This window comes from Rhizobium sp. SJZ105, from assembly GCF_007828365.1.
Lineage (GTDB): Bacteria > Pseudomonadota > Alphaproteobacteria > Rhizobiales > Rhizobiaceae > Agrobacterium > Agrobacterium tumefaciens.
In genome coordinates, this window is record NZ_VIUP01000002.1 from 402,286 (window position 1) to 459,956 (window position 57,671).

Here is a 57,671-nt window from a genome sequence, read left to right on the forward strand (position 1 = left end):
CGCGGGTATAACGCCTGAATCTCCCCTTGAACGAGTCCATCATCAAAATGGATATAAGAGCGGAAGAAATCTTTGCCATGAGTGATGTAGGTCGGGCTCCGCAGTTTATATACTTTGCCTTGTTCGACCTCGGTATCAGTAAATGCCGCGCCTTTCGCAGCGACCATCGCGTTCACTATATGAGAGATAAGAATACTCTTTCCTGCGCCATTCTGTCCAACAAAGACAACGGGTTTTGGATTCCCGTCCTCCTTGAAGGGCAAGTGGAAATCTGCAAATTCGATCGGACCGTTATTCTCTAACTCAATGCGCCTCAGATACATTTCCCATCCCCATCTTATGGCTGCATAATGTCTGCTCGATACACAACTGTGAAGAGTATGGTGGCGGGATACGCAGAAAATTTATCGGCACGACAGCTATTCAGACAAGTCTAAAGAGCAAAGAAACCCGAGCCCACTAACTCAACCGTTAGAGAAGCTGCTCACCCACCAGAGGATACGAAGCTGTGACCTTTGGAATTGAAACAACCCGGATCTGTTGATTGGACAATTTGTCAAAAAAGCTCTGGAAGAGTGTTTAAAAATCAGTCCAAAAATAATATAAGTCGCTGATTAAAATAAAAACAACGGCTTGAATTTGGAATGCCATTTCCAATAGCTGCATTGATTTTCTTCTTTTTATCCGGATCCTCTCAAAAGACCCGTCGATTGTTTCATGATCGTCAAGACGCTCACGAAACTTTGCTCATTCGCCCCTCGAATATTACCGGGCTTTCATTTGCCAGATGCAAAGGACTGGATTAGACGAATCCGGGAATACACCGTTGAACCGGCGACTTAATTTCGCCATCACGCCCGCCTTTTTGAAAGCCCGTTCGGGATATCTGCTTCTTCGTGAAGTTTGGGGAAAACATTATGGCCACTGCAACAACCGCCGACAACAGCCGCACGCTCGCCGCTCTTGGCGTAACGGCGGGAATGATCTTTACTGTCGGCTCCGCCCTCGGTTTCCAGCATATTGGCGGTTATACGCCCTGCGCATTGTGCCTTTTGCAGCGCGATCCCTATTACTACGCCATTCCGTTGGGTATTCTGGCCATAGCGACCAGCATCTTCAAGCTGCCGGTTCAGATCACGCGGCTGCTTCTCGCCCTCATTGGCGTGGCGATGCTGATCGGCGCCGGGCTTGGTGTTTATCACGCTGGTGTGGAATGGGGTTTCTGGGCGGGGCCTATCACCTGCGCCACGGGTGCGCCATCCATCACCACCAATGCCGGTGACCTGCTTGGCAATCTGAATGCCATCAAGGCACCCTCCTGCAACGACGCTGCACTTCGGGTGCTCGGCCTTTCGTTTGCCGGCTGGAATGTCATTGCAAGCGTTGCGCTTGCGGCCGTTGCCTTTTTTGGCGCGAGCCGGAAAAGCCGTTAAACGGAAAAGCCGCGTTGCAGTCCTCAGGATCAGGGCTGCAGCTCGGTATCCCAGTAAAGATAGTCCATCCAGCTTTCGTGCAGGTAGTTGGGCGGGAACAGCCGCCCGTTATTGTGCAAGTCCTGAACCGTCGGCTGGAAAGGCTTCTGCGCCGGGAACATGCCCGCCTGCTTGGGAAGCTTGCTGCCTTTTCTAAGATTGCAGGGAGAGCAGGCCGCCACGACATTGTGCCACGTGGTTTCGCCGCCATGGGCGCGGGGAATCACGTGATCGAAGGTCAGGTCGTCCCGCGTGCCACAATACTGGCATTCGAACTTGTCCCGAAGGAACACGTTGAAGCGTGTGAAGGCGGGGTTGCGGGTGGGCTGGACATAGGTCTTGAGGCTGACGACGCTCGGCAACCGCATGGAAAAGCTGGGTGACGACACCGCGTGATCATATTCTGCAATGATGTTCACACGGTCTAGAAAGACGGCCTTGATCGCGTCCTGCCAGGACCATAACGACAAGGGATAATAACTCAGTGGCCTGTAGTCTGCGTTCAGAACGAGCGCCGGCAGGGCCTGTGGTGAAACTGCAATCGTCAAGGGCTTCTCCTGATCGATTCGGCATCTGCACTTGTATATTAGGTCCGTTGTTACAGGATTGTGAAGCCCATAAATGCAGCGGAGAAGAGCTTAATTTTTCAGCTCTAAAAACGTCTTTTTTGCGTTCCGGACAATCGGGCGGCGAGATAGTCGTCTGGCCACTATCTGGTGATGCGCCCCAGCGGTACCGAAGCGATTCGCCTGCCGACGAACGCTATATTCGTTCTCACCCTCAATGCGAGATCAGTGATATAGTCAACGCGACAAACGATTGGGAAAGCAGAATGCGTATCTGTCGTTCTGTCGAGGGAAGGAAACGGCCATGATCTTGCGCAGGCACCAAACGGCAGCGTTATGGAAGGGCCTGGCGGCTGGCGCCTTTGGCGTGCTTATGGTCCTGCCCGCTTCCGCTTCTGCCCAGCAATATCAGAATTTCGAAGTCACGCCGGATGGCCGTGGCGGTGCGCAGGGAACGATCGGCGGGCGCAATTTCGAGGTCTACCGCAATTACGACCGGCCGCCGGCAAGTCGGAGCAACTCAACCGATACGCGGCGTGAGTACCGAAACGCTGTGCCACAGCAGACATGTATCATAGATGCCGAGGGCCGCACCCGCTGCAAGTAAGCGCCATCGCACCGGTTTCCCGCTACTCTATCTCGCTTTAATAAAATTGGATTTCGCTAAAAAGCAATCTATCGACTTAAACGGCCCGCAACGAAGGGTCGCTATGTTGCCATGCACAAGAGACAACAACCGGGCAGAGGCAGAGACATGGCGAAGAGACAAATCCGTCTGGCAAAGACTTTGGCAGTTGCCGTCAGCGTGGCGGCAAGCATCGCGACAATGGCATCGGCCGCCCCGCTTGCGGGCCTGGCGCAGAACCCGACCGCATCGCGCCCCGGCCTGTTCATGACGACAAGCCGCCCGACAATTGCCCCAATCGCCTTCGCAAAATTTTGCGACGACGCCGCCGACCAATGTGTCCGGATTGGTGATCGCGACACGGTCGAACTGACCAAGCAGAAGCGCACGGAACTCCAGCGCATCAACGCCGAGATCAACACATCGATAGTCTATACAAGCGAAGCGGACGGACAGGACGAATGGAATCTGAACCCCGCAAGCGGTGACTGTGACGACTACGCGGTGACCAAGCGGCAACGCCTTCTGCGCGCCGGCTGGCCCTCGGGCGCCCTGCGCATTGCCACCGCCCGCACCCCCACCGGCATAGGCCACGCCGTTCTGGTCGTCAGCACCAGCCAGGGCGATCTGGTGCTGGACAACCGCACCAACGTCGTCAAACCTTGGAAAGCGGTTGACCTGAAATGGATCAAGATCCAGTCACACGAAAACCCGCGTGTCTGGCTGAAACTCTAGGTCTATCGCGCACAGGATAGTCATCTTCGAACAGGAAGGGGGCGCTCCGTTCCTCTTCAATTGCCGCGGCGCGCCTTGCGAAAATCGACACCGGCTTTCGCAATTCCCTGCCCCGGATAGCTTTGTCCGACAGGGCTTTGGCGGATGCCGCAGCCGTTGCATGGACCCGGGTTTTACGGGCTCTGTGGCATTGGCTTTCAACACTCTTGACCTCGTGCAAGAGAGACAGTATCGGCATCTATGCCTAAAGTGCTAAACTGGATTCGCGGTCGTAAACAGCCAGCCCCCCGCGACGACCGGAGGCGGCGCAGAATAGACCTCGGCGACAAATCTCCGTCTTTTCCGATCTATGCCATTGGCGACGTCCATGGCAGCCTCGATCTGCTTTTGCAGGCGGAACAGAAAATCCTTGCCGATCTCGCAAGCAATCCATCCCCCGCTCTGGTTATTCTTCTGGGCGACTATGTCGATCGTGGCCGGGATTCGTGCGGTGTTCTCCAGCATCTGCTGCAACCACCGCCGGCGCCCCTGCGCCGCATCTCGCTTTGCGGCAATCACGAACAGCTCTTCAGCGATTTCCTCGAAAATCCGCAAGACAACATGCACTGGCTGGATTTCGGCGGCCGCCAGACGCTTTTGTCCTACGGGGTCGATATCAGCTACTTCATGAACAACGGCCGTCTGCGGCTCCAGCCGTTCAGGGATGCGCTGATTGGCGCGATCCCGCAGGCCCATCGGCAACTTCTAGTCAGCCTGCCTATCTGCGTCCGCATGGGACCCTATTTTTTCGTTCATGCCGGCCTTAAACCCGGGGTGCCGCTTGAGGCGCAGACCGATGAGGACATGTTGTGGATCAGGGAACCCTTCCTGTCGGAAGGGGCGGGACTGGACCTTCTCATCATCCACGGCCATACGCCGGCGCCGGAACCACAGACAGGTCCGCAACGGATCGGCATCGACACCGGAGCGTTTACGACGGGCAGGCTTACCATTCTAAAGCTGACGGATGCGGGGCCACGACTTATTGCCTGATGGCTTGCCATCGTTGGATCAGGTTGCACCAGCCAGACGCATCACAATCGCGATTTATTTGCCCTTCAGAATATTGCCGAGCACCGTCATTTGCCGGCGGTTCCATTCGACAGCGTCAAGGAACGCATTGTTTCCCAATTCCTGCCGCTGCTCCCGACTGGAAGAGAGCCGCACAATGGCATTGGCAAAGGCCTGATGATCTCCGTCTTCAACGACAATCACGCCACCACGATATCCTTCTGAAAGCCCCCTCACACCCGTCTGGGTGCTGATCGTTGGGACACCCGCAGCCAGAGCATCAAGCAGTTTTATATTGATGCCCGTGCCAAGCGTGATTGGATTGATGGAAAGTGGCGCGCGTGTGAACGCATCCTTCAAGTTCTCCACCCGGCCAAGCTTGAGAACCCCCTCCATGTCCTCGACCTTGCCACATATGCTACCTGCCAGCACCAGGCGAATGTCCGGACGGGCCGCCCTCACCAAAGGCAGGACATTGTGAAGGAAACTATTGAGAGAAATGACGTTCGCGTCGTTGCCTGAACCGAGAAACAGAAAATCAGCGGAAGTGAAGTCTTCCACTCTCTGGCCGAGATCCAGAATATGGCTCACCGTTTCAACCGCCGGCGGCTCTCCTGCCAGCCGCTGCTTGAACGAACGTTCCTCTTCTTCCTGTATGGCGACAACGACATCGGCGCGGCGGAATGCCTTGCATTCCACGTCCGGCGGAACCGAGAACCAGTACCCAAATCTGTTGGCCGTGTTCACGAACGCCTTGTGACGATCGGCGAAGGAATCGTGCGTGTCGAGAATGCGAAGCACATCATCCGGCAGCCCAAGAAAAGCTCTCGAATGAAAGGCATATTCGACGATAACGGCGTTGATCCCGAGTCGACGCTGAAGATCCAGGACCTGCCTGCCTATTTCCGGATAATAGAACTCGTCGAGGTAATTGTAGAAACCGCTGTCGCGGCCAAGGAGCCGTTGAATTTTCCGACGGGTTCGAAATGCGGTCAACCCAATCTCGAACCTGAAGTCGTCGATGAGCCGTGCTGCAAACCCGCATGTTTCCCTGGACACGACGTGCATATGCCCGGCCCCAAACTCGACCTCATGGGCCGCGGGATCGAAATCAGCTATCATCGGAGTATCGACATAGACGAAATGCACTTCATGTCCGAGGCTACGCACGGCGCGTGTCAGCTGGAGAATCCTGTTCCGCGCACCCTCGTTTGCGGGAACGGCAGGGAATACGGAAACAAAAGCGACTTTCATGAAAATGACTCAAGGCTGCTTGGCGAAGGTCTCGAACACCTGAAAATTCCTTTTGGAAAGGTCCAGAATTTCAGGCAGTTTCTTCCCGACTTTTTCGCGAATCTCATCGGCCTGATCCACAAAATTGATCAAGGCATTCTTGATGCCATCATCCGTATGGAACTTGGCGGGCGAAAGCAGCTCAGCCGCGGAGAGACCGAAATGCTGGTACAGCCCTTCGAACTTGCCTTGATACGCAATGCATATCACAGGAACGCCCTTGCCCAGCGCAGCGATCGCAAGATGCATGCGTCCGCTGACGAGGCCATCAAGTTTACCGGCAACGCCTTTTAAAACCGGGGCTGGCCATCTGCCATCCAGATATCGAACCCTATCCGTCTGTGAAGATGGAGCAAGCTCGGTAATGGCCTTGAGGCAGGCCTGATCGCCCACGTCTTTCCGGTAGTCATGCGGAATGACCAGCCAGCAGACCGGTCTTGCATCGGCAACGAACTCCAGTGCTTCGGCCCCGCGCCTGATGATCGCCGCGATCTGCGCGTTATCCGCATTCTTGAACAGCATGGGATGCAGGTTGAAGCCCATGACCCTGTATCCCTCGGCGCGCTTTCGCGCGATCCACGAGATCGTATCTTCATCGGGTTCCGATGGGACAAGGCTAAATGCAGAATCGGAAACCAGTGCCGCCTTGGCCGTGGCAAAGGCGTTCAGACGCTCGAGGGAAACAACGTCACGCACATTGAGCGACACCCCCGGATGAAGGGAGCTGTAGAACTTCGCCAAAGCGGGGTGCGGCGTTTCATTAAAACTGAAACCGAGGATAACGTTTTTGATCCCGGCAGCGGCAGCCAGATCAGCGCTTGCCAGAAGTTTTGCGCTGACCAGCGGATGATAATAGCCATCCATCACGTCGGCACCCACAACGACGATGCAATCGTACTTCCGCACCGAAAATTGCTGGGCAAGGGCCTGGATGAAGTCAGGCTTTCCAAAGATATCGACGGTAACAAAGCCTCTCTGCAAAGCAGAGTCGCCAAAATTCGTTCCGTCGACGAGGATGTCTATCTCGACATCGGGATTGCTCGCACGCGCATTCTGCACGGTCGCCGTGATCATCGCGTCATCGCCGGCGGAACCGAACAGGGTGATGGGATCACCAGCCACGATCAAAAGCCGGTTCAGCCGATCTCCGACATTGATAGGCTTGATACTGTGCTTCAGCTCTTGCAGATCATTGAAGAGTTGCTGGACCGCATTATCCAGATTGCGCCGCTCGTTATATTGCACCAGCTTCCGACGCAGTGGTGCAGGGAGTATTTTTTTCACGAGCTTGCGCATTTTCTTTCCTTTCGAGAACCGATTTTGCTCATGATGAGGGCGATGGCGGACCGGGCCTCGCTTCTCGCGGTCAGAGCCAAAAGCAACAGATATGCGACGCCAAACATACCACCGAGCAGGATGCCGGATACGAGGTCGCCCGCACCCAGCATTTTAACTTCAGGTCGCATCCACTGAACGAGCAGGAAGCAGAGACCGCTGGAACCGAAGCTTGGCAAAAGCAGGAGGAGAATTCTCCACAGCTTGATGCCGAGTTCCCGGGCGACAAAATAAAATGTGAAAGGCGTCGAAGTGAGCTGCCCGAAGACAAACACGATGACGATTTCCCGGATGTTTTCCGTCGGGACAAGCAATATCAACAGGATGGTAGAGATTGCCTTGACCGTCCCGGCAATCAGCACCTTGTCCGGCCTGCCGCGTGCGGACAGAAACGGGCCGTTTTGAAACTGGACGCATTGCAATGCACCAAGTAGCAGCAGCGGCCGCGCAACCGCGTCGGCACCCTGCCATTGCGCGCCGAACAGGACGTTGCAGATCTCTGGCGCCAACGCAGCCGAGAGCACGAAGATCGGTGTCGAAAAGATCGACGATATGGTGATGGATTGCTTGTACAGTTCCGCCATGCGCTCCCGCTCGTGCGATATGCGGGACAGCACCGTCAACGAAACATCATATAGCGCCGCCTGAAGCAGCTGCATGAGAAGCTGATAGAGCCTGCTGCCGACGGTGTAGAGCCCAAAGAGGGCAACCCCGTAACGCCCCAGGATCATGACGTCGATCAGCCGCGTGGCTCCGAAATCCACGATGCGCAAACCGAGAGCCGACGAGCCGAAGCGAAGCAATTCGAAAAAAGTGTCGGGCTTGAGCGTGGTGCCCGGAAGCCAGTGCGGTTTGCGCCAGAGCCAGATCAGCGTCACAATGGTTGCAACATAAGTCTGAACGACGAGGCTCCAGACGCCCAGGCCCATGATGGCGAAAGCAATCGCAACGCCACCGCCGATAATATTCGAAATGAAGGTTCTTATTGCCAGCGGCTTGAACGCGAGCGCACGCCGATAATTGACTTCCTGAAAAAGCGAGGCGGTATTCAGCGGCAGCAATATACAGATTGCCACGATGATCGGTGCCAGCCCTTCCACCTCGAACCAGCTTTCCAGTCTGGGCGACAGCAGACAAACAACGATGACAAACACCGTTGCCAGCGCAACGGACACATAAAATGGCAGATTGACGTCGCTTGGCTCCAGATTTCGTTTCTGCACGATCGCATCTGCGAAACCGAACTCCGACAGCATCTGGATGAGCATCAGAACCAGGCCCGCCGTGGCGACCATGCCGTAGTCGGTGGGGCTGAGGAACCGGGCAAGAACGATGAAAAGAATGGAGGTAAAAAGCTTTCCACCCCAGTTCTGGACGATGGACCAGAAAACGCCTGTTATCGCGGCGCTGCCTATCGAACTTTGCTCCGCCATCAACCTGCCGCCTGCAAAGCCGGTCGTGACAGCCCGACCACCGCAGCGGCCAGAAAACGATCGAAGTCCAGCTTGGGGAAACGGACTTTGCCGATATTGCTTTCTACCATGTGCTCTTTCCTTGGAAGAAACGCTTGCAACGGACCCGGTCCGTTGCCGGTCTAAGATGCGCGTAAGGTTCGGCTTTCCCTGCTTTTCGCCAGCACGTCCTCGTAGAGCTTCACATAGTTCTCACCCACCCGGCGCGAGGTGGATTCCTCGACGATATTTCCGAAATCGGCCTCCGTCGGCAATTGCTCGCGCGAAAGCGTCAACACCCGGCGAATGCGTGCGGCAAGGTCCGTGGCGTTGCCCGGTTCGAACAGCCAGTCGTGGTTAGTCTCGCCGATCAGTTCTGGAATGCCGCCCGAGGCCGCGCCGATGACCGGCACCCCCATCGCGTAAGCCTCGTAGATGGTGCGCGGCGAAGGTTCAGCCCAGAAGGAGGGAACGATGAGCACATCGATCTCTTCGAAGAATTCCTTCGGCTTTGCCCAGCCGACGAACTCGATCGGCAGGTCGCCGGCCTGGGCCTTGAAGCGTTCGATGGAATCGTCCATCGCATGGCCGGCAACAAGACAGCGCCAGTTACCGTGGCCGATTTCCCTGAAGGCATCGACCATGTTGCCGACACCCTTTTCCGTGTTGATGCGGCCGATATAGCCGAAGGTCATCGGCTTGCCGGTTCGGTCGATCTGCCTGCGTGCGACCGGGTCGCCCTCCGGAACCGTGCAGGAATAAAAGATCACACGGCGCATGCTTTCCGGCAGGTGATGGAAAAGCCCGTGATCGACATGGGTTTTAAGGATTTCCGTGCCAACGCTTGCCACCGCGCCGATGTAGCGCTGCGTGAATTTCTTGGTGAAATTCACCACCTGACAGCCGAGATGGATGTGTTCGCAGGGCTTGCCGCCCTTGAACATGGCGGCGTTACCGCACAGAAGATCATATTCGCAGATCGTGTGGACGATCGGAATGTTGCGTTTATGCGCCGCCCGCCACACCAGCGTCGTCACATCCAGCAGCGAGTGCGTATTGAGAACATCCGGCTTGAAATCGTCAAGAACGGCTTCGAACTGCTTCTCGACGTTGAAATTCCATTGCTGCTTGATCTTCTGCATACGCCTTTGCTGCGGCGTATATTGTGGCCAGTCCTCCAGCCAGAAATCGTTATTGTGGAACATGCGGTAGACGCTGACGCCATTGCGCACCGTTTTGGGTTCGGCCTGCCGCTCTATGCAGGCGGCACCGACCTCATGCCCCATGGAGACGAGTTCCTCGGCAAGATGTTCGACCGAGCGTTCGCACCCGCCAACGATATGCGGCGGATAAAGGCTGCTGAGATGGAGAATTCGCATACGGATACGCTCTATTTCCTTATCGAAAATTTATGACTTCCGCTTGGCCTCGCCCATGTTCCTAGATACTCCGGGACCAATGAGACATGTGCAAAAAACACAAAAGGCAGAGCAGATTTAACGCTTGAAAATATGAATAACCAAAAATCCACTTTCAAAAAGCACGGGAACTGACGGCATTTCAAGTGCTTTTTTTCGCGGCGCGACAAAAGTCATGCCGTGTTGCGAAAAGAACCTGTCCCGTGTTAGCTTCATTCTCATATGAAAAAACGTACGGGCGGAAGCGGTGAATTCTGTTTTGTCCGCATATAATATCATTAATTTATATATTTATTTCATTTCAGAAACATGGATTTGATGGCGAATGAAGATGCCAAAAACTTCCAGGACAATCTGACATCTTGAGAGGCGCCGCCGATATGATCGCGGCTGCTTTTTATAATCTCGCCGGACCAGGAGACGCAGATGAACGGAAAACAGCCGGTCACCATGGGCCACCTGACACGGCGCGGCCTGCTTTCAGCTGCACCTTTCGCACTGGTTGCCGCCACGGGTGTGCGCCCCGCCTTCGCGCAGACTCAATCCGTTTTTTCGGCCGGAACGGAAGCCTTTTTGGACAGTGTGGGCGTGTGTGGCCATTTCGCCCGCACGAACGGCATTTATCCGGAAAGCTTCGAGCGCATCCTGCCTGAACTGGAAGCCCTTGGTGTGGGCCACCTGCGTGACGAGGGACTGATTACCGCAAGGGACAGCCGCAACAGCCCGGCTTTCCAGCGCCTGCGCAGGATTGTGGCGGCCAACGTTCGCCTCACGATCATCTGTTACGACAATCTCAACCCCTACGTCTCAACGCCACTGAACAGGATTGCCGATTTCTACGACTGGTGCGACGGCGGCATCGAAGTTTTCGAAGGCAGCAATGAACCGACGCTGACGAAAGACCCGGCCAATGCGCCGCGCATTTCGGCAGAGCATCAGGCTGCACTTTTTGCAACGATCCGCTCAACTCCGGCCGTGAGCAACATACCGCTTGTCGCGCCAAGCTATATCCAGGCGAATACGGCGCTGGCGCTAAACCTGCAGAACGTGTGCGACTTCGGCAATATTCACCCCTACGCCGGAATGGAACATCCCGAAACGACTGGGCCGGGGGCGCTCTCCAAATCTGTCGCGGCCTCGGCGCATATAGCAGCCGGCCGGCCGGTGCTCGCCACTGAGATCGGGTACCACACCTCACTGCAACCGAAGACCTTCCATTTTCCCGTCACCGAAGGCATCAAGGCGCGCTACATGCCGCGCACGCTCCTGTGGTCCTTCATCAGCGGCATCCGCCGGGCTTATATCTATGAAATGGTCTCCAGCTTTGCCGAAGACGAGACAAATCCGGAATCGTCCTTCGGCCTGCTGCGCCACGATCTGAGCCGGACCCCTGCGTACGGGGCCGTTCGTGCCCTTCTTGCGCTTTGCAAGGCAAGTCGACAAACAGAGCCAGCGGAACGCAGCCTCGCTTTCCTCAACGATGATTCCGAAAGGTTTTCCCTGCGCCTGACAAGACCAGACGGCGCGCTGCTCGCCCCGGTGTGGCTTGGCATACGCGGCTGGCAATGGCCGGCGCGGATCGAAAATCCGCCAGCCGAACGTGCAACGGCCTTTTCGGTAACCGGCCCGCATAGCCAAGTCATCGCGCACCGGTTCGGCGATGACGGTTCCGTAAGCCAGCGGGTGATCGCAAAGGAAGGTGGGCAATACCGGCTTTCCGTCAGCGACCAGCTTACGGTGCTGGAGGTTTTCTGAACGGCGTGCGGGCGAAAATTTCCGGCCGACAAATTTTATATATCGTGTCAGCCTATTGCATGATAGCCTTCTGAAATAGAGCACTTTTGCTCGCTGCTGCGAGCGCAAAATATTACTGTATAAATTTTTTCTTTTTATAGATGATGACGATGCAAAAAATTGAAAAAGCGCCTGTTTCCGGGGCGCAGCGTCTCGATATTCTTCAAATGATGCGCGCCCTGGCGGCAATCATGATTGTTGCGCTGCACGCGCAGGTGAACTGGGAGTTCTCGCTCGTCAACCTCCATCTCCTGAGGCTGGGTGCGGGCGTAGATCTGTTTTTCGTCATTTCCGGCTTTGTCATCGTTTATGCCTCCCGGCCGTATTTCGCAGCGGAGGGAGGGCGCTCGGCCTTTCTTGTGCGCCGGCTTCTCCGCATCCTTCCTCTTTACTGGTTCGTGTTGACCATGCGGCTCGCCATGGCCGCGGTCGCCGTTCTTCTCAGCGCCAAGGCCTTCCCGTCCTTGCAGGCCGTCCTAACCTCCTACCTCTTCATTCCCTATGACAGCATGGGTTATGGTGACGCTTATCCGTTTCCAATCATCGATCTGGGCTGGACGCTGAATTACGAGATGTTTTTTTATGTCGTATTCGCGGTTTTTATCTTCTTGCCGCTGGAACGCGCCGTGCTGACAACAGCGGCTGTGCTGCTCGCCGCAGTGCTCATCGGCTCCAACTTCAGTCTCGCCTTGCCGTTTAGTTTCTGGTTTCAGCCCATCATTCTGGAGTTCGTGGCGGGAATGTTGCTCGCCGTGCTTTTCCTGCGCGGCGTGCGCCTGCCGCCCTTGCTGGGGATTGCGGTGGCCCTTTGCGGCGTGGCGATCTGGACGCTTATCGATCTGAAAAGGTTCGAATTCCAATGCAATCCGGGCTGTTATTCCTATACCCGGCTGCTCGTTTTTGGCGGTGGCGCGATTTTCCTGATGGCCGCGGCAACCCTGACCAGGGGCATCTCCCTGCCCCGTTTTGCGCAGCCACTGGCGAAACTGGGCGATTCCTCCTACGCGCTTTACCTGCTGCACCCGTTCATCTTTCGGGCATTCCTAGTTGCTTCCGGCGGCATCACCTGGCCGCAGGAGTGGAAAAATGTCGTCTATCTCATCGTCGTCGCCAGCACCATCGCCATCGCCCACGCATTTCACGTCCTTGTCGAAACGCCCGCAAATATCTGGCTTCGTGACCGGCTGATAACACCCCGGCGAAAAGTCGCCGTGTCCTGACGCCCAGAGAAAAGTCCTCGTTTCTGCTGTTAAGTATACCCCGAAGTTCCGTTCACAAGTTTATTTTAGCACTTGATCGTTAGCTAGGGCTGTGCGATTTAAAAAGAAAATTTTAGATGTTGGATAACCATATTCAGCATTTCAGCTTACTTAAAATCTTATTTTTTAAAAATTTGGAGAGTTGTGATGTCCCGCCTTCGTATTGGCTCGACGCTCACTGGTGCGGTATTGATCACCAGCCTCGGTCTTTTTTCCGCAGTCGCCAACGCCCAGAACGTGGAACCAGCGCCGCCAGCTGCCGGGCAGCAGACGCCGCCGGTACAGACTGCGACAACTGGCACACCCGTGAAGGCCGCCGACGAAACCAACGCCGCATTTCTGGCTCGCGTTAACAGCTCCAATCCGGACACGGTTTCCCTTGCTGCCGCGGAACTGTTCAAGCAGTCTCCGACGCAGGCAACGGTCAAGGATCTGGCCGGCATCGCTTCCAGCACCGATGCGGCAAACGCCGACATCACTGGAAAGGTGACGAACGGCTTTCCGATCATTGCCGTTTCCACCAGCGCGGCGCAGTTCTCCGAACAGCTTTCTGGCCTGATCCTGAGCGACTCCAGCCAGTTGCCCACCATCGTCGCACTGGCCCAGAAGGTCGGCAACAAGGACTTCTCCGAAGTTGTCGGCGAAGGTCTGGCGCTCGCCTATTCTACGGCGATGCAGAGGGGCAACACGATACTTGCCGCCGCAATCCAGTTGCAGACCAAGGGTGTCGGCGTGCCCTCCGATCTTCTGATCGCCTTTAGCGAAAATGTTCAGGGAACGGCGGCCGGTCCGGCAGCGCCTGCGGCAGCTGCAGCTGCTGCCTCACCGATTGGTGGCGCCGGCTCTTCACCTGCAAGCGGCAACAGCATTGGCGGCTCGGGAGCGGCGGGCTCACCAGCCGGTACGGCACAGGCCGGCGGCGGAGCCGCACCGGTTGGCGGTGGCGGCAGCGGTGGCAGCACCGGCAGCGGCGGAACCACCACAACCAACAACTTCTTTGCCGCGCCCCTTTCAACCGGCAGCACCAGCACGCCAGTCAGCACAAGTCCCGTTTGAACCCGGTTTTGCCGCCCTTCCTGCGGGAATGGCGGCCGCCTGTCCTACCATGCAACCGAGACTTGGCGGGTGCCACGCCCCCCAAAAAGAGCGAGGCTGACAGTTGTTGCAAAGGCACGATCCCCTGACTATGGCCGATATCGACAAAAGCGGATTTACAGCTGACTTTATCGATATAGACGCCGTTCTTGCCACGGTCCGCCGACAGTGGCGCGTCGTCCTCGCGGCAGTCGCCATTGCCGGGACAATCGGTCTCGCTTATGCCGCGACGGCCGTTCCGATCTATTCAGCTTCGGCTACCCTTTTGATCGACCGCAACAACAGCCAGGTCGTCGAGCAGCTTTCGACAATCGGCGGCGTCGTGGAGGACGAGGCTTCCATTCTCAGCCAGGTCGAGGTCCTGCAATCGGAAACCATCGGGATTGCCGTCGTCGACAGTTTGAACCTGACGGAAAATCAGGAATTCAGGGCAAACCGCGCCTCGCTTCTGAGTTCGATATTCGGCACCGTCCGTTCGCTCGTTAACGTGTCGCAGTGGTTCTCGCCGGCAAAAGAGACCGTCATCGACGACGGCACGCTGAAGCGGGCGCTGTCGGACCGGCTGCTGGACGGTCTCAGCGTCAAGCGTATCGGCCGTACCTACGCGCTGGAACTGACCTACAACTCGACATCACCGGTTCTAGCCGCCCAGATCGTCAACGCGGTGGCGTCGGCCTATCTGGTGGACAAGCTGAACTCCAAATACGAGGCGACGAAGCGGGCCAGCGACTGGCTGTCCGACCGTATTGCCGAGTTGCGTCAGCGGGCACTCGACACCGACCTTGCCGTACAGAAATTTCGCGCCGAACACGGTTTGATCGAGACCGGCAATAACGGCCTGCTTTCCGATCAGCAACTGGCCGAATCCAACAGCGCGCTTATTCTGGCGCAGTCGGAAACAGCCAGGTCGCGAGCGCGGGTACAACGCATCGAACATATCCTTGCCACGGACGATGTCGACGCCGTCGTCACCGACATTCTCGAGAGCTCGGTCGCAAACGATCTGCGCAAGAAATATCTCGAATCCTCGAAGATCGAAACGGAAATCACCCGCAGGCTTGGCAGCAACCATGTTCAGGCGGTGCGTCTGCGCAACGAAATGCAGGAATACCGCCGGCTGATGTTCCAGGAAATCAGCCGTATTGCGCAAAGTTACAAGAGCGATCTGGAGGTTTCGGAAGCAAGAGAGAAATCACTTGCGGAGAGCGTTGCCAAGGCTACCAGCGTCAGCAACTCGGCCAGCCAGACCCAGGTTCAGCTTCGCGAATTGCAGCGTGAGGCGGAAACTTACAAGAACATGTATCAGACCTTCTTGCAGCGTTATCAGGAAGCGATGCAGCAGCAATCCTTCCCCGTAACGGAAGCACGCGTGATTTCGAGGGCAGTTCCGCCCAACATTCCAAGCAAACCGAACAAACCGCTACTTTTGGCGCTGTTCATGATCATGGGCGCCGCGGCCGGCGGCGGCATCGCCATGTTTCGCGAGTTCCGCGACCGTTTCTTCCGCACCGGAGAACAGGTTCGCGACGTTCTCGGGCTGGAATTTCTGGGCAACACCCCGCTCGTCCAGAGCAAGCCGGGCACGGATGTGTTGCCAAAGGGACAGGAGGGGCCGCCTACCGCCACACGCCCGTCCAGCGTTGCCCGCTACACTGTCGATCACCCGCTATCATCCTTCGCCGAAACGCTGCGCAGCACACGGCTTGCGATAGATCTCGGCATTCCCCCGAAAACCGGCGCGCGGGTGGTGGGCGTCGTATCGGCGTTGCCGAGCGAGGGCAAATCGACGATCTCCATCAATCTGGCTCAGCTTCTGGCCGGACAAGGAGCAAGGGTTCTTCTGCTGGATGCGGATATTCGCAACCCGGGCGCCACGCGCGCTTTGGGGCGCCATGCTGCAGAAGGCCTGCTCGAAGTGCTGTTAGAAGGCCGCAATATGCGGGATGTGCTGCTGCACGACGAAAAGACGCGGCTCGCTTTCTTGCCAACGGTCGTCAAGCAGCGCGTACCGCACTCCTCCGAGCTGCTGACATCGGCGCAAATGTACAAACTGCTGGCCGAAGCGAGCGGTCTCTTCGACTACATCATCGTCGACTTGCCGCCTCTCGGGCCGGTGGTGGATGCCCGCGCGATGGCCGGCCGGATCGACGGTTTCGTCTTCGTCACAGAATGGGGCAAAACCGCCCGCAGGGCGGTACGCAATACGATTGAAAACGAAGTCCAGATCCGCAAGAAGTGTCTCGGTGTCATCCTCAACAAGGTGGACACGGAAAAGCTGAAGCTTTACCGGGCTTACGGTTCAAGCGAATATTATCACGCGCGCTACACGCGATATTACCATGATTAGGCGGGACGGAATGGCGGGCCTGCGTAAATTCTTCGCGGTCGTGCCGGTTCTCATCCTTTCCGTGTTTGTTTTATCCGTCGCCGCACAGGCGTTTTCCGAAACCCGGCGGTTTTCCGATGTCGTCGCCTTGGCAAGAATTGCCGACGACAAAAGCGGCCTGGCGCACGATCTTCTGGCGAAGACGGTCGATGGGCTGCACCCCGTCGTTGCGGAGAAAATCTGCCGTTCGGATATAGTCAAGGCCGGGTTACGGCTCGTTCTCGCAGATCTCGATGCAAATGGCCAAGATGCGACGTCGGAGGCCGGTGCGGCGCGTCTCGGCTTTGCCGAAAGCTATATTCGTCACGCGCTCTCCTGTTTGCCTGCAAATGGCGATGTGTGGCTGCGCCTTGCTATGGTTCGTTCGCTGCGTAACGCCTCGCCAATGGAAATCGCCGTTCTGATGAATTTTTCCCAACTTTACGGGCCTGCAGACGCCAACCTGATACGCGGGCGCTTCGTGATGTGGCAGCAATTTCCAAAAGACACACTGCCTCAGGCCGATGCGGCCCGCAATGCGGACACGGCAATCGTCTGCGGGAAGGAGGGGGAAATCCTGCGATGGACCCTGCGGAAGATCTGTCCGCAGCAGCCGCAGGCCGGCATGAAACGTACCGTGCCGCTTCCGTGACATAGCGGCCCGCCTCGTCCTTCTACCTTAGACATCGTCGCAGCAACAGTTATTGCAAAGCCGAAAGCCAATGTCGTCCATCGAAGCCCAATCAGAACCGCTATCCTCATCGCCACCGCGACCGGTTGCGTTTCCAGACTATTTTCGGACGGCCGCCATAGTCATCTTCTGGGCTATCTTCCTGCTTGCGCTTCTCAATCGCGGCGCAACCGAAATCGAGAGCCGTATCGTCGTCACCGTTGCAATTTATTTGTTGCTCGTGCCCGCCATCCTGTTGTTCGGGCCGCCCCGGGCTGGTTCAAGCTTGGCACTTGTGGCGACCTGCCTTTTGCTGGGGGCACTCATCATCCAGATGTGGCTGCAATCATCTGTGCCGGGTATTGCTCCACCCAATCCCGCCTGGTCGACCGCCGCCATGTTTATGCAGTTCGCGCCCGACGCCACGGTTTCGCTCACCCCGGCGGATGATCGGCTCGGCCTGTTAAGCGCCGCCCTGCCCTTCGGCGCCTTCATGGCCGGCCTCGTCATTTTCGATACCGACGAGCGCGCGGCAAAAGCGCTGCGATGGTTCGCAATTGCCGGCGGATGGCTGGCACTGTTGTCAATCGTGCAATTTCTGCTTTTTCCAGAAACACTCGGCTTCATTCAGAAGCGCTTCTATCTCGGCAGCCTGACCGGCCTTTTCGTCAACCGTAATACCGCCGCCACCTTCTTCGGTCTCATTCTCCTGACCCTCGTCGTGATGCTGCACAAACGGCTGACGGCTCCAGACTGGGGAATGGTCAGGGCGCTGGTGGCAAATCGCCTGACCGTTCCAGTCGGCCAGAAACGCCTCATCCGCAAGGCCGCCTTCATCGGCGTGCTCACTGCCTTTTGCTTCATCGCCTTGATGCTGACCGGATCGCGCGCCGGCATCGCATCAAGCTTTGCGGCACTGAGTTTCCTCATTCTTCTGACCGTCTTCAACTCACCCATCAAAACAGGCCGCAACGCGGCTGCCCTGCGGCGCAAGCGGCGCGGCACGAAGCGCCGCGCGGCGATCGTGCTCGCCATTACGCTTGGCCTGTTCCTGCTCTTCGCCAATCGCGTGGCGCTTCGCATGGAAACGCGATTGGAAGACGACATGCGCTTCTGCTACATGCCGGGCATCGCGCGTGCCATTTCTGACAGCTGGCCTTGGGGAACCGGCCTTGCAAGCTTTACGGAAACCTATGCGCCCTATCACGCGGCGCAATGCGGGGTGGACGCCATCGTCACCCATGCCCACAATGTCTATGCCGAGGGACTGCTGACGCTCGGCCTCGCATTTCCATTTTATGCGGCTTTTTTCGTGCTCGTCCAACTCGCCATTTTTATTCGCGGGGCGCGCAAACGCAAAAACTACCGTTACGCCTCCCATCTCGGCCTTGCCGGGCTGCTGCTCGTCGCATTGCATTCGACACTCGATTTTTCGATGCAGATCCCCGGCTTCGCAATGGCTTACGCGGTATTCCTTGCGCCCGTCGTCACGCTTTGCCTGAACCCACCAGGGGTTGGACGGGACCGGTCGCGGCGGCGCGAACTATCTCCAACCGATCCCGCAATGCCGGCCTAGATCAGTCCGGATGGGCAGCAGCCTTCATTTCGCTGATGCGCAATAGTTGTAACGATTACAAACCACACAAAGACGCGAGAATTTGGGCATGCGGATATTGCAAATAACGTCGCTGTTTTCTCCGGACCGGGTCGGCGGCGCGGAGATATTCGTGGAAGACCTAGCGCGCGGGCTGGCGGAGAATGGACACACGGTAGCGGTGGCGGCGATTTCACGCAAACAACAGGCCGTGGAGCTGCGGGATGATTTCGCCGTTTACCGCCTCGGACATACCACGCCGTTTTTTATCGGGGACTGGGAACAGCAACCCGGATGGAAGCGAAAATACTACAAGATCGCCGTGCAGCTGGATCCGGGTCTCGTGCGCCGGCTTGCCCGCGTCATCGATGATTTCCGGCCTGACGTCGTCAACACCCATTCGCTGTCGGAGCTGACACCGCTGGTCTGGCCGATGATCCGCAAGCGCGGCATTCCGCTCGTCCATTCCCTGCACGATTTCACCAGCATGTGCACCAACGGCTCCCTGTTTCACGACGGGCACATCTGCGACGGCACCAGCAAAAAATGCCGCGCCTTCTCTTACCTGCACCGGCGTTGCCAATGCGCCATCGACGCTGTCGCCGGTGTCGGCCACGATATTGTCGAGCGCCATGTGCAGGCCGGCTTTTTCACCCATGTACCGGAAAGCCGCCGCACGGTCATCTGGAATGCCATCGCGCCGCCAGCTTCACAGACACAGCGCATTCCACGCGCGCCTGGGGACCCGCTTGTTTTCGGCTATCTGGGCCGCATCGAGGCGCCCAAGGGTGCAGATCTCCTGATCGAGTCGCTGCCGCTCCTGCCGCCGAAGGGCTGGCGACTGGTCATGGCGGGTCGCGCGCCGGGCGGCATCGAAGCCTACGAGCAAAAAACCGCCAACCTTCCGGTCGAATTTCCTGGCTACGTGGACGCCGATAGTTTCTTCGCCGGTATAGATTGTCTGATCGTTCCACCACTCTGGCCAGAGGCTTTCGGGCGCACGGTCGCTGAAGCTATTCTACGCGGTGTGCCGGTTCTCGGCGCCAATCTCGCCGGTGTCGCCGAACAGATCGGTCGGGACCGGCCGGAACGCCTTTTCACGCCGGGCAGCGCCGCCGAGCTTGCCGCCCGCATCACTAACGCGATGCGCAACCCCGCCATTCTCGCGGAAACACCGGAAACCAAAGCGCGCATTTCGCAGGGCGTCTCGCCCGAACGGGTAATCGGGGCATACGAAGCTCTGTATTCGGAGCTGCGCAGCGGCATCAGGGCATGAGCCGCAAGATTTCACCCCGGGGACATGACTTCTAGATGTCAGGTCTGTTCATGGAAAACCTGCGCATAGCTTTCCGCCGCCTTCTGCCATGAATACAGCTTGCGGTTTTCATAACCCGCCTGGCGAAGATCGCTTGCCAGATCCGGCTCCCGAAAAAGCCGCTCAAGTGCCGCGACAAGGCTGTCAGAGTCCGCGGGATCGAAGGTGAGTGCGCCCTTTCCGGCGATCTCCGGCGTTGCGGAACGGTTGGAGCAGACGACCGGACACCCCAGTTGCTGCGCCTCCAGCACCGGCAGGCAGAACCCTTCATATGTGGAAGGCACGCAAAGGCAGGTAGCGTGACGGTAGAGGTCTGCCAGTTGATGGTCGTCTATGCCGGAAAGCCGGATCAGTCGCGCCTTCAGCTCCGGATCATCGAGCACGCTGCCGATTTCCTCGGCATCGTCGCGGCCAACATGCACGACGTGCAAATCCGGCCTAACCTTGCCAATCACGGCAAAAGCCTTGCCCAGAAGCGAAAAGTTTTTATTCGACGTCGCGTTTCCGACCGCCAGTATGTAGGGCGCGGCAACTGGCGGCGGGCCTTTTAAACTCGCTAGATCGACATTCAGGGTGCTGTCAGAATAGATAGTCAGACTTTTCCCGGCAGCCGATGGATAAAACAGCGCCAGATCCTTCCGCGTCGCTTCCGATACGCAGGTGATCCGGTTCGAACCAGCCATCATCAGTCGAAAGATCAAATCCGTCGTCAACGTTGCCCGCCAGCCGATCTGTTCGGGGATGGTCTTGAAATAAAGATCGTGAACCAGTGTGACGCGCCGTTTGCCGCCGCGGGGACTTCCGAAGGGATCGGCGTTGAACAGCACATCGATGCCGAGCTTGCGGCAAAGTGCCGGTAACGTCATAGCCTGACGCAGCACATCAAACACCATGATACGCGGCCGCGGCGTCTCAATCAGCTGAAGGCGGCTTTCGCGCAGGTTTTCGGGCAGCTGTGCCCGCGTCCAGGGAGAGCGCAGGATGTAGTCGTCCCGCGTCTGATCCAGCAGCCGCTCCAGCAGGCTGAAGGTCACGCGGGCGACGCCGGAAGGTTTGCCGCCATACTGGCTCGGCATGTTTACGAGAATACGCATCCTGACCCTTCCGCTTGCCTGCACTTTCTGCCCGAATTGATCGCCAAGAGGCCCCTCACACTGCTTCCGACAGCAAAGTGGAAACGGACCGGCAGGTCTCCTCCAGCGAAAAACGCCGGCTCACATCCTCGCGGCCCTGCTGCGCCAGCCTTTCCGCCAGAGCCGGCTGCGACAGGATGCAGCCTAGTGCTGCCGCAAGCGCCGATGCGTCGCCCGGCGGCACCAGAAGACCCGTTTCGCCGTCCCTAATGATTTCGGTAACCCCACCACCGCGTGTAGCGACAACCGGCCGCCCGCACATCATGGCCTCCACCACCACCCGCCCGAACGGTTCGGCGACAACAGAGGTGTGGGCAACGGCATCCATCGATGCCATCAGCTCTGGTACATCCGACCGGAAACCGAGGAAGCGGACACGACCATCCAGACCGAGACGGGATGCCTGCTCGCGGATTCGCGTCTCATAGGCGTCCTGCCCGAATAGCGCTCCGCCAACGATGACGGCCTGAACGCCATCCATCGCCGCGATCGCGTCCAGAAAGACGTGCTGCCCCTTCCATTCGCTCAGCCGGCCGAACAATCCGACAAGCGGTTCAGGACCAAGGCCCAATTCCGTACGCAACCGCGCAGCTCTGCCGGGATCGTGGGCCACAGCTTTTGCGGGGTCGAAGCCGTTATAAACGATGCGGACCTTTTCTGCCTGCCCGCCGGCTTCAACGAAAGCCCGGCCGGTTTCCTGCGAATTGACGGCCACCAGCCTTGCAAAAAGACGCGCGAATGCCAGCGAGGCATGGCGATTGGCGGAGCTGAATGCGGGATCGGTGACTATATCGTGCAAAACCCAGACAAGTGGGCGGCGGCTGAGTTTCGCGGCAAGCGCGCAGACGAACAGCGCCTTCTGCGAATTGGCGCAGATCACGTCGTAATGTCTCGCCTGCTGGCTCAATTGCCAAGCAACGGCGACAACATCGGCCGCGCCACGCAGCATTGCGCCAAACGATGAATCACGGCGGATCGACAGCATTTTTTCGCCAGCGGATAACATGACCGGAGGCCTCCCGGCCGCTGCCAGATCATCAGCAGCACCACCGCCACTGAGAAAACACGCTCGCCAGGAATGCGGTCCGGCCTTGACGAGGTCCGTCAGAAAAAGCTCGGCGCCACCCTTCTCTCCTGTGTGACTGACAAATAGAGCGGATGTCATGACATCACCTGTGAAGTACCAGAGCACCCAAGTTGCCATTGCCCTAAATTGCGGGCATGAATGGACAGCCCGTGAAAATGACGAGTGCACTTGCCAACGGCAGGGATATTTTCACCGGCAATTTCAGTATAAGAACAACAATGCTTGATTGTGGTTAGAAAAAATAACATTCAAACCTTTATGCGGATAAAAATCCGATATACGTAAATTAAAAGAAAAATATTCTATCTATATATTTTAAAAGAAGTCGAAGAAAAATTCGTGACGTATAATTTTACTGCTTTTCGCCGTCCCGTTTCCTGCGTTTTGTCCCCCGGCCTTTCGGCGGAGTTATCCTAGGGCCAGGCCAGGAGAACGAATGATGACACCGCTCAAACGCAACATATGCATATATATGACCGGAACGGAAGAGGTGCCGGCATGATCGGCGTATCGCTCGGTATCACCCCCCGAAACATCCCCACCATGGTCCCTTCCCTGAACGCGCTCTCACCCTTGCGCGCGCGTTTGACTGCGGGTCAGAATGCCACGATCTTCGTGAATGGTGACAGCACCGCCTATGCCGATGCCGGACCATTCCAGCAGTTCGCCATGATGCTCGGCGATCTGCATGACACAAGGGTTGCGCTGCACCGCTGGGCAGAATGGCAGACAAACGCCCCCACCGGGCCAAAGGCCTATGCGGATTCGGTTACGCTGCGCGCAGGCATGGGACCAACGCTCACGGTCTATCTTGCGGCACTGCCCGGCGGCATGGCCGGTTACATGCTCGCGGACCAGCGCGCGGCGGCGTTGAAGATTCCGCGTCCCGACCTGTGCATCACGCATCATGGGCATAATATGCAGAGTTTCGAGACACCGGGTGGTATCCTAAGCTCCGGACGAGCCGCCCTGCTCGGACCGCTTGGCATGATGGAGTGGCAATGGCCGGGTGCCCCCCAACTCATCACCACCCAGAACCCCTGGCGCGATAGCACCGGTTACGACAAGGTCTATAATGCGATCCTTGACCTTGCCCGAGCGCACCCGGGCCTCACGCTGGTGGATACACACGCGTCATTTGTAGCGAGAGGCAAGGACCATGCGCTTTACCGCGACAACGTCCATCCGAACGATGCCGGATCTCAGCTCATCGCCCGAACCTTGTTCAGTTGTTATCTGGCATCGGCGCCCGATAACGTCTTTCAGACACCTTGTTGGCCGAAACTTCCCGCCGCCAATCTTATCGTCAACGGCGATTTCACCGATTGGACCGGGTCCGCTCCAGCGGGTTGGAATCTCACCGCGCCGGCCTCTGCCGGCAAAACCGCCGCAGTGACCTTTTCTCCGGCCTTCGCTTACAGCCTGGATCTGCGTGCAAACGGCAGCCAGTCAGCCGCGCTGTTTCGTTATTTCCGCAATGCAGAGGCAGCCGCGATGATTGGCAGAACCGTCTCCTTCGCGGTGCTTTACAAAAATAGCGAGGGGCAGCGTGCGCCCTATGTCACACTGATTACGAAAAGCGGCGGCGCGGTCCGGACGATAAGCTGCTCCGCCCTGCAATTCGGTGGTGCGAATGCCCTCGACAATAGCGGCTGGATGTGGGCCATAGCCAACGAGATCACCATCGACCCGGATATCAGCCCCAGCGGATACGGTTTCTATGTGAGGATCATGCCGGCATTCGGCATGAGCGCACCGGTTTCCAACGAACCGCTCTACATCCAGCGGGTGATCGCCGTTGAGGGCGCTCTACCAAAAGGCAATCTGAGCGACTGAAAACCTTAGAAAATTGTCTTGCGCGGCAACGTCATCAAGACCACTATTCATCGTCATCACCCTGTCGCCTCATGGTGATGACGTCCTCTCCCACAGGGCCGCACCAAGGTCCGCCAGTGAAGGATACAGGCCGGGAATGACCAGAAGCACAAATATGGCGGCATCGCATCAATCCCCGTTGCCGGGTTTCGTTTTGGCGATGCCTCTTTATCCTTCAAAAACCATACAGGTGCCCGGTCTCTTTCTGGCGATATTCGTTTTTTCCATTGGCTTTTTCATTCAATGCAATGTGCTGACCAGCAATCTGGGCCTGCGCTTCCTCAACATCACCGACATGCTTGTCCTGATGACGCTACCCGTTATTGCCCTGCTTTACATTCGCTGTCTGACGCCCTCGATCATCCTGCTTTATCTCGTTCCGCTAACCATTTTTTTTGCACTATCGGCTGTTTTTGCCGACGAACGTGGCGAAGGTGAATTTTACACCACCGCGATGGCATATTTTTACGCGGTCTATTTTCTGTTTTTTGCCTATATGCTGTTTAAGGAGAGCCTTCTCGAACTGTTCTGCTGGGGCATCTTCGCCGGCTTCATCGCGGTGACGATCCTGCTTTTTCTGGACATCGTCATTCACGACCAGCTCGCCTCCCTTGGCCTCTCTTTCATGTTCGATGAAACCGCCGTGCTGGCAGCTGCGGCAAAAGGCGAATTGAGCCCGTTGCTTTTGCGTGTCGAAAAAGCGGGTGGAATCTGGCCGGTGGGCAACACAGCCGGACCTGCCTTTGCGTTGGCGGGTGCGGCAGTCGCCTATCTTGCCGAAAGGCAAAAACGTCCCGCGCTGTTTGCCGTATTTTTGCTGGTCTATCTGGCCAGCTTCACACTTACTCTCAACCGGTCCGGAGTATTTGCGGTTCTTGCGATCGGGGTCTATTTCTACATCAGAAATTTTTCCATCAAAATGCTGCTCAGCACCTATTTTGGTTTTGCCTTGTCCGCCCTTGTCATCGCAGCTGTTTTGCCATTGGGCGCTTTCGATTTTGCAGAACAGATCTTTTCAAAACGGTTTCTAGAGGACAGCAACAGCAGCAACAATGCGCAGGAACGCTGGGATACGCTCACTGGCGGCTTTCAGGTGATGCTCCATCACCCTTTAGGCATTGGTTTTACCGCTCGATACGAAGAACTGTCGAGAATATCGAGGATCGGAACGCCGCATAATGGCTTTCTCGCCACGGCCTATGCATCCGGCATAGGATTTGGCCTTCTCAGCGCCTTTGCGCTTGTTTACGCGATCCTCCGGAAACGAAAAGTCGGTTTCTTCGCCTATTCGGCGATCGGAATCGTTATCGTCTATCAATTTGAAGAGCTGAATTTCAATCCCGTTTTCATGGCCTATATGGGGCTCGTACTCGCCTATACTTTCATTGATCTGGATTTCAGGTTCTTTCTGAAAAATACGATGATGAGGATGGCTGGAATGGCAGAAGAGGACGCTTTGGCGACGGCACGGCCGGCGTAAATTACGGTGAGGTTCTCTCGCTCCAAACCGCACATCCTTGCTGCCAAAATTTGTTCCGTTTTCAAGTGGGCGCTTTAGGTCACTTCGATGATTTCAATCTCTTTGCCACCCAGGCTGACAACATCACCGGCAGATTTTCCCATCAACACTCCTGCGACCGGGGAGACATAAGACATCGATCCAGTGGCCGGATCGGCTTCATCCTCGCCTACGATCCGGAACCGTTGCGTCCTCCCGTCATCACGGCTGAATGTTACCACGCTGCCGAAGGCAACGGTGCCATCAGCAGGAGGGCTCGGCATCAGCTGGGCGGTGCGAACGCGCTCCGCGAAATACCGAATGTCCCGCAGAGGATTGGCCGAAAGCCGACGTCTTTCATTGACGTCTTCGACGGCATTGGCCGTTTCGCAGGCTTCGCGCGCCAATTGCAGCTGCTGCTCCAGCGCTTTCAGCCCAGCCTCCGTCACCAGATTTGGATGAGGCGAAATCACCCGGTCCGGCAGAACCGTTTCGGCTGCGGTTTCGGCACTATCTTCCTTGGTAAAGGCTACACTCAATTCTGGCACTCCATTCCCATGAGATGCCGCTTTGAGCATCTCCCTTGCCGTCCAATCCTGCCACCGCCCATTGCAATGCTGCAATAGCGTGCACCACGGAAACCGCCCATGTACCCCTCATTTCTGGCTCTAACAGGAGGCTTTTCGCCCTGTTAGGGTATTGCCCAAGAGGAGTGAGAAAGCCAACGCTAACGGACAGGAGACGGTCAATGGCCCGGACAGTATTGAATGCGCTTGGAGACACACTCTACTACAGCGACAATTCCACCGGATTTTTTTCCGCCACGGGTTCCGGACCGCTGCTGACAGGCACTGCCGGCAATGATTCCATGTGGGGCGACAGTTCCGTCGATGTGACAATGGCGGGCGGCACGGGCGACGATATTTATTACCTCTATTCCAGTATCAACCGTGCCGTCGAAAATGCCGGGGAGGGTATCGACACCATCGACACCTGGATGAGTTATACCCTGCCCGACAATTTCGAAAACCTGCGGGTAACCGGAGATGGTCGTTATGCCTTCGGAAATGAGCTGGACAACATCATAACCGGCGGATCGGGCAGCCAGACCATTGATGGTGGGGGCGGTAACGACGTGCTGATCGGCGGTGGCGGTGCGGATACATTCGTTTTTACGAGCGGCAACGGCACCGATCTCATCATGGATTTCAGCGCCAACGACACGATCCGGCTTAACGGTTACGGCATCACATCCTTCGAGCAGCTCGTCAGCAATGCCACCCAACAGGGCGATAATCTCTGGCTGAACTTCGCCAACGGCGAGGCCGTCGTTCTTGCCGGAACGACCATCGACGATCTTCAGGCCGACCAGTTCGAGCTCAGCCTCGACCGATCATCCCTCACCCAGACCTTTGCCGACGAATTCGATGCACTTTCACTTCGCAGCGGCGATCAGGGGACTTGGGATGCCAAATATTGGTGGGCACCGGAAAAGGGAAGCTCGCTGACGACGAATGGCGAGGCGCAATGGTACATCAACCCCGCTTATGCCGGCACATCAGAGGTCAATCCCTTCAGCATCAACAACGGTGTCCTGACTATCACCGCCGCGGAAACCCCGCAATCGATCGCCAACGAGGTTGAGGGCTATGATTATACCTCGGGTATGCTGAACACCTATTCGTCGTTCAGCCAGACCTATGGTTATTTCGAAATGCGCGCCGACATGCCGACCGACCGGGGCGCTTGGCCGGCCTTCTGGCTTTTGCCTGAGGACGGCTCCTGGCCACCGGAACTCGATGTCGTGGAGATGCGTGGGCAAAACCCCAATACGCTGATCATGTCCACCCACTCCAATGCAACGGGAGAACAGACATCAGTCATAAACAATGTCAGCGTGCCGAGCACGGAAGGTTTCCACACATATGGCGTGTTGTGGGATGCGGAACATATTACCTGGTATTTCGACGACGTCGCCGTGGCGCAGACGGATACGCCTGATGACATGCACGACCCCATGTATATGGTCGTCAATCTTGCTGTCGGCGGCATGGCAGGAACGCCGTCGGCGGCTGATTTCAGCGACGGTTCGCAGATGATGATCGATTACATCAAAGCCTATTCGCTTTCCGACTGGGCCGCGTAACGAAAAACGCCGGCAGTTGCGTTCAGAACTGCCGGCGCCTCAGACCTCAGCCTGTCGGCTGGGCCTTGTTCAGTTCAGTCATTCAGCCGCGATCTGCATCCGCTCAGTGTAGAGCGACATGAGATGACGCGCCGTTTCAAGGCTCGCGGGCTGTTCGGCCCGGTAGCGGCGGCCGATTTCCATCATCAGCACAGTATCCGGCAGGAAGGTCAGCTCCGAGAAGATGCCCTGCCAGTCGATATCTCCCCAGCCGAGCGGCATATGCAGATCGCCGATGCCGAGAGCGGTATTTTCCTGGTCGAAATACGGCTGATAGAAGCCCTGCGGCCGGCCGAAGGAATCGTGCACATGCAGATGGCCGGCGACCGGCGCCATGGCGCGAAGCTGCTCGCGGAAATCGAGCCCGCGATAGGTGGATTCGAGATAGGCGTGGCTAAAGTCGATCAGCGCCACGACGTTATCATGGCCGATGGCCTTAACGGTCTGGGCCACCTCGGCAGGCGTCTGGCGATATTGGCCGGGTTCGGTGGAGAAGATATTCTCAAGCGCGACCCGCACGCCATAGGGCTTGCAGAATTCCGCCAGCTCGAAAAGCGCCTCCCGCTCACGGGCATCGGCATCGGCCCGCTCGGCGATCTGGTCGGCACGCAGGGCACCACCATGCTGAACGAGGATGCCCGCGCCGATGCGATCGCACAGGACGGCCAGCGCCTTGGCTGCATCTATCTGGTAGCGGCACGTTACCGGGTCCATGAAATTGGACGAAACAAGACCGTGCACCGTGTAACGGAAGTCGAATTCTTTGGCGAGCGCCACGAACCGTTGAGCGCGCTCCTCGATGATGCGACCGCCTGCGATCAGATCAAGGCTCGTTGCGGCGATTTCAACGGTGTCGCAGCCAATTTCGGCAAGCGCACGCAGATCGCTTTCGAGTGTGGCCAGTTCACCGTCGTCCGAGCTGGCGTTGAAGCCGGTTCCAATAAGATTGCTCATGTCATCATCTCCAGGGGTAAGGAAGGTCATGCGAGTTCAGGCTGCCGTACGGCGCGGCGCGCCGTATCGAACAGGTCCGGGCGGTCGATATTGACGTAGTCTACCCCGGCCAATGCGATCTCATTATGAAGGTTGGCATCATCGCCGCCATAATAAACCATGATTTCCAGACCCGCCTTGCGGCATGCCGCGACAAGGCCGGGCTTGCGCATCTGCGCAAGTGTGATCTCGATGATCGAGGCATGGTGAACAGCCGCAGCCAGCGAAGGCGACTTGGCGATATCGAGCGTCATCATCTTGCGGAATTCCGGCGCGGCGGCGGCCAGGCCCCGGCGCATTTCGTCGGAGAAAGAGAAAAAGAAGATGTCGCGCACCATGCCGAGGCTCCGTACCAGTGCCGCCACCTTGACGGGATCGCAATATTTCAGCTCGACATAGACGCCGCAGCGGCCGCGCAAATGGCTGAGATAGGCATCGAGCCGCGGTACAGACGCACCCTTGAAGTTTTCGCCGAACCAGCTGCCGGCATCCAACGCATCGATCTCGCTCGACAGCATGTGGCCGATGGGACCCGTGCCATCGGTGGTACGATCCAGCGTTTCGTCGTGAAAGACATAAAGCACGCCGTCCGCGCTCTCGCGCACGTCGAGCTCGATGTAATCCGCTCCCTGCTGTAAGGCGAGGTCGGCGGCGGCAAAGGTGTTTTCGGGCGCAAAATGGTTGGCGCCGCGATGGGAGACGATTTTAGGCATGGAAATTCCTGTCAGTTTACGGCTTCCGGTTCACGCGCCGGAATAGTCGAATGGTGGGAAAGATCGGCATGCAGCCCGGCGATGCGGTTACCGGCGGCATCGAACACGAGCGTCAGCGCCGATTTGCAGCTGATCCCGACACGATCTCCCGGCGCGTGGCGTATCGTCTCGCCATATTCGAGCGCGTGGATCATGCCTGCGGGCGTATCGATCGTGTAGAACACCTCGCGCCCCATGGGCTCGACGGTGGTAACCTGCCCCTCAAGCCGCGCCTCGGACGATGTGACGAGGGCGATATCTTCCGGGCGCAGGCCAAAGGTGACTTCGCCGTCACAGCGGCCATTGAGGTCGAGCAGGGCATCGCCAATCTGCAACTGCCCGCCCTGCGCCCATCCTTTCAAGAGATTCATTGGCGGCGTGCCGATGAAACCGGCCACGAACAGATTGTCGGGCCTGCGATAAAGATCATCGGGCGTGCCGATCTGGGCAATGGCGCCGTTGTTCATGCAAATGATCCTGTCCGCCATGGTGATCGCCTCGATCTGGTCATGGGTGACGATCAGCGTGGTGATCTTCAGGCGCTTCTGCAGGCTTTTCAGCTCGGCGCGCATGGTGATGCGCAGGGTCGCATCGAGATTGGAAAGCGGCTCGTCCAGTAGCAGGATGTTCGGTTCCTTGACCAGCGCGCGGGCAAGCGCCACACGCTGCTGCTGGCCGCCGGAAAGCTGCGAGGGCCGTCGGTCGAGCAACGCGCTGATCTGCACGAGGCTTGCCGCCTCCTCCACCCGTCGCGTTGCCTCCTCACGCGGAACATTCTTGAAACGCAACGGAAAGGCGATGTTCTGCCGCACCGTCAGGTTGGGATAAAGTGCATAGGACTGGAAGACGATGCCGACATTGCGGTCGCGCGCATCGATGCGATTGACGTTGTGGCCGTCGAAAGAAATCTGACCCGCGGTCGGCGCGTAGAGCCCGGCGAGCAGGAAAAGCGTAGTCGACTTTCCGCATCCGGACGGCCCGAGAACAGCGACGAATTCGCCGTCTTCGATGGAGAGGGTCATCGGTTGCAGAACGCGGGTGTCGCCCCAGCTTTTGGTGACATTGTCGAGGGTGATCCTGGCCATGGCGATTATCCTTTGATCCCGCCGAAACTCATCTGGGTGATGTATTTCTGCGTGAAGATGTAAATGATCAGCACAGGCAGCAGATAGATGATGCCTACGGCAGCGATCATGCCGTAATTCACGCCGGCGCTGTCCTGTGCCACGAAGAAGAGATAGAGGCTCATCGTCATCTGGCTTTTTTCGATGAGCAGGGTCTGGACGAAGACATATTCTTCCCAGCCACGCAGAAAGGTGAAGGTGGCAACCGCGATCAGCCCGCTTCTTACCTGCGGCAGAACCACCATGCGAAAGGCTTGGAAGCGGGTCGCGCCATCGGTGACGGCACTCATTTCGATGTCCCAGGGAACGTTGTCGAAAAAGCCCTTGAGAACAAAAATTGCAAACGGCAGCTCAAGCGCACTCATGACCAGCACGACGCCGAAGAGATTGTTGAGCAGGCCCATGTAATGCAGTTGCACGAAGATCGCGACGGTGAGCGCGAGCGCCGGAAAAGCATGCAGCAGCAAAAGCCCGCGCAGCACATTTTCACGCCCCGCAAAGGTGAAGCGCGACAGCGCATAGGCGGCCGGCGTGGCGACCAGCGCGACGATCAGCGTCTGGGAAGCGGCAAACAGCAGTGAACTGCGCATGGCGGTCCAGACGGATGGCATCAGCGCCATGCGCGTGGTGCCGGTTTTCTCGATATCGCGGCTCCAGAGGAAACTGTAGTTGTCGATAGTCAGATGCGGCAGCACCAGCACGAAGACGAGCGCCGCAACCACGGCACCAAATGCCAGCCATAGCAGCGCGGGATTGCGCAGGCGCGCGGAAAGAAGCGCAACTGCTATCGCCCCGCCATAGGCAAAAGCGGCGATTGCGCCGCTGCGCCACAGCACAAGTCGGCTGAGATTGTCGTCGGAAGTCGTGAGCGACTTCACCAGCAGCCACAGGTAGGGCAGGAGAACCGGCACCGAAACCACCGTCAGGAACACAAGAATGACGGGAACGAAACCGGCGCGATGGGCAAGGCTGCGCCTTTCAAGACGCGTCCAGTCCGGCTTCAGATCAAGGGCACGCCTGCTGTGGGCAGGTGAGTGGGTGTGGGCGAGCGTCATCACAGCACCTCGATTTTGGCGGGAGCAAAAGTCGAGCGCATATTGCTGATGCGCCATTGAATGAGGGTGATGGCAACGCCTATCGCCATCAGGCCAAGCGCAAGTGCAGCACCATAGGCATAGGCGCCGTTTTCGAAGGCGCGCCGGTAGATATAAAGCGGATAGGTCGTGGAATCGTAGACAGGCCCACCGCCGGTGATGAGCAGGATATATTCATAGGTCGTCATCAGTGAGAGCGCCTGATAGAGCGTGATGAAACGGATCGGTGACGAGAGCGCGGGTGCGACGACATGGCGAAGCACACCCCATTCGCTGGCGCCATCGACGCGCGCCGCATTGGCCAGATGCGACGGTATGGAGCGGATGGCCGATGTGAGGATGACCATGGCGAAAGACGCGCCGACGACACCGTTCGCCACCACTACCAGAAACAGCGGAAAGTCGTTGCGCAGGTTGAGAGCGGGTGCGCCGAGCGCGCCAAGAAACTGGTTGAGCAGGCCGGAAGACGTCGGATCGGCGATCCATATCCACAGCACGCCGTAAAGCACGGCGGGGCTCATGCGCGGCAGCAGCCAGAGGCCGCGAAAGAAGTTGCCTAGCCGGTCCGGTATCGCCGTGGTCGTAACGGCCAGAAGCGCGCCAAGCCCGATATTGAAGATGAACAGCGTTGCGCCGACATAGATCAGCGTCGTCAGCAACACCATCGGCAGGCGCACGTCGCGCTGAAACATGCGCTGGAAATTCTCGACCGTGAATTTGCCCACCCTCAGGTTTGCGCCCATGTCGGTAAAGGCGATCACCAGATTGACGACGATCGGGGCAAGAAAGAACAGGCCAAGCAAGGCGAGAGCCGGAGCCAGATAAAAGATCGGCCGGGCCGGGCGACGCGCCCGAAGCTGAAATTGAGACATTACGATATACCGGTGGGAACGCGGAAAAGCCGCCCGGCAGAACCGGGCGGCATGGTTTCGGGCAAACTCAGTTGCTTGCGGCGTCGCGGATTTCGATCTCCGCGCCAAATTGCAGCTCAAGCTCGTCGGCGATGAAATCGACCGCCTGCGCGGCCGTCATCTTGCCGGTCTCAACCGCTTGCAGACCACTGAACAGCACCTTGTTGTAGCTGCCGAACTTGGTGTGGTTGGGCACAAACTGCGCGTATTTCATCATCGGCGAAGCAGCGGAGAGTACCCAGTTATCGCGGTATTTCGGCATGGCCGTCTGGGCGTTGCTGATGGCCGTATGATAGGATGTCACGGCGTGTTCGTTGTTGAAATAGGGCAATGTCGCAAGCGCCACGAGATCGGCGGCGATATCGGCATTGGCACTCTTCGGATTGAGGGTGTAGAGCAGCGGGTGCGACAGGTTGGCCGGCTTGCCGCCTTTTTCGGCTGCCGGAGCGGAAATCCAGCCGATCTTGTTGAAATATCCCTTGCCGTCGGTCGGCCAGGTCGCGCCGTTCTTGTCCCCCACCTGCCAGGCAACCGCCCAGACACCCTGATGGAAGATGAAGGCCTTTTCCTGCTTGAAGGCCGTCTGGATCGCCTCCCAGCTCATGGCGGTATTGTCGACGGGCGTCACGCCTTCCTTGGCATTGCGCTCATACCAGCCGAGCGCCTTGGCCATTTCGGCCTTGGGGAACATCAGCTTGCCGGTCTTTTCGTCCATGAACTTCACGCCAAGGGACTGGAACACCATCAGATAGTCGATACCGACATTCGGGCGGTGCAGCATGCCGTATTGTGCGGCCTTGCCGTCTACCACTTCCTTCGACAGGGCCGTCAGATCGTCGAGCGTGAATTCGCCGGCGTCGACCTTGGCCGGAAGGCCTTCAATGAAGGCTTCGTCCTTGCCGATCTTGCGCAGCATGTCCTTGTTATAGAAGAACATGCGGATTTCCGCGTCCTGCGGAATGCCGTAAATCTTTCCGTCCGTCGCCTTGGCCGAATTCCACAGAACCGGCAGGATATCGCCATAGACCCAGGGAGCAGCGGCAATCTTGTCTTCCATCGGCATGGCATAGCCGTCCTGCGCGAACTGGCCGATCCATTCATGCGGTAGGATGTAGATATCCGGCCCCTGCCCCACCGAAAACGCCTTCAGCGTATCGAGCGCGAAGGAGTCCCAGCCCTGCACGGCGCTGTTGTTGATGTCGATGACGACGCGTTTGTCGACGCCTGCTGCCTTGAACTGCGCGTTCATGATGCCGGCGGCAGCTTCGATGTTGGTGACGCGACCGGGCGCATTCTTGTCGGCGAGCGTCCAGAGCTTGATGTTGATGTCTTCGGCAAAGGCGACAGCCGGCAAAAGCGCGCCGAGGGCAACCGTGGCCATCAGGGTGAGAGACTTGAACATGTGATCCATTCCCGTTGAAACTGATTATTTAATTAAGTTGCTTAATTAACAGCTTCATGACATTTCCCTAGGTAAAGCGCGGGAGAGTGAAACTTTGACTGAGAGACGGCAGGGCGGGTTGGCAGGCATTGGCGCAACACAGGGCGCGCTTCTGGGATATATCAGGCGCAAGGGTTCGGCCTCGCGGGTCGAACTTGCCGACTATTGCAGCATAACGCCGGCTGCCGTGAGCATGATGACGCGCAATCTGCTTGAGCGCGGTATCATCGAGGAAGGTGCACGCCGGCAGGAAGGCCGTGGCGCACCCCATATCGACCTCACGCTCAAAAAAACCGTCGGTTACGCCCTTGGTGTGCACGCCAACCGTTATTCGGTGATGTTGACGCTGTTGAATTTCGGCGGAGAGATCGTTGGAGAATTGCAGATGCGCGGCTCCTATGACGCGTTTTCCGATGTCCAACGGGCGCTTCAGGACGGATCCGAAGAACTACTGACGAAAAATGCGATCAACAGGAGCCAACTGATCGGCGCGGCCATTGCCATGCCGACCCGCTTTCGCAAGGAAGCCATGTCGCTCGATCTTGCCGAAGAGGTTATTTCCTGGGCCGGGTCTGACCTTTCCGCCATGCTGCGCGAGGCGCTGCGTTGTCCGGTGATCATAGAAAATGATGCCAATGCCGCAGCCATGGGTGAACTGACGCTTGGCAATGCGGACGGACACGAAAATTTCGCTTATCTCTATCTCTCCGAGGGGATCGGCGGCGGCATCATTATCAAAAATGAGCTTTATCGCGGTTATCTCGGCAATGCCGGCGAGATAGGCGCCTTGCGCGGCCGCAGCACTTCGCGACCCTCCTTCGAAGACCTGGCGGCATGGTGCGTGGAGCATGTGGGAGAAAAACCCTCGGGGCGCGCACCCGATATCTGGACGGATTACCTCTTGCGCAACTCCGCCGTGTTTGAGGCGTGGCTGGAACGGGCGGGACCGGAGGTTGCGCGCCTCGCCTTCGCTGTGAGCGCCGTTCTGGCGCCCACGGCAATCTTTGTCGGCGGCACCTTACCAAGGATCGTACGACAGCGGCTGGCGGAATGGCTGGATTACGAACGCTCGGACCCGTTCGACGGCGCAAAGGTGATACAGCCGAAAATCCAGCTGCCGGATGTGGTTGCGACAGACCCCGTGGCCTTCGGTGCGGCGGCGATGATCCTGCACGGCGTCGGAGAAGTGCGTTAAAGGCCGGAGCGCATGTCCGGGGGAGGCCTCAGCCGAGATTGGTCACCATGAAATAGATCAGCCAGCAATGCCCGATCACCAGCACGGCCCAGGCCCATTTAGCAAGCCTGATATCGACATCGATGACGGTATTGCTGATTTCCGCCACGCGAAAAGCCTCTTCCTCAACCCGGTTCTCCGGCGGGCGAGATTTCAGCGCCTTCCTAGAAACCGGCTCGCCCACGACATAAAGCCTGTCGTTCGCAACTGATGGACGCGGGCCGTCGTTGGCGCTCCCGTCAAGGGAAAGCACGTCGTCACCCGAGGCGCAACTCACCGCTAATAGCTGTGATGACACCCGCCTGTTACGCATGTTACCTCCATTGGGCATCACAAATCTTCCACACAATAAAAATAAAAAAAATTCACCTGCTGCTCCCGACAAAGCCTTGGCTTTACCGGGCAAATTTGCGATGCGCGCAATACGCGCCGCGCCAGTTGAACCCCTTCTCGCCCCACGCTTTTGCGCTCCCCCGGAAACGCATCGGCATCAGCCCTGCCATTAACGTGCCGGGCTTCCCGGCAAATCGTGCCTTCCCGCGTAAGGCCTTACCTCCCGCTGGATCAGGAAGACGGATTTCTCCACCGGCAGCGGTTCGGCTGTCCGGTAGCGATGAGACCGCTTGGAATATTCAAACCGGATCAGCCTGTCTTCGAACTTCACCGCCAGAACGCGATAGCCGTTGACGACCTCGTTCAGTATTTCCAGCTCTTCTCCCCACAGCCAGCCACCGTAAGAAGTGCCTTCGTTGGAGCGCAGCACGATCTCGAAAAAATGCCCGCCGGCCGCAAATGGCATGCGGAAAATAATATCGAGATTGTCTTCATCTTCGTCGTCGCATGCCGACAGTCTGGCATGGGCAACCTTCGCATGGGCCAGCGCCGAAACCGGATAGAACGGGCGCCCTTTGAACCACATGAACTCACACACCGCATAACCGACGTCGTCGGCACGCTGGTAAGGTTCAGTACGCGGCTCGAACGCCATGTAGCTTCCGTTAAACGCTATCAATTTCGAAAATTCCCGATGCCTGCCAGATGCATGATTGCTGTTTTCCGCCCGTCGCCCGCGCCTCTATTCACGACAATAGGCAAGCGGCGTCACACCAGCGTCAAATGGAACGCCAATGATGACTTTCAATTTCCCGGACACATTGTTAGATGGTGATTCATGAGGGAACGAAATTGGCTGGGAACGCTGAACTGATACCGATCCGGCTTTTTGGCACCCCGCGCTGCGATGCGGTGCGGCAAGCGTTTTTCCCGTCCAAGGGCTTTGCCCTCACTGCCGCCCTGATCCTTGCTCCCAACCAGTCCCTTTCCCGCCAGCAGGCCGCATCGCTGTTGTGGGAAAACGTCGAGCAAAAAAGGGCACTGGGCAATTTGCGGCAGCTGATCCTGCGCCTCCAGAAGCTGTCGAGCGATGACGATGCCATCCTTCTGACAGAAGGGAACGACCTGAAGGCCGGAAAGCTGGCGCAGCGGACCGACCTTGCGATCTTTCTTGCCGGCGCGAGAGCAGAAGATCCGATGCAGCGGCTGCAAGCCCTGCTCGAATTCGGCGGCGATCTGCTGGAGGGGCTGGAGGCTGGGCAGGACCACCTTTATCTCTGGCTGCTGTCTGAGCGACGCCGTCTCAAGGACCTGTTCTTTTCAAGCTATACACCGCTTCTGGAGGAGTTGACGCGGTTCGGCCGCGCCAGTTCGAACAACATCGCATCGCTTGCCGAATGCGCGCTGAAGATCGAGCCGGAGCGCGAGGAAACCTACCGCGCCGCCATGGCGGCCTATGCGCGGGTGGGAAACACCAGCGCCTGCGAGGGAATTTTCCAGCTTCTGATGGAACAGCTCCGCCAGGAGGACCGACCTCCGGAGGCCGAGACAGTGGCGCTTCGACGGCGGATACAAAGTCTGGCCTCGACGATAGTATCCCCCGCCGAACCGGATGAGGGTAGCCGCCGAAAACCGATGGCTAAACCACGCGTCGCCTTCAGCCGTCCGGTGCGGGTGGACGGGCTTGCGGTATCGCCGGTGATGAGTGCCTTTGTCGAGGATGTCGCCAATAGTCTCGTTCGATACCGGACCTTCACCGTTCTTTCGACGCACAGCACCTTTGTAGCGACACACGACCGGACCGACGACAGTTATGCAATGTTGCGGGCGGATTACCGCATCGTCTCCACGGTTTTCGACGATGCCCGCATGTCGGTAGCGCTGATCGAGGAAGCGACCGGAGAAATCGTCTGGTCGCTGGAGGTTGTGCTGACCGCGCGGCATATTCACGCCGCTTTTCGACTGCTGTCCAAACAGGTGGCCGCGGGGCTTGCCCGCGAGATCGAGCGGCTTCAGGTGGAACCAGACCGCAACCACAGCGGCGAGGCCTACCGGCAATTGCTGGAGGGCCAGCAGCTTCTGCGCGGCAAGTGCGACCTGCCGCTTCTTCGAAGAGCACGCTCGATGTTCCGCAAGGCGGTCGATCTGGATAACAGCATGGCGGTTGCCCGCGCCCGCGTGGCGCAGAGCCTGCAGCTGGAATGGCTGATGCTGGGCGGCAACGACCCCCACCTGCTGCACCGCGCCAAGGCGGAGGCAGACGCCTCAGTCGAAATCGATCCCGCTCTTGGCGTCGGCCACTGGATGTGCGCCGTCGTGGCGCTCTACCAGCGGGATTTCGACATATCCGCCGAAAGGTTCTTCGAAGCGGAGGCGCTTGCGCCCAACTCCGCCGACCTTTTGCTCCAGCATGCCGATGCGCTCGCGCATTTCGGCGATGCCGAAACCGCATGGGAAAAGTTTCAGCAAGCCATCGACCTCAATCCGCTCGCACCCGACATCTACTGGTGGGCGGGCGCCAGCATCGCGTTCAAGCGTGAGGATTACGGCACGGCAGTAGAACTGTGCGCGCGCATGGAAAATGACGAGCCGGCATTGCGCGTCTTGACCGCGAGCCACGCGCTCCACGGTGATTTGGACGCTGCCAGGGAAACCGGCAGCAGGCTTCAGGAAAACTATCCGGGTATGACGGCGAGGGAAATCAGCAGCCTGTCCCCAGACCGAGACCCGGTAGCGAATGAAAAATTCTATAACGCACTTCGATTAGCTGGGATCAAATAGGAGTTATTATGTCCTCGCACTTCTTTATTGTCGGAAAAAAGGGTTTCGGCGTTCTCTTCATTCGCACGGCGCCGCTCAGGGTTGCGTCCGTCTCGCATGAGACGATTGCCGCCTATGAAGCCAGCCATCCCGGTGTGGACGGTTACGCGCGCGTTGCTGCGGCGGCAAAATCCATGCTCGTTCGTCAGGACGGCCAGCCCGAAAACGAGCTGGATCAGGTACAGATCCAGGGCATCGAAGCCCTCGTCGCCGGCGGCGCTGTCGTTTCCGAGGCCGATTTCGCCTTTGTCGGCGAAGTGATCGACGCCGGCTGGGATTTCAACCGCATGGTGCAGGCACCGATCGAATCGGCCCTGAAGGCTGTTGGTCCGGCGGGTTCCGTCACCGGCGAGCTGTTCGACGCCATCCTTGCCGACGACACCAACGCGGCGCCTTGATTGCGGCCCCGCAGCCTTGACCGCTGACGGCGCACATATACCAGCGACAGCGGCTTTAGGGCATCCGGACGCTTCGTTCTTTGATCCCGAACTGCTTCGGCGGTTCGGGATTACCCGCGTCGGAGACGTGACCGGTCTCGATATTATCGGCATACCCGTCTGGTTCGCGACGCGGCCCAATTCACGCGGACTGTCTGTCTCCCAGGGCAAGGGGCTTGTCGCGGAGCAGGCACGGCTTTCCGCGATCATGGAAGCGATCGAAGGTGCCGTCGCCGAAGACACCCGCAAACATATCACCACTTTCGGCTCCATTCGTGAGATGCGGGACAAGGGCGCCCCTCTCGTTCCTTTCGAAACAATCGGCCGGGTCGACCCGGACACTCTTGATCTGCGAAACCAACGCGCCTGGGTGAAGGGAACATCCATACGCCAGCAGCTGGAGGTTTTTGCCCCCTATGAACTGGTGGGCATGGATTTTCGCACGGATTTCCCCTGGGACCGGCAGGCCTTTCTCATGAGTTCGCAAGGTCTTGCGGCGGGTTTCGACCATGACCACGCGGTTCTGCACGCCCTGCTCGAACTCATCGAAAACGACGCCTGCTTTCTCGTCGATACCTTCGAAACCCGCAATATCGCGCCGGAACCGGTCGTGTTGCCGATGGGTGTCGACGCATCCTTCGATGCTCTTGCTCAACACCTTTCACATATCGGACTGCCGCCCCGCTTCTTTGATCTCACCAATACGCTCGGCGTGCCTGTAGTCATGGCAAGCCTGCCACGGTCAATCCACGCGCAGGACGGACTTGCCACCCGCAGCGCTGCCGGCGCAGCGTGCCGGTTTGGCACCTATGACGCGGCAATTGCCGCGCTGCTGGAGGCGATCCAGTCGCGACTGACTGACATCAGCGGCGCAAGGGACGATCTCTCTCCTTTGCGCTACCAGCGGGATATGTTTGCGGCGGGACCGGCGGCATCCGAGGTGCGGCCGATGGACCGGATCCCGGCCAGTCTCGATTTTGCGATTAGCGATCCGGCTCTACCCCCGTGGCGTCAGCTTGCAGAGCATCTTTTTGCCGCCGGGATCGACGACATCTATGTCTTTGCGCTGGAAACGGGCGTATCCGGTCTGCATGTCGTCCGGGTTCTGGCAAGCGGCCTCACCCCTGCCGGTGGTGGCCTTCAACGTATATCGCAGCGGACGCTCGACCGGTTCCTGAACCTCGGAGGCCTTTGATGAAGCCGGTGGTTTTTGCGGGCCCGTCCATCCACGGCATCACACCCGCGCAGATTTCCGGCCTCGATCTTCGTGGCCCGGCTGCCTGCGGCGATATTTTCGACGCGGTAAAGCAGGGTGCCCGGACAATCGGGCTGATCGACGGCCTCTACGGTGACTGCGCCGCCGTGTGGCACAAGGAAATCCTGTTTGCACTGACAGGCGGCGTCACTGTTCTTGGTGCCGCCAGCATGGGCGCGCTAAGAGCGGCGGAATGCGCGGCCTTCGGCATGATCGGCATCGGCGAAATCTTTGAAGCCTATCGGGACGGGCTGCGTTTTTCCGACGCCGATGTGGCAGTCAGCCACGCGCCCGGCGAACTCGACTACCGCCCGCTGACAATCGCGCTTGTCGATGCCGAAGCGACGCTCGAAGCGTGTCGCGCCGCTATCGCCCCAGAGGAACACGACGCCTTGCTGAACGCCGCCCGCAAGCTGCATTTTAACCGCAGGACATGGCGTGCAATGGCAACTGAGGCAAACCTCAACCTCGAGACCGCAAATTTTCTGGCCGGAAACGCGGTTTCCGCCAAACGCAACGATGCGGCCCGGCTTTTAGGCCTGCTTGGCAGCGGAGAATTGCCATCCCCGCCGCCGCAATCGTGGAAATTACAGAACACGGTATTTTTCCAGCAATTGGCCACGCGGAAGACGGCGGGAGAAAAAGCGTCTTGACCGCTGCCCCGCACCCATCTCTGCTGCCCGATTGCGGAGGGCTGATCCGGACAATCGCGCTTGCCTTGCCCGCCGCGTTTTTTGCGGGTGACAGGGCTGACGGGGGCGTATCTCCTCTCATCCCGATCGGAAACCTGCTTTCGGCTCTGCCTTCCGACGTCACGGCCCTTGTTCTTATCGATGGCCCCTGTCTCGCCTCCGCTGAAAGCTGGCTCAGCAGGCTGGCAGCCACCTGCACCGCAGAACTGTTGCCGCTCGATGCAACCAGCAGCGTTTCGCACCCGTGGATACAGGACGTGTTCCACGTTCGGACTGCTGATGGGATCGCAACCGAACTGCTTTGTGCATCGGAAAGCGCCATCACTGGCGAGCTCGCCAATCGTCTCGGGCTTGCCGCCAACGCTTCGCATGTCACTTTGCCGGGCGGTAACCAGCTAGTCGGGCCGGACTTTCGATTGGTGGGCCATTCCAGCCTGCAGGACGACAGGGGTATGGCAAACAATGCGGCAACCGAACGGCCGCAACAATGGCGGCGGGTTCAGGCAATCGACTACAGAACCGTGCGCAGTTTCGGATATCGGCCGGAAGACCTCGGCAATGCCTCGGCCTCAATCGCTCTTACCTTGGCAAACACGTCGCCTCCGGCGATCACCTTCGGAAAAATCCACCAATGCGGTTTCCACGTCGACCAGTTCGTTTCGGTCACAGGTCTAAGACGCGATGGCCACCCGCTATTGCTGGTTGCGGATCCGGTGGCCCATGAATGCAACGCCCGTAATGCGATGGATTTGAAACGAAAACTGGATGCCTCCGTTCTATTGCTGGCACAGCAGGGCTTCGCAATCCTGCGAAATCCCATTCCGGTTTTACCCGCCATCGACACCAAAAAATGCCTGCCTCGGCTTTATAACAACGTGCTTGTCGAAAATATCGTGCGCTCCGACCAAGAGAAGCCATTCGTCTGGGTTCCCCATTTCGGTGATGCGGAAACGCTCGACGGTTTCGACCGAGAGAACAGGAAAATTTGGGAAAGACTGGGCTTTCAAGCCATCGGCGTGGCAGGCTGGAGCCATTTTGCCAGCCGAAACGGGGCATTGCGATGTGCAACAAAGGTGATAAACCGTCAACCAGCACAGCATACCGACGGAAAACAGCCTTACTTTATCAGTAACACCTCACAATACCCGTGGAAATTGTGTTGAATGTCTACCTTCAACAATATTAATTGATAAATATCCAATTTAAGAACCTCACAACTGGAGGAGTTCATGATGCAGGCCAAACTACCCAGCCCGATCGATGTGCATGTGGGTACACAAATCCGAATGCGCCGCAAGTCGCTCGGCATGAGTCAAAGCGCGCTGGCGGGCCGGTTGGGCATTACCTTCCAGCAGGTCCAGAAATACGAAAAGGGTGCCAATCGCGTCGGCGCGTCCCGTTTGCAAGCCATTGCATCGGTTCTCGGCGTCGATGTCAGCTCTTTGTTCGCCAATGCGACGCCGGATGTCGGAAACGCCAATCCCGCCCTTGGCACGATCAATGCCATGCAGTCTTTCGTTGCGTCGAATGAAGGATTTTCGCTCAATCAGGCCTTTGCCCGAATCAAGAGCGCAACCGTGCGCAAGAGCATCGTTGCCCTCGTGACATCGCTTGCGGCTACCGAAGCGGCGGAAAATAACGGCGCGCCGGAAAACAAGAGCGACGATTGACGCAGGTGTGACGCTCGCGTGACGCTCGATGTGGTCGAAAATGAACAACGCGGGATCAACGCGTTTTCATACTGTCGACTGTCGAGAGGGAATCATGGTGGCGTCTACCGCAGCAATACTTGAAGAGGACAATGCAGACGAGATTCTGGCGCTCGGGCGGATGGTTTCCTATCTTTGCCAGCGCTCCAAATCTCTGGAACTGGGGATGTCGACCTATTTCCTAGAAATGGCATTGCTGTCGCTGGCCCAGGACATCAATCAGCATGGCTCGCTACCGGCCGGCGCAGAAATGAACGGCAGCAGTTTCGCACACGCCGAACTCCATTAAAACACCGCTTTTTAACGACCGCGTCTGCAATTGCGCAGAGCCGCAGACATTTTTCGTCTGCGGTTCCGGCTGGGCTGAAACACACCGGACGCATATATTTTTTAGTCAACTCCAAGAACTTTTGTTCCCAGCATTTGTCGAGGCCCGGTTTTTACCGGGCCTCGATTTGTAGTGGAAGTAAAGACGACAGAATTCTGTCGTCAGGCAACGACCGCGCCCGGACCGGCCACAGCACCTGATGGCACCTTGCCCAGAATAATCATGCCGAGGACCTCGTCCTTCGTCACATCTTCCGTGCGGGCATGGCCGACCATCTTGCCGTTTTTCATGACGAACACCCGGTCGGCGAGATCGAAGACGTCATGGATATCGTGGCTGATTAGGAAGATGCCGATGCCCTGCCGTTTCAGTTCCTTGACGAGATCGCCGACCTGTGCCGTTTCCTGCGGCCCGAGTGCTGCCGTCGGTTCGTCCATGATGAGGATGCGGGCATCGAACAGAATGGCGCGGGCGATTGCCACGGACTGCCGCTGGCCACCGGAAAGCGCCTTCACCGGCTCCTTGAACCGCCGGAAATTGGGGTTGAGACGCCCCATGACCTCGCGGGCCGAAGCTTCCATGGCGACATCATCCAATGTTCCCCATTTCGTCTTCAGCTCGCGGCCGAGATAAAGATTGGCCGCCGCATCGACATTATCCGCCACCGCCAGCGTCTGGTAGATGGTTTCGATGCCGTATTTCTTGGCGTCGCGGGGATTGCGGATATCCGCATCCTCGCCGTTGATGAGGATTTCGCCCCCATCCCGCCGGTATGCACCGGACAATATCTTGATGAGCGTCGATTTGCCGGCGCCGTTGTGGCCAAGAAGGGCCACCACCTCACCTGGGAAAAGATCGACAGAGGCGTTTTCCACCGCATGGATACCACCGAAGGAAATGGAAATATTGCGCATTTCCACGAGGGGCGTGACTTGTTCCGTCATTGGGGTTCTCCTCGGTTCTTACTTGGCGCGGGCGCGGTAGATGGTGTCGAGCCAGACGGCGACGACCAGAACCACACCGACGACGATGCGCTGAAAGGGCGTATCGATGCCCACAAGCACCATGCCGGATTGCAGCGATTGCATGACGAGCGCGCCGAGCATCGCGCCCGCTATGGTGCCGACGCCGCCGGCGAGCGACGTGCCGCCGATGACCGCCGCCGCGATCGTATAAAGTTCATCCAATTCACCCTGAGCATTGGTGGCCGCGTTGAGGCGGGCAGTCGAGATTGCCGCCGCGATGGCGCAGAGAACGCCCATCAGCGTGAAAATCTTCACCGTGACCCAGCGGGTCTTGATGCCGGCGAGCTCCGCCGCTTCCGGGTTGCCGCCGATGGCGAAAACATAACGCCCGAAGCGAAGCCTCGTCGCGATGAAGGTCATGACAGCACCGACGGCAAGCGCCATCAGCACCGGAATGGCAATGCCGTGCGGAATGAACAGGCCACCATCCGGCCAGGTAATGCCATTGGCATCGGCATAGTTGCGGGCAATGTTGACCGGCCAGGGATAGCTGTTGACGACAGCTACGAAACCGACGACGACGACGCAGCCAAGTGCCACCAGGAAATATTCCGCCCAGACGGGCCGCAGCGGAAAACCGAAACGGCGACGCTGGTGGCGGGAATTCAGGATTGCCGCAACAATGGCGACGCAGGCGACAATGGCTGCGATCCAGCTCCATGTCGCGCCGATCGAGCCGCTGGTGCCGCCACCCATCAGGCGGAAGGTGGAATCCATCGGCGCCACGGTGCGGCCGCTGGTGACGAACCATGTGCCACCGCGCCAGACCAGCAGACCACCAAGCGTGACGATGAAGGACGGCACGTTCAGGAAGGCGATGATCGAGCCCTGCAGCATGCCGATCGCTCCACCGACGAGAATGCCGACCAGAAGCGTGACGATCCATGTCGCCCAATGTTCAAAGCCGAGGAGCTGCGGCAGGATTTCCGCTTGCATGACACCCATGATCATGCCGGAAAAACCGAGGATCGACCCGACCGACAGATCGATGTTGCGGGTAACGATGACAAGCACCATGCCTGTCGCCATCACCGCGACCGAAGCGGTCTGGACGGAGAGGTTCCAGAGGTTTCTCGGCGTCAGGAACAGCCCGCCCGAAAGAATATGGAAACCGATCCAGATCAGAAGAAGCGCGCCGACCATGCCGAGCAGCCGGGTATCAAGCTCCGTGGCACTGATGAAACGCGAAATCGAGCCCGTCTTTTCCGTCTTGGGGGACGCTGTGGAATTGGATTGTGTCATGTCGGCCATGGACTGCCGGTCCTCCTTACATCTGAAAGGCGCCGCGCCACGTATCAGTGGCGCGGCGCCCAAACATCAACCTAGCGGTCTCAGTTGCAGGCCTTGACGGATCCGGCCTTTACACCCTGGCAGGCCGTTTCCTTCTTGATCCAGCCGGCGTCGATGACGACGTTCAGATTGTCCTTGGTAATGGCGATGGGCTTGAGGAAGACTGACTGCATCGTCACTTTTTTCGGACCGCCATCAAAAGCGGCAACGCCCTTGATTTCCGTCATCTTCTTGCCGCCCGCAAGTTCCAGCGCGATGCCGGCAGCTTCCTTGCCGAGTTCGCGGCTATCCTTCCAGACAGATACCGTCTGCGTGCCGAGCGCTACGCGGTTGAGCGCGGCGAAGTCCGCATCCTGACCGGATACAGGAACAGAACCTGCGAGGCCCTGCGCGGCAAGAGCGGCAATTGCGCCACCGGCCGTTCCGTCGTTCGAGGCGACGACCGCATCGACCTTGTTGTTATTCTTGGTCAGGAACTGCTCCATGTTCTTCTGGGCATTTTCCGGCTTCCAGCCATCGGTATAGGCTTCGCCGACATTCTTGATCTTGCCCGCGTCGACAGCGGCCTTCAGAACTTCCTGCTGTCCGGCAAAAAGAAAGTCCGCATTCGGATCGGAAGACGAACCCTTGATGAAGACGTAGTTGCCTTCCGGCTTGACCTTGAAGACTTCGGCGGCCTGAAGGCGACCGACTTCCTTGTTGTCGAAAGTGATGTAGAAGGCGTTCTTGTTTTCGATCAGGCGGTCGTAACCCACCACCGGAATACCTTCAGCGACGGCCTTTTCAACGGCCGGGCCAATCGCGTCGCTGTCCTGCGCAAGAATGATCAACGCATTGGCGCCCTGGGAAATCAGCGATTCCACGTCAGTCAGCTGTTTTGCGGCGGACGACTGCGCATCGGCGGAAATATACTTCGCACCGGCCTTGTCGAGAGCTGCCTTGATTGCCGCCTCATCCGTCTTCCAGCGCTCTTCCTGGAAATTGGACCAGGAAACGCCAACGACGAGATCAGCAGCAATGGCTGCGGTGTGCAGGGAAACGAGTACAGCTGTACCCGCCAAAAGCTTGGCAAACGAATTCATGATGTCCTCCCGGTAAGGGCGAAGCCTGCACCTCCATGCAGGGAAAACGCCCGGAAAAAGCTGTCGGGCTCTGTGATTTCACAATTTTCTCGACAGTCGAGAAAATTAATGTCAGAGATTTCCCATGCTGTCAACAACGGCTGCGGGCAGCATCCGGGTGCCTTGATCTTGCTCGTGGCGTGCGCCATCAGAGGGGATAAGCACGACAGGAAAAAGCCGTTCAGGGAGCATACCCCAGCCCATGTCCGCCATTGCAAGCACGGAACTGGTGCGCCAGAAAAACAGCCTGTCGGTGATGGCAGCGCTGCGCCTTCATGGCAGCCTCTCCCATACGGACATGTCCTCCTTCACCGGGCTTGCCTCCGCCACCGTTTCCGCAATCACCATGGAACTCGAGCGGGCCGGCCTCATCCTGCGCAAAGAGCAGCTAGCCGCCGCAGGGCGTGGGCGGCCGCGCATCCTCTTTGGGCCTGATGGTGCTTTCTGCCACGTCGCCATCGTCATCATTTCGTCCGACAGCGTGCAATATTCGTTGGTCGACTATGCCGGCAAGCTGGTGGACCGCTTCACCGAGCAGAGGATCACGGCTGAAAAAGGGTCATTCGGCGGCTCGATCCTCTCCGGCCTTGCACGGCTTGCGGACCGTTCGCGCATCGACCGGCACGACATTCTTCAGGTGTCGATCAGCAGCAAGGGGCTTGTGGACGCGGCAGCGGCGGTGCTCGTCTGGTCACCGGTGCTCGGCACCGAAAAGATAGATTTCCAGCAGCTCATTTCTCAGGACGGCCGCATCCGCGTGACGCTGAACAACGAAACGCTGCTGGCCGCAAAAGCCATCTGGATACAGGAGCAGGCAAAGGACGGCCCGAAACCGGAGGCACTTGTCACCTTGTCGCTCGGCCACAGCATTGGCCTCGGCATTGCCCGCGCCGCGGGTGGCGGGATAGAGGTTAGCGCCCCCAATTTCGGACATATGCTGCATCTGGCCGATGGCGCCCTCTGCCGCTGCGGCACCAGAGGCTGTATCGAGGCCTATTCAGGGTTTTATGCAATCCTGCGTTCGGCATTCGAGGCCCCGCCGCAGGCGGAACCGGCAAAATTCGTGCCGATTGCCGAAGTGGACAAGATCGCCGCTTCCGCCCGCGCCGGCGGGCGCATGGCGCGGCTTGCCTTCCGCACAGCCGGGCTTGCACTCGGCAACGGCCTTTCACGTCTGTTCAGCCTGCACGGCCATATGCCGGTCTTCATCACTGGCCCCGGCACACGCTACTTCGATCTTCTGGAAATCGGCCTTCACGATGGCCTTGCGCAATCGCAGTCGGTACGCTTCGGCGGAATGCCAAAAATCGGCATCGCGCCCAACGAACCGGAACTGGTGTTCGAAGGGCATATGGAACACGCTCTGTCCGCCGCCGACGACTATATATTGAGCGCCGATGGCCCTGAAAGAGCGGCAAGGAACTCGGGGAACTGACGGGACAACTCGTAAAAGCTCAGGCCTGCTCCGTCACGGCTTCGCCCTTTTCCTTGACACCAGTCAGCGTGGAAACGAATTCATCCAGAGCGGCAGCCTCGTCCCTGCTCAACCGCAGGCCCTGTTTAGTGCGCCGCCAGAGAATATCCTCGGCTGCAAAGGCCCATTCGTGTTCCACCAGCCAGCGCACTTCGCATTCGTAAAGTGTGCCGCCGAAATGCCGGCCGAGGCCGGAAACATCGGTGGCGACACCGAGCAGTTCCGCAGCCTTCGTGCCGTAGTTTCTGATGAGCCGCTCGGCATGGCGTCCATCAAGGAATGGGTAACGGGAGACAAGCGCCCTCACCTGGGCGTCATATCTCTCCGCCCCGAAGTCACCGCCCGGCAGATACGATCCCGCCGTCCAGGGATTGCCCTTTTCTCCGATGGCTGCGCCGATCTTTTCCAGAGCATGTTCCGCCAGCCGCCGGTAGGTGGTCAGCTTGCCTCCGAAGATATTGAGCAGCGGCGCTTCGCCCTCTGCCTCTTCAACCTTCAGCACATAGTCGCGTGTGGCTTCCTGCGCCTTTGAAGCGCCATCATCGAAAAGCGGGCGCACGCCGGAATAGGTCCAGACGATATCATCCGGCTTCACCGGCTCGCTGAAGTATTCGCTGGCGGCATTGCAGAGATAGGAAATCTCCTCCTCGGAGATGCGCACCTTGGCCGGATCGCCCTTGTAGTCGCGGTCCGTGGTGCCGATCAGCGTAAAATCTTGCTCATAGGGAATGGCGAAGATGATGCGGTTGTCCGGGTTCTGGAAGAAATAGGCGCGCGGATCGGAAAACTTCCTGCGCACGATAATGTGGCTGCCCTGCACGAGACGAACATTGTGCACATCGTTGCGCCCGAACACGCCGGACAGCACGTTATCCACCCATGGGCCAGCGGCATTCACCAGCATGCGCGCTCTGTGCGTGGCTGAACGGCCGGTCTTTTCGTCCAGCGTCTCGATAAGCCACACGCCGCCTTCGCGCCGTGCGGAAACGACCCGCGTGCGGTTCATGATCGTCGCACCGCGATCCGCCGCGTCACGCGCATTCAGAACCACGAAACGGGCATCGTCCACCCAGCCGTCGGAATATTCGAAAGCCTTGGCAAAGACCGGCTTCAGAGGTTTGCCTGCCGGGTCTTGCCGAAGATCGACCGTGCGCGTCGGCGGCAAAAGCTTGCGGCCGCCGAGGTTGTCATAAAGAAAGAGGCCAAGCCGGACCATCCATGCCGGACGCACGCCGCCTTTCTGGAGCGGCAGGACGAAGCGCATGGGCCAGATGACGTGCGGGGCCATGGCCCACAGAATTTCACGCTCCATCAAGGCTTCGCGCACCAGACGAAACTCATAATGTTCGAGATAACGCAGGCCGCCATGGATGAGCTTGGTGGCTGCCGAAGACGTACCGGAGGCAAAATCGCCCTTTTCCGCAAGCGCCACGGAATAGCCCCTACCCACGGCATCGCGGGCAATGCCGCAACCATTCACGCCACCGCCGATGACAAAAAGATCGAATATGTTTTCGCCGGACATAGAGCCTCCCAAGACAGCGCCGGGGACCATTTCCCCCTACGTTGAAAGATTATCGTCATAAAAACGAAAACAAAACGAATGTCAAAAGAAAATAAACGAAACCCATGTTTCTAGCACAAGCGAACGGCAACTGCCGCCGGTGAATCACTTCGCCAGCGTGTTTCGGGATGTCGGTACGGGGTCTGTGTTTCAGACGTGTGTCGGAGTGACCTGCTCAAGCTCGTAAAGCACGCCGCCCATATCCTTTGGATGCAGGAAGAGAACGGGATTGCCATGCGCGCCGATCTTCGGCTCGCCATCACCTAAAATGCGGATGCCTTTTTGGACGAGATCGTCTCGCACGGCCAGAATATCCGGCACCTCAAAGCACAGATGATGCGTGCCGCCACCCGGATTTCTTTCGAGGAAGGCGGTAATCGGGGAGTTCTCTCCAAGCGGATGAAGAAGTTCGATCTTGGTATTGTCAGCCTGAACGAAAACCACTGTCACGCCGTGTTCGGGCAGGGATTGCGGCTCGGAAACTTGAGCGCCAAGCGCCCTGTATCGCGAAACCGCGGCATTAAGATCGGGCACGGCAAGGGCGACGTGGTTCAATCTTCCGAACATGGCCGTACTCCTCTCACGCGTTGCGCCGGATGCCTTCCAGCAGATCGAGAACCTTGTTGGCCGCATCCATGACATTGGTGCCGGGTCCGAAAATTGCCGAAACGCCGTGGTCGAGCAGGAACTGGTAATCCTGGCGCGGGATGACGCCGCCGACGACGACGATGATGTCCTGGGCACCCTTCTGCTTGAGCGCCTCCACAAGCTGCGGCGCGAGCGTCTTGTGGCCTGCGGCAAGCGACGACATGCCGACCACATGCACCTTGTTCTGAACCGCAAGATCGGCTGCCTCGGCAGGCGTCTGGAACAGCGGCCCGGCCAGCACATCGAAACCGATATCACCAAAGGCCGACGCGATAACCTTCGCGCCGCGATCATGCCCGTCCTGCCCGAGCTTTGCGACCATGATGCGCGGTTTGACGCCGAGCCGTTCTGCCACGCCGGAAAGCCGCGTAGCGAGCGTGGCAAGCTCCGGCTCGTCCTTGTAGGCCTCGCCGTAAATATCCTCCACCACTTCCGGCACGGCAACGTAATCGCCGAAGACGGCACGCAGCGCATCGGAAATCTCGCCGACGGTGGCGCGGGCGCGGGCGGCGACGACTGCCGCCTCGAGAATATTACCCTTGCCGCTGCGGGCAATCTCAGACAATGCCGCCAGCGCCTTCGAGACGTCCCCGCCGTCGCGGCGACGTTTGGTGTCCTCAAGGCGGCGGATTTGCGCGGCGCGTACGGCGGCGTTGTCGATATCGAGAACGTCGATATCCTCCTCGGTTTCCAGACGGTAGCGGTTGACGCCGACGATGACTTCCTCGCCCTTGTCCACGGCCGCCTGCCGACGCGTGGCCGCTTCCTCGATCAATCTTTTGGGCAGGCCTTCGGCCACCGCTTTGGTCATGCCACCAAGCGCCTCCACCTCCTCAATCAGCGCCCAGGCTTTTTGCGCCAGTTCATCCGTCAGGCTTTCGACGTAGTAGGAACCGGCCAGCGGATCGACGACCTTGGTGACGCCGGTTTCATGCTGGAGAATAAGCTGGGTGTTGCGGGCGATACGGGCGGAAAATTCTGTCGGCAGGGCAATGGCTTCATCAAAGGAATTGGTGTGCAGCGATTGTGTGCCGCCCAGCACGGCGGACATGGCCTCGAAAGCGGTACGGACAATGTTATTGTAAGGGTCCTGTTCCTGAAGAGACACACCGGATGTCTGGCAATGGGTGCGCAGCATGAGCGACGACGCCTTTTGCGGCTTGAACTCTTCCATGATGCGCGACCAGAGGAAGCGGGCGGCGCGCAGCTTTGCGGCCTCCATGAAGAAATTCATGCCGATGGCAAAAAAGAACGACAGGCGGCCGGCGAAATCATCGACATTCAGTCCCTTGGCAAGGGCGGCCCGCACATATTCCCGCCCATCCGCCAGCGTGAAGGCAAGCTCCTGCACCAGCGTGGCACCTGCCTCCTGCATGTGATAGCCGGATATCGAAATGGAGTTGAATTTCGGCATCTCCTTCGCCGTATATTCAATGATATCAGCAATGATACGCATCGAAGGCTCGGGCGGGTAGATATAGGTGTTGCGGACCATGAACTCCTTGAGAATGTCGTTCTGGATGGTGCCGGAAAGTGCGGCACGCGAGACACCCTGCTCTTCCCCCGCAACGATGAAATTGGCGAGCACCGGAATGACGGCCCCGTTCATGGTCATGGAGACGGAGACCTTTTCGAGCAGTATGCCATCGAACAGGATTTTCATGTCCTCGACGCTGTCGATCGCTACGCCCGCCTTACCGACATCGCCTTCAACGCGCGAGTGGTCGCTGTCATATCCGCGATGAGTGGCAAGATCGAAGGCGACCGAAACACCCTGCTGGCCGGCGGCGAGCGCCTTGCGGTAAAAGGCGTTGGAAGCTTCGGCAGTCGAAAACCCGGCATATTGGCGGATCGTCCATGGCCGCCCGGCATACATGGTGGCGCGCGGGCCGCGCGTGAAGGGTGCAAAGCCCGGCAGGCCATCGAGATGTGAAGCCTTTTTCAGGTCATCGGCCGTGTAAAGCGGTTTGACGTCAATGCCTTCGGGCGTATGCCAGACGAGTGCATCCGGTGAACGCTTCAGCTCTTTTTCGGCAAGCTGCAGCCAATCCCGCACCGTTTTTTCACCCGACATGCATATCTCCCCTTCTGCATTTCATTTTCAGTACTGTGACTGGTGATCGTGACCGAAATCCAGCCTACCCCGTAACCCGCTCCGCCCCTCATCCGTTCCTCAAAAACGGTATCAAGCCCTATTCAAATTCGAGGATGACCTCATCCACGGCGAGGCTATCGCCCGGCTTTGCCGACACTTTGGCGACCCGGCCGCGTTTTTCCGCACGCAGGATGTTCTCCATCTTCATTGCCTCCACCGTCGCCAGCGCCTGACCGGCTTCCACCTCGTCCCCCTCGCCAACCGAGATCCCGGTGATGACGCCCGGCATCGGGCAGAGCAACAGTTTCGACGTATCGGGCGGCAGCTTTTCCGGCATCAGCAGCGCCAGTTCCGCCACGCGCGGGCTGCGCACATGGGCGAGAACATCCATGCCGCGCCAGCGCAGGCGAACCGCCGCACCGGCAAGATCGACCTTGGCGGCGATCACCTCGCCCGCCACCGTGAACAGGCCAAGGCTGCGGCCGGGAAGCCAGCCGGTAGCGACTGTCAGCGCAGCACCATCCTCAAAACGGATTGCCATGCCTTCAGCACCGGTCTCCACGCTGACGCTTCGACGGGATCGACCAAGCGAAACCACCCAGTCCTGACCGACAATGCGACGATGATTGCCAATGGTACCGGAAATTTCGACCGCACGGTTTTGAAGCCGCTGGTGGATAACGGTGGCGATGGCTGCGAGCTTGCGCGCGGAGGCCTCATCGGGTTCGACCCCGGAAAAGCCCTCCGGAAATTCCTCGGCGATAAAACCCGTCGTCAAACGGCCGGCCCGAAAACGCTCGTGCTGCATGACAGCCGAGAGGAACGGCAGATTGTGGCCGATGCCCTCCACTTCGAAACGATCCAGCGCCTGCCCCATGGCATCGATAGCGGTTTCACGATCCTTTGCCCAGCTACAAAGCTTGGCGATCATCGGATCGTAATACATCGAGATTTCACCGCCTTCGAAGACGCCGGTATCGTTGCGGATCACGGTGCCGTTTTCCTGCTCGCCCTCTTGCGGCGGGCGATACCGTGTCAACCGGCCGATGGAGGGCAAGAAATTACGATACGGGTCTTCGGCATAAAGCCGGCTTTCGATTGCCCAGCCGTTCAACTTTATATCGGTCTGCCCGAAGGACAGCTTTTCGCCTGATGCCACGCGGATCATCTGCTCGACAAGATCAATGCCTGTGACGAGTTCCGTTACCGGATGTTCCACCTGCAGGCGCGTATTCATTTCCAAAAAGTAGAAATTGCGCTCGCCATCGACGATGAATTCCACCGTTCCGGCCGAATGGTAACCGACTGCTCTCGACAGAGCCACGGCCTGCTCGCCCATGGCCTTGCGCGTTGCCTCATCAAGAAAGGGCGATGGCGCTTCCTCGATGACCTTCTGGTTGCGGCGCTGGATCGAGCACTCTCGCTCGCCAAGGTAAAGGATATTGCCGTGTTGATCGCCCAGCACCTGAATTTCGATATGGCGCGGCTGGGTGACGAATTTCTCGATGAAGATGCGATCGTCCCCAAAGGAAGATTTCGCCTCGTTTTTTGACGACTGGAAACCCTCGCGCGCCTCCGCATCGTTAAAGGCGATGCGCATGCCCTTTCCGCCGCCGCCGGCCGAGGCCTTGATCATCACGGGATAACCGATCTCGGAGGCGATCCTCACCGCCTCATCTGCATCCCCAATCAGCCCCATATGGCCGGGCACGGTGGAAACACCGGCTTCCGCCGCTAGCTTCTTGGAGGTGATCTTGTCGCCCATGGCCTGGATAGCGCCGACCGGCGGGCCGATGAAGATCACACCCGCCTTCTCCAGCGCCTCGGCAAAGGCAGCGTTCTCCGACAGGAAGCCATAGCCGGGATGCACCGCATCAGCCCCGGTCTTCTCGATCGCAGCAAGGATTTTATCGATGACGATATAGGACTGCGACGAGGGCGCCGGACCGATATGAACGGCCTCATCCGCCATCTTCACATGCAAAGCATTGGCATCAGCATCCGAATAGACGGCAACCGTCGCAATGCCCATCTTCTTCGCCGTCTTGATGACCCGGCAGGCGATCTCGCCGCGATTGGCGATGAGAATTTTCTTGATCATTTGCCATCGCCTTCCAAAGTATGATTCTCAATCAGCGTCAGATACGCAGCGGGAACAGCATCGGTCAGCCAGACACCATTGTCGGCTTGAAAAAAGCTGTGGCCAGCGGCAAACATCCGACTGGCATCAACCATTAGGATGGCGGGTTTTCCGTGCCGCTGGCCGACCGCATGTGCCGTCACGCTGTCTGCCGAAAGGTGAACCTGCTGCCGGCTGCCCGGTCGCAATCCTTCCTGCAGGATAGCATCTAGGAAACGTGTCGCAGTACCATGGAAAAGCTGCGGCGGTGGTTCTAAAGGAGCGCTACCAAGATCGACCTTTACTGAATGCCCCTGCGCGGCCCGGATGCGGTGCCCATCTTCCGAAAGGGTGAAACGCATCTTGTCGCTTTCGGTAACGACCGCACGCAGACCGGCCTCGTCGAGCAGCGTGCCACTCGCATTTGCTTTTGCCAATAGATCTCCGACATCCGCCCAACCCTGAGCATCCAAGGTAAGCCCGATGCTTTCGGGCGCATGTCGCAGAACATAGCTCAGGAATTTGCTGGTGGCCGTCGACATTGAATTTCATTCCCTATTGGCGGATGACAGCACACTCAAATCTCGAAAAAGTTCTCGAAGGATTCCGGGAAATTCTGCCGGGCGACGCGCTCGTCGATGACAAGCATCGCCTGGTAGGAAAGCGGATCGAAATTCTTTTCCGCCGGCAAGACCTCGCGGCCGAACAGCAGGCTGAGGCGGGCCGCGTCGAGATTACCGCGCTCGAACGGCTCGGGACCAAAATGGTGCCAGAGCGAGTGCAGGAAGGCCGCATCGATGCGGTGTTCCTTGGAATCGTCCCGCGCCCTTCGAGGTATCATCTTGATGGGCGTTACCCCTTTTGGATTGGCGCGGCGGATGGTGAACTGGATGCCCGTGCTCGGCATGCCGGAGGGAAATCCCTTGTGTTTGGTCATTTCGGGCAGGTTCGCCATCTTTTGTCCTTCCAGAAGCATTTCCATTAAAAGCAGGTCCGCTTTTACGTCCGGATATGCGTAAATTCAAATAATTAGAGCGCTTTCATGGTCCTATTAAAACCAGAAGCGCTCTAGTCTTTTCGTTATGCCTTGCCGATTTTGTCCTGCGTCTTCTGCTCGAAGTCGGAGGCATCGTGGCGTTCGTGCAATTGTTCGGACGGATCGCCCGAAGTTTTGTTGACGATCACGCCGCGCTTGACCGCAGGTCGTTCGCCGATTTCAAGCGTCCAGCGCATAAGGTTCTTATAACCGGCCGCTTCAAGGAAAGCACCGGCATCGCCATAAGCCTGGCCGAGCGCGATCTTGCCATACCAGGGCCAGACGGCCATGTCGGCAATCGTATATTCCGAGCCCGCCAGATAACGGTTGTCGGCCAGATGACGGTCAAGCACGTCAAGCTGGCGTTTAACCTCCATGGCGTAACGGTCGATAGCATATTTGATCTTGATCGGGGCGTAGGCGTAGAAATGGCCGAAACCGCCGCCGAGGAAGGGGGCGGAACCCATCTGCCAGAACAGCCAGTTCAGCGCCTGCGTGCGGGCATTGCCCTCTTTCGGCAGGAAAGCGCCGAATTTTTCCGCGAGATAGACGAGGATCGAGCCGCTCTCGAAAACCCGGGTCGGCTCGGGCGTCGAATGATCCATCAGCGCCGGGATCTTGGAGTTCGGATTGACGCCGACAAAACCGGAGCCGAACTGGTCGCCTTCGCCGATCTTGATCAGCCAGGCATCATATTCGGCGCCCTTGTGGCCAGCGGCCAGCAATTCTTCCAGCATGATCGAGACCTTCTGGCCATTCGGCGTTGCCAGCGAATAAAGCTGCAACGGATGTTTGCCGACCGGCAATTCCTTGTCATGGGTGGGACCGGCGATCGGGCGATTGATATTGGCGAACTGGCCGCCATTACCCTTGTCCCAGGTCCAGACCTTGGGCACTTCATATCCGGCGGGAAAATTATCTGCGGAGGAGTTCTCGGCCATAAAAATCAGTCCTTGTGCGTTTCGGGAGGGCACCGAAGGTCGGGCGCCTGAACATCATTATAGTAAGGTGGCCAAAGTATTTTTCCAGTCCCAGGGCAGGTCAGAGCGGAATGGTATCGTGCTTTTTCCAGCGGGTTTCGACGTTCTTGCCCCGCAGCGAGGCAAAAGCACGAGCGATGCGGCGGCGCGAGGAATGCGGCATGATGACCTCATCGATGAAACCACGCTCTGCCGCCACGAAGGGATTGGCGAAACGCTCCTCATATTCCCTTGTGCGCGCGGCGATCTTGTCCGGATCGGAAAGCTCCGAGCGATAGAGGATTTCCGCTGCCCCTTTTGCGCCCATGACAGCGATTTCCGCAGTCGGCCAGGCATAGTTCACATCAGCGCCGATATGTTTGGATGCCATCACGTCATAAGCGCCGCCATAGGCCTTGCGGGTAATCAGCGTCACCATCGGAACCGTCGCCTCGGAATAGGCAAACAGCAGTTTCGCGCCGTGCTTGATGACGCCGCCATATTCCTGCGCCGTTCCGGGCAGGAAACCGGGCACATCCACCAGTGTCAGCAGGGGAATGTTGAAGGCATCGCAGAAGCGCACGAAGCGGGCGGCCTTGCGTGAGCTGTCAATATCTAGACACCCGGCCAGCACCATCGGCTGGTTTGCGACGACGCCTACCGTCTGGCCTTCCAGACGCATGAAACCGGTGATGATGTTTCTGGCAAACGCCTCCTGCAACTCGAAGAAATCGCCCTCGTCTGCGAGCGCATGGATCAGTTCCTTCATATCGTATGGCTTGTTCGAACTGTCGGGGATCAGCGTATCGAGGCGCGCTTCCAGCCGTGCGGGATCGTCATGAAAAGGCCGGACTGGCGGTTTTGCCCGATTATTCAGCGGCAGGAAATCGAAAAGCAGGCGCACATGCTCAAGTGTCTCGATGTCGTTTTCATAGGCGCCATCGGCAACGGAGGATTTTTTGGTGTGTGTGGAGGCGCCACCCAGCTCTTCCGCCGTGACGATCTCGTTGGTTACGGTCTTCACCACATCCGGCCCGGTTACGAACATGTAGGAGGTATCGCGCACCATGAAGATGAAGTCGGTCATGGCAGGCGAATAAACGGCACCACCGGCACACGGCCCCATGATGACAGAGATTTGAGGCACGACACCGGAGGCGATGACGTTGCGCTTGAAAACGTCGGCATAACCGCCGAGCGAAGCAACACCTTCCTGAATGCGCGCGCCGCCACTGTCGTTGAGGCCAATCACGGGCGCGCCGTTGCGCACGGCCATATCCATGATCTTGCAGATTTTCTGGGCATGGGTTTCCGACAGCGAACCGCCGAGCACGGTAAAATCCTGGCTGAAAACATAGACCTGCCGGCCGTTGATGGTGCCCCAGCCGGTAACGACGCCATC

51 protein-coding genes (2 of these 51 only partly in view) are annotated in these 57,671 nt (G+C 58.2%); 23 read left to right on the forward strand and 28 right to left on the reverse strand.

Annotated elements, in window-relative coordinates; all coding sequences use genetic code 11:
* Nucleotides 1–323, reverse strand: partial view of an AAA family ATPase gene (locus tag FB593_RS11010; RefSeq protein ID WP_145166562.1) — the start only. Its footprint begins 1,483 nt before the window's first position; 323 of the gene's 1,806 nt are visible here — the first part of the coding sequence; its start codon is at nucleotides 321–323; the stop codon falls past the left edge of the window.
* 594 nt (nucleotides 324–917) lie between these two features.
* Here FB593_RS11010 and FB593_RS11015 point away from each other — a divergent pair.
* On the forward strand, nucleotides 918–1,433 hold the full coding sequence (locus FB593_RS11015; protein WP_013761732.1) for a disulfide bond formation protein B: 516 nt from the start codon (nucleotides 918–920) through the stop codon (nucleotides 1,431–1,433).
* Nucleotides 1,434–1,462: 29 nt separating this feature from the next.
* On the opposite strand, the gene FB593_RS11020 is transcribed toward FB593_RS11015, so the two are convergent.
* On the reverse strand, nucleotides 1,463–2,020 hold the full coding sequence (locus FB593_RS11020; RefSeq protein ID WP_003511248.1) for an HNH endonuclease: 558 nt from the start codon (nucleotides 2,018–2,020) through the stop codon (nucleotides 1,463–1,465).
* A 322-nt stretch (nucleotides 2,021–2,342) separates the two neighbouring features.
* Here FB593_RS11020 and FB593_RS11025 point away from each other — a divergent pair, with 322 nt between their 5' ends.
* The 3 genes from FB593_RS11025 to FB593_RS11035 all read left to right on the forward strand — a co-directional run bounded on the left by FB593_RS11025 (nucleotide 2,343) and on the right by FB593_RS11035 (nucleotide 4,430).
* On the forward strand, nucleotides 2,343–2,645 hold the full coding sequence (locus FB593_RS11025) for a hypothetical protein (RefSeq protein WP_065662509.1): 303 nt from the start codon (nucleotides 2,343–2,345) through the stop codon (nucleotides 2,643–2,645).
* Between the two features lie 147 nt (nucleotides 2,646–2,792).
* Nucleotides 2,793–3,398: a transglutaminase-like cysteine peptidase gene (locus FB593_RS11030; RefSeq protein ID WP_111800331.1), complete on the forward strand. Its 606-nt coding sequence runs from the start codon at nucleotides 2,793–2,795 to the stop codon at nucleotides 3,396–3,398.
* Between the two features lie 240 nt (nucleotides 3,399–3,638).
* Nucleotides 3,639–4,430 carry a metallophosphoesterase family protein gene (locus FB593_RS11035; protein ID WP_003511251.1) on the forward strand — a complete coding sequence of 264 codons (792 nt, stop codon included), beginning with the start codon at nucleotides 3,639–3,641 and terminating at the stop codon, nucleotides 4,428–4,430.
* 54 nt (nucleotides 4,431–4,484) lie between these two features.
* On the opposite strand, the gene FB593_RS11040 is transcribed toward FB593_RS11035, so the two are convergent.
* From FB593_RS11040 to FB593_RS11055, 4 genes are all read right to left on the reverse strand, one after another.
* Complete coding sequence (locus FB593_RS11040) at nucleotides 4,485–5,702, reverse strand: glycosyltransferase family 4 protein (RefSeq protein ID WP_065662507.1); 1,218 nt, start codon at nucleotides 5,700–5,702, stop codon at nucleotides 4,485–4,487.
* 9 nt (nucleotides 5,703–5,711) lie between these two features.
* Nucleotides 5,712–7,037 carry a polysaccharide pyruvyl transferase family protein gene (locus tag FB593_RS11045; protein ID WP_065662506.1) on the reverse strand — a complete coding sequence of 442 codons (1,326 nt, stop codon included), beginning with the start codon at nucleotides 7,035–7,037 and terminating at the stop codon, nucleotides 5,712–5,714.
* A complete protein-coding gene (locus FB593_RS11050; RefSeq protein WP_065662505.1) occupies nucleotides 7,022–8,509 on the reverse strand; it encodes a lipopolysaccharide biosynthesis protein in 1,488 nt (495 codons plus the stop codon). Before FB593_RS11050 ends, FB593_RS11045 begins: the two co-directional genes overlap by 16 nt.
* 161 nt (nucleotides 8,510–8,670) lie before the next feature.
* Entirely contained in the window at nucleotides 8,671–9,906 is a 1,236-nt protein-coding gene (locus FB593_RS11055; protein WP_019564824.1) for a glycosyltransferase family 4 protein, read from the reverse strand.
* A 465-nt stretch (nucleotides 9,907–10,371) separates the two neighbouring features.
* Here FB593_RS11055 and FB593_RS11060 point away from each other — a divergent pair, with 465 nt between their 5' ends.
* The 7 genes from FB593_RS11060 to FB593_RS11090 all read left to right on the forward strand — a co-directional run bounded on the left by FB593_RS11060 (nucleotide 10,372) and on the right by FB593_RS11090 (nucleotide 19,998).
* Nucleotides 10,372–11,700, forward strand: a complete 1,329-nt coding sequence (locus tag FB593_RS11060) for a hypothetical protein (RefSeq protein WP_145166563.1) — start codon at nucleotides 10,372–10,374, stop codon at nucleotides 11,698–11,700.
* 140 nt (nucleotides 11,701–11,840) lie between these two features.
* Nucleotides 11,841–12,959 carry an acyltransferase family protein gene (locus tag FB593_RS11065; protein WP_035199581.1) on the forward strand — a complete coding sequence of 373 codons (1,119 nt, stop codon included), beginning with the start codon at nucleotides 11,841–11,843 and terminating at the stop codon, nucleotides 12,957–12,959.
* Between the two features lie 186 nt (nucleotides 12,960–13,145).
* The gene (locus FB593_RS11070; RefSeq protein WP_003511262.1) at nucleotides 13,146–14,054 is read left to right on the forward strand and encodes a hypothetical protein; all 909 of its coding nucleotides are present in this window, start codon (nucleotides 13,146–13,148) and stop codon (nucleotides 14,052–14,054) included.
* 130 nt (nucleotides 14,055–14,184) lie between these two features.
* A complete protein-coding gene (locus FB593_RS11075; protein ID WP_111842177.1) occupies nucleotides 14,185–16,440 on the forward strand; it encodes a polysaccharide biosynthesis tyrosine autokinase in 2,256 nt (751 codons plus the stop codon).
* Nucleotides 16,441–16,450: 10 nt separating this feature from the next.
* Nucleotides 16,451–17,110: a hypothetical protein gene (locus tag FB593_RS11080; protein ID WP_076845501.1), complete on the forward strand. Its 660-nt coding sequence runs from the start codon at nucleotides 16,451–16,453 to the stop codon at nucleotides 17,108–17,110.
* Nucleotides 17,111–17,180: 70 nt separating this feature from the next.
* Entirely contained in the window at nucleotides 17,181–18,704 is a 1,524-nt protein-coding gene (locus FB593_RS11085; RefSeq protein WP_111842178.1) for an O-antigen ligase family protein, read from the forward strand.
* An 88-nt stretch (nucleotides 18,705–18,792) separates the two neighbouring features.
* Complete coding sequence (locus FB593_RS11090; RefSeq protein WP_111842179.1) at nucleotides 18,793–19,998, forward strand: glycosyltransferase family 4 protein; 1,206 nt, start codon at nucleotides 18,793–18,795, stop codon at nucleotides 19,996–19,998.
* Between the two features lie 38 nt (nucleotides 19,999–20,036).
* On the opposite strand, the gene FB593_RS11095 is transcribed toward FB593_RS11090, so the two are convergent.
* Nucleotides 20,037–21,131, reverse strand: a complete 1,095-nt coding sequence (locus FB593_RS11095; protein WP_111842180.1) for a glycosyltransferase family 4 protein — start codon at nucleotides 21,129–21,131, stop codon at nucleotides 20,037–20,039.
* A gap of 55 nt (nucleotides 21,132–21,186) precedes the next feature.
* On the reverse strand, nucleotides 21,187–22,335 hold the full coding sequence (locus tag FB593_RS11100; protein ID WP_145166564.1) for a glycosyltransferase family 4 protein: 1,149 nt from the start codon (nucleotides 22,333–22,335) through the stop codon (nucleotides 21,187–21,189).
* 420 nt (nucleotides 22,336–22,755) lie between these two features.
* On the opposite strand from FB593_RS11100, the gene FB593_RS11105 reads away from it, so the two are divergent.
* A complete protein-coding gene (locus tag FB593_RS11105; protein WP_035200586.1) occupies nucleotides 22,756–24,093 on the forward strand; it encodes an SGNH/GDSL hydrolase family protein in 1,338 nt (445 codons plus the stop codon).
* Between the two features lie 136 nt (nucleotides 24,094–24,229).
* On the forward strand, nucleotides 24,230–25,612 hold the full coding sequence (locus FB593_RS27510) for an O-antigen ligase family protein (protein WP_019564835.1): 1,383 nt from the start codon (nucleotides 24,230–24,232) through the stop codon (nucleotides 25,610–25,612).
* Nucleotides 25,613–25,686: 74 nt separating this feature from the next.
* Here FB593_RS27510 and greA read toward each other — a convergent pair whose 3' ends face one another.
* On the reverse strand, nucleotides 25,687–26,169 hold the full coding sequence (greA, locus tag FB593_RS11115) for a transcription elongation factor GreA (protein ID WP_019564836.1): 483 nt from the start codon (nucleotides 26,167–26,169) through the stop codon (nucleotides 25,687–25,689).
* A 209-nt stretch (nucleotides 26,170–26,378) separates the two neighbouring features.
* Between greA and FB593_RS11120 the strand changes: the two genes are divergently transcribed.
* Nucleotides 26,379–27,776 carry a family 16 glycosylhydrolase gene (locus FB593_RS11120; protein WP_035199591.1) on the forward strand — a complete coding sequence of 466 codons (1,398 nt, stop codon included), beginning with the start codon at nucleotides 26,379–26,381 and terminating at the stop codon, nucleotides 27,774–27,776.
* Between the two features lie 78 nt (nucleotides 27,777–27,854).
* Here FB593_RS11120 and FB593_RS11125 read toward each other — a convergent pair whose 3' ends face one another.
* The 6 genes from FB593_RS11125 to FB593_RS11150 form a co-directional block, all read right to left on the reverse strand.
* On the reverse strand, nucleotides 27,855–28,769 hold the full coding sequence (locus FB593_RS11125) for a TIM barrel protein (protein WP_003511278.1): 915 nt from the start codon (nucleotides 28,767–28,769) through the stop codon (nucleotides 27,855–27,857).
* A 26-nt stretch (nucleotides 28,770–28,795) separates the two neighbouring features.
* Nucleotides 28,796–29,521, reverse strand: coding sequence for a glycerophosphodiester phosphodiesterase family protein (locus tag FB593_RS11130; protein ID WP_035199592.1), 726 nt, complete (start codon nucleotides 29,519–29,521; stop codon nucleotides 28,796–28,798).
* 11 nt (nucleotides 29,522–29,532) lie between these two features.
* Nucleotides 29,533–30,645 carry an ABC transporter ATP-binding protein gene (locus FB593_RS11135; RefSeq protein ID WP_145166565.1) on the reverse strand — a complete coding sequence of 371 codons (1,113 nt, stop codon included), beginning with the start codon at nucleotides 30,643–30,645 and terminating at the stop codon, nucleotides 29,533–29,535.
* 5 nt (nucleotides 30,646–30,650) lie between these two features.
* On the reverse strand, nucleotides 30,651–31,739 hold the full coding sequence (locus tag FB593_RS11140; protein ID WP_113472764.1) for a carbohydrate ABC transporter permease: 1,089 nt from the start codon (nucleotides 31,737–31,739) through the stop codon (nucleotides 30,651–30,653).
* Nucleotides 31,739–32,650 (reverse strand): carbohydrate ABC transporter permease, encoded by a 912-nt coding sequence (locus tag FB593_RS11145; protein WP_003511283.1) that lies wholly within the window; start codon nucleotides 32,648–32,650, stop codon nucleotides 31,739–31,741. Before FB593_RS11145 ends, FB593_RS11140 begins: the two co-directional genes overlap by 1 nt.
* Before the next feature lie 67 nt (nucleotides 32,651–32,717).
* Nucleotides 32,718–34,091, reverse strand: coding sequence for an ABC transporter substrate-binding protein (locus FB593_RS11150; RefSeq protein ID WP_145166566.1), 1,374 nt, complete (start codon nucleotides 34,089–34,091; stop codon nucleotides 32,718–32,720).
* Between the two features lie 94 nt (nucleotides 34,092–34,185).
* On the opposite strand from FB593_RS11150, the gene FB593_RS11155 reads away from it, so the two are divergent.
* Nucleotides 34,186–35,325 (forward strand): ROK family transcriptional regulator, encoded by a 1,140-nt coding sequence (locus FB593_RS11155; RefSeq protein WP_145166567.1) that lies wholly within the window; start codon nucleotides 34,186–34,188, stop codon nucleotides 35,323–35,325.
* Nucleotides 35,326–35,353: 28 nt separating this feature from the next.
* Here FB593_RS11155 and FB593_RS11160 read toward each other — a convergent pair whose 3' ends face one another.
* Nucleotides 35,354–35,677: a hypothetical protein gene (locus tag FB593_RS11160; protein WP_162719847.1), complete on the reverse strand. Its 324-nt coding sequence runs from the start codon at nucleotides 35,675–35,677 to the stop codon at nucleotides 35,354–35,356.
* A gap of 189 nt (nucleotides 35,678–35,866) precedes the next feature.
* Nucleotides 35,867–36,352, reverse strand: a complete 486-nt coding sequence (locus FB593_RS11165) for a hypothetical protein (RefSeq protein WP_065687900.1) — start codon at nucleotides 36,350–36,352, stop codon at nucleotides 35,867–35,869.
* A gap of 173 nt (nucleotides 36,353–36,525) precedes the next feature.
* Here FB593_RS11165 and FB593_RS11170 point away from each other — a divergent pair, with 173 nt between their 5' ends.
* From FB593_RS11170 to FB593_RS11200, 7 genes are all read left to right on the forward strand, one after another.
* Nucleotides 36,526–38,478 (forward strand): BTAD domain-containing putative transcriptional regulator, encoded by a 1,953-nt coding sequence (locus tag FB593_RS11170; protein WP_065687901.1) that lies wholly within the window; start codon nucleotides 36,526–36,528, stop codon nucleotides 38,476–38,478.
* 8 nt (nucleotides 38,479–38,486) lie between these two features.
* Entirely contained in the window at nucleotides 38,487–38,915 is a 429-nt protein-coding gene (locus FB593_RS11175) for a hypothetical protein (protein ID WP_003511290.1), read from the forward strand.
* A gap of 127 nt (nucleotides 38,916–39,042) precedes the next feature.
* Nucleotides 39,043–40,149 (forward strand): YcaO-like family protein, encoded by a 1,107-nt coding sequence (locus FB593_RS11180; protein ID WP_236736221.1) that lies wholly within the window; start codon nucleotides 39,043–39,045, stop codon nucleotides 40,147–40,149.
* Nucleotides 40,149–40,862 (forward strand): TfuA-like protein, encoded by a 714-nt coding sequence (locus FB593_RS11185; protein ID WP_065687902.1) that lies wholly within the window; start codon nucleotides 40,149–40,151, stop codon nucleotides 40,860–40,862. The genes FB593_RS11180 and FB593_RS11185 overlap by 1 nt, the downstream gene beginning before the upstream one ends.
* Entirely contained in the window at nucleotides 40,859–42,064 is a 1,206-nt protein-coding gene (locus FB593_RS11190; RefSeq protein ID WP_065687903.1) for a hypothetical protein, read from the forward strand. Before FB593_RS11185 ends, FB593_RS11190 begins: the two co-directional genes overlap by 4 nt.
* A gap of 69 nt (nucleotides 42,065–42,133) precedes the next feature.
* The gene (locus tag FB593_RS11195) at nucleotides 42,134–42,571 is read left to right on the forward strand and encodes a helix-turn-helix domain-containing protein (RefSeq protein ID WP_025595440.1); all 438 of its coding nucleotides are present in this window, start codon (nucleotides 42,134–42,136) and stop codon (nucleotides 42,569–42,571) included.
* 94 nt (nucleotides 42,572–42,665) lie between these two features.
* Nucleotides 42,666–42,899, forward strand: coding sequence for a hypothetical protein (locus tag FB593_RS11200; RefSeq protein WP_065687904.1), 234 nt, complete (start codon nucleotides 42,666–42,668; stop codon nucleotides 42,897–42,899).
* A 200-nt stretch (nucleotides 42,900–43,099) separates the two neighbouring features.
* Here FB593_RS11200 and FB593_RS11205 read toward each other — a convergent pair whose 3' ends face one another.
* The 3 genes from FB593_RS11205 to xylF form a co-directional block, all read right to left on the reverse strand.
* The gene (locus FB593_RS11205) at nucleotides 43,100–43,882 is read right to left on the reverse strand and encodes an ATP-binding cassette domain-containing protein (RefSeq protein ID WP_145166568.1); all 783 of its coding nucleotides are present in this window, start codon (nucleotides 43,880–43,882) and stop codon (nucleotides 43,100–43,102) included.
* Between the two features lie 18 nt (nucleotides 43,883–43,900).
* Nucleotides 43,901–45,214 (reverse strand): sugar ABC transporter permease, encoded by a 1,314-nt coding sequence (locus FB593_RS11210; RefSeq protein ID WP_003511299.1) that lies wholly within the window; start codon nucleotides 45,212–45,214, stop codon nucleotides 43,901–43,903.
* Between the two features lie 80 nt (nucleotides 45,215–45,294).
* Nucleotides 45,295–46,335: a D-xylose ABC transporter substrate-binding protein gene (gene xylF / locus FB593_RS11215; RefSeq protein WP_003511300.1), complete on the reverse strand. Its 1,041-nt coding sequence runs from the start codon at nucleotides 46,333–46,335 to the stop codon at nucleotides 45,295–45,297.
* Nucleotides 46,336–46,576: 241 nt separating this feature from the next.
* On the opposite strand from xylF, the gene FB593_RS11220 reads away from it, so the two are divergent.
* Nucleotides 46,577–47,809 (forward strand): ROK family transcriptional regulator, encoded by a 1,233-nt coding sequence (locus FB593_RS11220; RefSeq protein WP_065687906.1) that lies wholly within the window; start codon nucleotides 46,577–46,579, stop codon nucleotides 47,807–47,809.
* 19 nt (nucleotides 47,810–47,828) lie between these two features.
* On the opposite strand, the gene FB593_RS11225 is transcribed toward FB593_RS11220, so the two are convergent.
* The 8 genes from FB593_RS11225 to FB593_RS11260 form a co-directional block, all read right to left on the reverse strand.
* Entirely contained in the window at nucleotides 47,829–49,373 is a 1,545-nt protein-coding gene (locus FB593_RS11225) for a glycerol-3-phosphate dehydrogenase (protein ID WP_065687907.1), read from the reverse strand.
* Between the two features lie 189 nt (nucleotides 49,374–49,562).
* Nucleotides 49,563–49,979: a methylmalonyl-CoA epimerase gene (gene mce / locus FB593_RS11230; protein WP_003511303.1), complete on the reverse strand. Its 417-nt coding sequence runs from the start codon at nucleotides 49,977–49,979 to the stop codon at nucleotides 49,563–49,565.
* Between the two features lie 13 nt (nucleotides 49,980–49,992).
* Nucleotides 49,993–52,134: a methylmalonyl-CoA mutase gene (gene scpA, locus FB593_RS11235; protein WP_145166569.1), complete on the reverse strand. Its 2,142-nt coding sequence runs from the start codon at nucleotides 52,132–52,134 to the stop codon at nucleotides 49,993–49,995.
* A gap of 118 nt (nucleotides 52,135–52,252) precedes the next feature.
* Nucleotides 52,253–54,256, reverse strand: coding sequence for an acetyl/propionyl/methylcrotonyl-CoA carboxylase subunit alpha (locus FB593_RS11240; RefSeq protein ID WP_065687908.1), 2,004 nt, complete (start codon nucleotides 54,254–54,256; stop codon nucleotides 52,253–52,255).
* Complete coding sequence (locus tag FB593_RS11245; RefSeq protein WP_065687909.1) at nucleotides 54,253–54,816, reverse strand: RNA 2'-phosphotransferase; 564 nt, start codon at nucleotides 54,814–54,816, stop codon at nucleotides 54,253–54,255. Before FB593_RS11245 ends, FB593_RS11240 begins: the two co-directional genes overlap by 4 nt.
* A gap of 35 nt (nucleotides 54,817–54,851) precedes the next feature.
* Nucleotides 54,852–55,229 carry a hypothetical protein gene (locus FB593_RS11250; RefSeq protein WP_013761770.1) on the reverse strand — a complete coding sequence of 126 codons (378 nt, stop codon included), beginning with the start codon at nucleotides 55,227–55,229 and terminating at the stop codon, nucleotides 54,852–54,854.
* Between the two features lie 125 nt (nucleotides 55,230–55,354).
* Entirely contained in the window at nucleotides 55,355–56,251 is an 897-nt protein-coding gene (yghU, locus tag FB593_RS11255; protein ID WP_003511310.1) for a glutathione-dependent disulfide-bond oxidoreductase, read from the reverse strand.
* 100 nt (nucleotides 56,252–56,351) lie between these two features.
* Nucleotides 56,352–57,671 carry the 3' portion of an acyl-CoA carboxylase subunit beta gene (locus FB593_RS11260; protein WP_065687910.1) on the reverse strand. The gene runs 213 nt beyond the window's last position, so only the last 1,320 of its 1,533 coding nucleotides appear in the window; its start codon lies beyond the right edge, outside the window; the stop codon is at nucleotides 56,352–56,354.

What these genes read in the sequence shown, in the direction of transcription:
- FB593_RS11015 (WP_013761732.1), top strand. Translation starts at nt 918, where the DNA reads ATGGCCACTGCAACAACCGCCGACAACAGCCGCACGCTCGCCGCTCTT.
- FB593_RS11025 (WP_065662509.1), top strand. Translation starts at nt 2,343, where the DNA reads ATGATCTTGCGCAGGCACCAAACGGCAGCGTTATGGAAGGGCCTGGCG.
- FB593_RS11030 (WP_111800331.1), top strand. Translation starts at nt 2,793, where the DNA reads ATGGCGAAGAGACAAATCCGTCTGGCAAAGACTTTGGCAGTTGCCGTC.
- FB593_RS11035 (WP_003511251.1), top strand. Translation starts at nt 3,639, where the DNA reads ATGCCTAAAGTGCTAAACTGGATTCGCGGTCGTAAACAGCCAGCCCCC.
- FB593_RS11040 (WP_065662507.1), bottom strand. Translation starts at nt 5,702, where the DNA reads ATGAAAGTCGCTTTTGTTTCCGTATTCCCTGCCGTTCCCGCAAACGAG.
- FB593_RS11045 (WP_065662506.1), bottom strand. Translation starts at nt 7,037, where the DNA reads ATGCGCAAGCTCGTGAAAAAAATACTCCCTGCACCACTGCGTCGGAAG.
- FB593_RS11050 (WP_065662505.1), bottom strand. Translation starts at nt 8,509, where the DNA reads ATGGCGGAGCAAAGTTCGATAGGCAGCGCCGCGATAACAGGCGTTTTC.
- FB593_RS11055 (WP_019564824.1), bottom strand. Translation starts at nt 9,906, where the DNA reads ATGCGAATTCTCCATCTCAGCAGCCTTTATCCGCCGCATATCGTTGGC.
- FB593_RS11060 (WP_145166563.1), top strand. Translation starts at nt 10,372, where the DNA reads ATGAACGGAAAACAGCCGGTCACCATGGGCCACCTGACACGGCGCGGC.
- FB593_RS11065 (WP_035199581.1), top strand. Translation starts at nt 11,841, where the DNA reads ATGATGACGATGCAAAAAATTGAAAAAGCGCCTGTTTCCGGGGCGCAG.
- FB593_RS11070 (WP_003511262.1), top strand. Translation starts at nt 13,146, where the DNA reads ATGTCCCGCCTTCGTATTGGCTCGACGCTCACTGGTGCGGTATTGATC.
- FB593_RS11075 (WP_111842177.1), top strand. Translation starts at nt 14,185, where the DNA reads ATGGCCGATATCGACAAAAGCGGATTTACAGCTGACTTTATCGATATA.
- FB593_RS11080 (WP_076845501.1), top strand. Translation starts at nt 16,451, where the DNA reads ATGGCGGGCCTGCGTAAATTCTTCGCGGTCGTGCCGGTTCTCATCCTT.
- FB593_RS11085 (WP_111842178.1), top strand. Translation starts at nt 17,181, where the DNA reads ATGTCGTCCATCGAAGCCCAATCAGAACCGCTATCCTCATCGCCACCG.
- FB593_RS11090 (WP_111842179.1), top strand. Translation starts at nt 18,793, where the DNA reads ATGCGGATATTGCAAATAACGTCGCTGTTTTCTCCGGACCGGGTCGGC.
- FB593_RS11095 (WP_111842180.1), bottom strand. Translation starts at nt 21,131, where the DNA reads ATGCGTATTCTCGTAAACATGCCGAGCCAGTATGGCGGCAAACCTTCC.
- FB593_RS11100 (WP_145166564.1), bottom strand. Translation starts at nt 22,335, where the DNA reads ATGACATCCGCTCTATTTGTCAGTCACACAGGAGAGAAGGGTGGCGCC.
- FB593_RS11105 (WP_035200586.1), top strand. Translation starts at nt 22,756, where the DNA reads ATGATCGGCGTATCGCTCGGTATCACCCCCCGAAACATCCCCACCATG.
- FB593_RS27510 (WP_019564835.1), top strand. Translation starts at nt 24,230, where the DNA reads ATGACCAGAAGCACAAATATGGCGGCATCGCATCAATCCCCGTTGCCG.
- FB593_RS11120 (WP_035199591.1), top strand. Translation starts at nt 26,379, where the DNA reads ATGGCCCGGACAGTATTGAATGCGCTTGGAGACACACTCTACTACAGC.
- FB593_RS11125 (WP_003511278.1), bottom strand. Translation starts at nt 28,769, where the DNA reads ATGAGCAATCTTATTGGAACCGGCTTCAACGCCAGCTCGGACGACGGT.
- FB593_RS11130 (WP_035199592.1), bottom strand. Translation starts at nt 29,521, where the DNA reads ATGCCTAAAATCGTCTCCCATCGCGGCGCCAACCATTTTGCGCCCGAA.
- FB593_RS11135 (WP_145166565.1), bottom strand. Translation starts at nt 30,645, where the DNA reads ATGGCCAGGATCACCCTCGACAATGTCACCAAAAGCTGGGGCGACACC.
- FB593_RS11140 (WP_113472764.1), bottom strand. Translation starts at nt 31,739, where the DNA reads ATGACGCTCGCCCACACCCACTCACCTGCCCACAGCAGGCGTGCCCTT.
- FB593_RS11145 (WP_003511283.1), bottom strand. Translation starts at nt 32,650, where the DNA reads ATGTCTCAATTTCAGCTTCGGGCGCGTCGCCCGGCCCGGCCGATCTTT.
- FB593_RS11150 (WP_145166566.1), bottom strand. Translation starts at nt 34,091, where the DNA reads ATGTTCAAGTCTCTCACCCTGATGGCCACGGTTGCCCTCGGCGCGCTT.
- FB593_RS11160 (WP_162719847.1), bottom strand. Translation starts at nt 35,677, where the DNA reads ATGCGTAACAGGCGGGTGTCATCACAGCTATTAGCGGTGAGTTGCGCC.
- FB593_RS11165 (WP_065687900.1), bottom strand. Translation starts at nt 36,352, where the DNA reads ATGGCGTTCGAGCCGCGTACTGAACCTTACCAGCGTGCCGACGACGTC.
- FB593_RS11170 (WP_065687901.1), top strand. Translation starts at nt 36,526, where the DNA reads ATGGTGATTCATGAGGGAACGAAATTGGCTGGGAACGCTGAACTGATA.
- FB593_RS11175 (WP_003511290.1), top strand. Translation starts at nt 38,487, where the DNA reads ATGTCCTCGCACTTCTTTATTGTCGGAAAAAAGGGTTTCGGCGTTCTC.
- FB593_RS11185 (WP_065687902.1), top strand. Translation starts at nt 40,149, where the DNA reads ATGAAGCCGGTGGTTTTTGCGGGCCCGTCCATCCACGGCATCACACCC.
- FB593_RS11195 (WP_025595440.1), top strand. Translation starts at nt 42,134, where the DNA reads ATGCAGGCCAAACTACCCAGCCCGATCGATGTGCATGTGGGTACACAA.
- FB593_RS11200 (WP_065687904.1), top strand. Translation starts at nt 42,666, where the DNA reads ATGGTGGCGTCTACCGCAGCAATACTTGAAGAGGACAATGCAGACGAG.
- FB593_RS11205 (WP_145166568.1), bottom strand. Translation starts at nt 43,882, where the DNA reads ATGACGGAACAAGTCACGCCCCTCGTGGAAATGCGCAATATTTCCATT.
- FB593_RS11210 (WP_003511299.1), bottom strand. Translation starts at nt 45,214, where the DNA reads ATGGCCGACATGACACAATCCAATTCCACAGCGTCCCCCAAGACGGAA.
- xylF (WP_003511300.1), bottom strand. Translation starts at nt 46,335, where the DNA reads ATGAATTCGTTTGCCAAGCTTTTGGCGGGTACAGCTGTACTCGTTTCC.
- FB593_RS11220 (WP_065687906.1), top strand. Translation starts at nt 46,577, where the DNA reads ATGTCCGCCATTGCAAGCACGGAACTGGTGCGCCAGAAAAACAGCCTG.
- FB593_RS11225 (WP_065687907.1), bottom strand. Translation starts at nt 49,373, where the DNA reads ATGTCCGGCGAAAACATATTCGATCTTTTTGTCATCGGCGGTGGCGTG.
- mce (WP_003511303.1), bottom strand. Translation starts at nt 49,979, where the DNA reads ATGTTCGGAAGATTGAACCACGTCGCCCTTGCCGTGCCCGATCTTAAT.
- scpA (WP_145166569.1), bottom strand. Translation starts at nt 52,134, where the DNA reads ATGTCGGGTGAAAAAACGGTGCGGGATTGGCTGCAGCTTGCCGAAAAA.
- FB593_RS11240 (WP_065687908.1), bottom strand. Translation starts at nt 54,256, where the DNA reads ATGATCAAGAAAATTCTCATCGCCAATCGCGGCGAGATCGCCTGCCGG.
- FB593_RS11245 (WP_065687909.1), bottom strand. Translation starts at nt 54,816, where the DNA reads ATGTCGACGGCCACCAGCAAATTCCTGAGCTATGTTCTGCGACATGCG.
- FB593_RS11250 (WP_013761770.1), bottom strand. Translation starts at nt 55,229, where the DNA reads ATGGCGAACCTGCCCGAAATGACCAAACACAAGGGATTTCCCTCCGGC.
- yghU (WP_003511310.1), bottom strand. Translation starts at nt 56,251, where the DNA reads ATGGCCGAGAACTCCTCCGCAGATAATTTTCCCGCCGGATATGAAGTG.